Genomic DNA, 47,869 nt, shown 5'->3' on the forward strand with positions numbered 1-47,869 from the left:
TTAAATAGATATTGATGATAAATTCGTCTATGGGCATCTCACAACTCCATTGTATTCTTGGTCGAAAACAATAGATTAGTGAGGTGCTCTTCTTTTTTCAATCACTTTCGAAGTTGAGAGTGGGGTAAAACTATAGTAATTATTGCCATTATAGTTATAAAAGTCTTTCTTATTTAGTCATATTTTGTTGAGGTCGTCAATGAGGATAATCTCTAGTAACAACTTATCATTTATTACTGGGTTATAACTATTTTTTACCTATACTTTCCATTGATGAATTGGGTAAGCGTTTTTGACCATAATAGCGGCGCTACTTGCTGCAACTTTGAATTAGCTAATCGATATTAGCTTTTTTCCCTCAAGCCCCTTTAATGCACTACAGACAAAAAAACGCCTCCAACATTAAGTTAGAGGCGCTCTTTTTACAAGATATTAGCGTAAATTAGTAAATAAATATCAGCTTAATTGAACCATACTAATATTTAGACGTTCGATATTAATTAAACCCGCTCAATAATAGTAGCGATGCCTTGACCAAGACCGATACACATAGTCGCTAGACCGATTTCAGTATCCATCTGCTCCATAGCATTTAGCAGAGTCACGGTGATACGTGCGCCTGAACAGCCGAGTGGATGACCTAAAGCAATCGCTCCACCATTGATGTTGATGATGTCTTGCTTGTCGGTCAAACCCATAGATTTGATAACCGCTAAGCTCTGCGCTGCAAAAGCTTCGTTTAGCTCAATGGTTTGGATATCGTCAAGGCTTAGGCCCGCACGTTTTAAGGCTTTTTGGGTCGCTGGTACTGGACCATAACCCATAATAGCTGCATCACAGCCAGCGATAGCCATACTACGAATACGAGCACGGGGCTTCAGACCTAAATCTTTGGCTTTTTGTGCGCTCATAACCAACATAGCTGACGCCCCATCTGATAGTGCTGATGAAGTCGCTGCGGTTACTGTACCCCCTTTAGGATCAAAGGCTGGACGTAGCTTTTGCATTTGCTCCATCGTCGCATCGGGACGAATCACTTCATCTACAGTACAAAGTTGCAGGCGACCTGCTTCGTCATGACCTTCGATACCGATGATTTCATTTTTGAAACGACCTTCAGTCGTCGCTTCCCACGCACGGCGATGTGACTCTAGACCGAAAGCGTCTTGCTCTTCACGAGTAATACCGTTCATGCGGCCCAGCATTTCAGCGGTCAAACCCATCATGTTAGAGGCCTTGGCATAGTGCTTCGAGGCCGCTGGGTTTAAATCAACGCCATGCATCATGCCTACGTGACCCATGTGCTCAACACCACCGATAATAAAAGTGTCGCCTTGATTGGTCATGATTTGCGCAGCCGCAGTATGCAATGCTTGCATAGAAGAGCCACAAAGACGGTTAACGGTTTGGCCGCCAGTAGTCTTTGGAATATCAGCCAACAGACCGATATTGCGACCGATATTCAGCCCTTGCTCTAAGGTTTGATTGACACAACCCCAGATAATATCTTCAATATCATTAGGATCGAATTGGTTACGCAGAACTAAAGCGCGAACTAGCTCCGCTGATAAGCTATCGGCACGCACGTGACGGAACATACCATTTTTCGTTTTACCCATCGCTGAGCGTACGCCATCTACGATGACCACATCATTTGGACTTAAAGTTGTCATACTATCTTCCTTTTAAATTTTTATTGTCAGTAACGGTTGCGCTGTAGATGAACTTTCACTGCTAATAACTTAATAATAGCTTGATAGCAGGTTAATAATTATCAACAAAACTACGTTCAACCAGCGCTTTGGTTACTTATCCTAATAGTGTGTGCTCATTATGCAGTAGCGTAAAAGGTCTCGCCTGCTGCTGCCATATCACGAATCTTTTGTGGGGCTTCATAAGCTTTGCCAAGGTATGCGTATTTTTCACACAATGCCAAGTAGTTATCTAGGCCCATCTGGTCGATATAACGACAAGGTCCACCACGGAACGGTGGGAAACCAACGCCCATAATCATTGCCATATCCGCCTCGCTTGGCGTGCTGACGATGTTATCTTCTAAGCAACGTACCGTCTCATTGCAAAAAGCCAGCATAGTACGATCAATAATCGCTTGATCATCAAAAGTTTGCTTTTCGCTATCAGTAATCGCTTTTAACAGCTCATAAGTAGCTTCATCGGCAGTCTTTTGAGGCTTGCCACGTTTGTCCATGGCGTACTTGTAGAAGCCAACACCGTTCTTCTGACCTAAGCGCTTATTATCATAAAGATGCTCAATTGCGCCTTTATAATCAGCCTTCATACGATCAGGATAGCCTTCTGCCATCACTTCTGCGCCATGAACACCTGTATCCAAACCGACCACATCGATTAGATAAGCAGGGCCCATAGGCCAGCCGAATTTTTCCATAACTTTATCGACATTGACGAAATCAGCGCCTTGCTTAAGCAATAAATCAAATGCCCCGAAGTATGGGAACAGTACACGGTTAACTAAGAAACCTGGGCAATCATTAACGACAACCGGTACTTTGCCCATCTTACTAGCTAGTGCCACTGTAGTAGCGATCGCTTGCTCTGATGACTTGTTGCCACGGATAACTTCAACCAAAGGCATACGATGTACTGGGTTAAAGAAATGCATACCAACGAAGTTCTCTGGACGTGCCAGCGCTTCTGCTAAAAAGGTAATAGAAATTGTTGAAGTGTTTGACGCTAGGATACAGTCGTCTTTTACTAAGCCTTCGACCTCTTTTAGTACCGCACGCTTGACGTTTGGATTTTCTACTACGGCTTCAATGACGATATCAGTCTCAGCAAAATCACCATAGTTAAGCGTTGGACGGATACGGCTCAAAGTTGTGCCCATTTCAGTAGCCGTCATTTTGCCACGGTCAACCATCTTACCTAGTAGCTTACTCGCTTCACCCATACCCAAATCTAGCTGCTCAGATTTGATATCTTTCATGATAATAGGCAAGCCTTTGCTAGCCGCTTGATAGGCAATACCGCCACCCATAATGCCTGCGCCTAACACGGCTGCTTCATCAATCTCATGCGCTTGCTTGCTGTGTTGCTTAGCCAGCTTTTTGACCAGTTGATCGCTTAAGAACAGACCTACTAAGCTCTCAGCTTGCGGGGTCTTAGCAGCTTTAGCAAAACCTGCTGCCTCTACTGCAATAGCTTCATCACGCGATAAGTTCACGTGCTTCTCAATAGCTTCAATTGCTAATGCTGGTGCTGGATACTGCTTAGGATTGGCTTTGGCAAAGATCATGGCTTTAGCACTGCTAAAAGCCATCGCTTGCTCGAGTGCATTGAGCTTAACTGGATTTAGCTTTTCATAGCGACGTGCTTGCCAATCAAGCTCACCTGAGATACATTTTTTCACTAAATCAATAGCAGCATCTTGTAAGTCATCAGCCGCTACAGTCGCATCAACTAAGCCTAATTTTAGCGCGTCTAGGGCTTTTTTAGGGGTTCCAGTAGCGATCAATTCAAGTGCGTTATCAATACCGATGATACGCGTGCTACGTACAGTACCTCCGAAGCCTGGGAAGATGCCCAGTTGCGTTTCAGGCAAACCAATAATGGCTTTTTCGCTCATGACCCGATATTCACAAACTAGCGTCATCTCACAGCCACCACCCAGTGCGGCACCATTGATGGCCGCTACTTTTGGGAATGGTAAATCTTCAAAGCGATTAAAATCCTTATTAATACTAATAACCCAGTCTTTAATACTTTCTTCTGATTGCTTAAATGATGCCACAAACTCAGTAATATCTGCGCCAGCGATAAACACGCCCTTGCCTGAAGTTACGATTAATCCCTTAATATCACTGGCTTTTTCTAAAGCAGTTACTGCTTCACCAAATTGCTTATTGGTTTCAGCATCAAATTTATTTACGCTCTCATTTTCGGCGTTGTAATGCATGTTGGCGATGCCGTCATCTAGCATGCTTACCGTGATGCGATTTCCTTGGTATACCATTTGAAACTCCTTGCCATGTATTAAAAAGCTATTGGTTAAACAGCTATGTTTTATAGAGCCACCTAATAAAATCTGGCTGTTAATTAACAAGCAACAGCACAGTATTATTGGTAGTCTGAGTAATAGCATTGCTTACCTACAAGCTTGGTAACTTGCAGGAATAGGCAATGCTGATATCTTTATTATTTAGCGTCTATTGATATTGCGCTTCGTTGTTGGCTAAAACTATTAACTGATCTTCTATATTTAAATATCTTTCGTTTAAATTTTTCTGGTTTAAATCATCAGTTAGATCATGGGACTTTTTTAACGTTAATTAGTGTAGGGGATTATGCCCCTCACTGTCACAAGCTAAAACCATACTCGCAAGTCATTATTAAGTCGCTGCTAAGTCGAGAGCGACCCGTTAGTTTAGTAATCCTACCTTTCAATAGCGGTCGGCATCGACGGACTATTGTCAGTGAATCTTGCCCAAATAAACTGCTTCTACTGCCCTATAACAACACATTCGTCAGACAAGTTAAATCGTCCAAACGTAACTAACCCTAGCAAAAAATTATTCTTAGCCTAGCCATAAGATAGCCAAAGGGAATAGAGGTTTATGAAGCCATCGATAAAGGTGTGAATGAAAGCTATATAAGGGCTGCTGGCTAACATGCTACACTAAGGTTATTTTTATTCTTCACCTTTTTATGAGTTGGATTATGACTGCCCCTATTGCTCCACGTTTCATCCCTTTCGTCTCTTTTAAGCAGCTGCACAGCTCGCTGCGTAGCCAGTTAGCGCAAGATATTGATTCGCTATTTAACTATGCCCAATTACCAAGTCCCCTTAATGAGGCCTGTCGCTACGTGATGACTGGCAAAGGCAAGTTAGTAAGACCATTATTGGTAGCTAGTAGTTTTGCTACTATTGATGCGCTTAATAACCTTAACACTAGTAATAACAGTGACATCAATCAAGCTATCTTTGCTGACTCGTTACTGACTAACCAGCAGTTTTTTGATCCTATTTTAGACTCGGTTTTAGACCCTTCTTTGGAGCCGCTACTGACTAGTGAAGTACATTATGATATGTGTCGGCGTGCGGCGTTGGCCGTAGAGCTGCTGCATACTTACTCTTTAGTACACGATGATTTACCTTGTATGGATGATGATGCTCTACGTCGCGGACAGCCTACTTGTCATATTGTATTTAATGAGGCAAGCGCACTATTAGCTGGGGATGTACTGCAAACCTTGGCTTTTGAAGTGTTGACGGCTGAGATGCCGACTTTTGCCCCTTTTGATGCCAATATAGCTAGTGCCTTATTGGCGATATTTGCTCCTCGTGCACGGCGCATGGTGTCAGGGCAAATGCTTGATCTTAATGCAGAGGCCAGCGCTACTGTCTCGCAACAGCAATTAGAAGCTATCCATCGTGATAAGACTGGCGCTTTGATTGAGGCGGCTATGCTGATGGGCGCTGTCTGTGCTGGGGCTACTGCACCGCAGCGTATGGCGCTAGAAGAGTGCGCTCAACACATTGGGTTGGCCTTTCAAGTACAAGACGATATCTTAGACGTAACTACTAGCACTGATACTCTGGGTAAGCCTGCTGGCAGCGATGAGAAGTTAGACAAATCGACTTACGTCAAACTAATGGGCGTCGAGGCTGCCAAACGTTATGCGCAGTCATTATTTGACCAAGGTCGCGCCGCTATAATACGTGAGCTCAGCCCTGATATGGATTCTGATTCTGGCATTGATGATAATGGACTTCTTGAGCTTATCGAATGGCTATGGAAGCGTAATAAGTAAATAGGCACCTTATTCAAGCTACTAAATACTGCTATTTAAATATAGGGTTCTTTAGATTCACCAGAACTAATCACTGTGTTCAATTTCCTCCATTAAATAATTGAACAAAAATAGGCTGATTGATGGCTTTGCTACCTTTATGCTCATGCTAAACTGCTACCTATCAATAACTATGGATGGTGGTTTTATATGGATAATAATAAGCTTCACAAACTTAATGAGTCTACCTTCAATGACAGCTCATCTGTTGATTCCGTTCAGCATCAGCATAATGATCATGCCGAGCACACCCCAGATACGGCTTCATTGGCAGCGGATAGTTTCGCTGGTAAGGCCAAAGGCAAGGCCGGTTTTGGACGTATCGTCAAAGCTGCGGGCTACTCTGCCGATGGCTTTATGGCCGCTTATAAGAACGAAGCGGCTTTTCGCCAAGCCTTTTGGCTCAATCTAGTATTGCTCATCGTCATTATCTTTATTCCTTTGGCTATCAGTATGAAGATGATACTGTTAATCGCCTCTTTTTTATCTATTATCGTTGAATTGTTTAATACGGGGTTAGAGGCCAGTATTGACCATACTTCTACTCAGCAACATCCGTTAGCTAAGATTGGCAAAGATGTTGGCTCTGCCGCGCAATTCCTAGCGTTAACGCTACTATTCATCCTATGGATGATGGCATTGTCTACCTTACTATTCTAACTTTGGTATTTTTAATGATAAGCGAGTAATTTATGGTCAACACTGCAGCGACCCTGAATCCTTTAGCGCCTACGTCCAGTATCGAAGCGGCTAATAACCATACGCCGACTGTCTATCTTGGCACGGGCGGTTATAGCGATACTGATCTGTTAGGCACTCTTTATCCTACAGGTACTAAAAAAACGGACTTCCTGCGTGAATACGCCAAGCAGTATGGCGCAGTAGAGATCAACAGCACCTTTTATGCGCCTATTGGTCAAAAAGCCTTTGCTGGGATGGTTAATAAAGCTTATGTACAAGCAGACAGTGAGCTGAGGTTCGCTATTAAGCTACACCAAGATTTTACTCATGCTAGAAAAGGCTCTGCCGCACACGCACAAGCTTTTATCAACGCCCTCAGTCCCTTAGTAGAGGCAAATTGTCTAGCACCACTATTGCTACAGTTTCCCCATGGCTTTGATCGTACTCGTGACCATCGGCTGTATTTAGCTAAGCTAGTCAGCTGGTTTCAGGACTATCCTTTAGCAGTAGAATTCCGTCATGCTAGCTGGCATAACCCGCAAGTCATTGATAGCTTTACAGAGCAAGGTATTATCTGGTGCAGTGTCGACTATCCAGATATCAAAGGTCTCCCGCCCTCACAGCTGATATTGACTCAGCGCACTGGCTACCTGCGTATGCATGGTAATAATCTGAACTGGTGGGATGCGATGAGTGCCAGCGATCGGCATGATTATCGTTATAGTGAGGCTGAGATGCAGGACTGGGCGCAAGCGATTGCCAATCAGCGTCAGCATTTTGATACGCTTTATATCTTCTTTCAAAACACCGTCAATGCGCATGCTTATTATAATATTGCGATGTTGCGAGAGGCGTTGGGTGGGTTTGGGTTTGAGGTGTTGTAGCTGAGTTGATGAAACTGTAATCGCTGGGTGTTGCCCTGCGCATCGTCTTATAAACAACAATGAATAGCGATACCGTATTTTTTATTTTTGTATCAATAATTAAAGATAACTGAAATAGTGACTAATTATGAAAAACTTGGAAGAAAAGTCTAAGGAAATTGAATTTGCCGTAAAAGAGTTTGCAAGTTCTATTAATTCTATAACTAATTCTACTGGTGATATGAGCTCTCTTGTTGAAGCCACCTCAAAGCTAGAGTTAAAAAACATTGATCATTACGAGCGCTTAATTCGTGATGAGTTTGTCAACTATTCAAATTTATTTATGCAATCTAAATGGAAGTTTTGGGTAAGACCTATTAAAGAGCTAACTTGGTTAGATGTAATCAGTTCTGATGGTTATAAGCGCGAAGAAGGTTTATACGCATTATCAGGAGCCGCCCCAAACGCTTTTTTCCTCACTTTAGTTATTCGTAGGTTAAATGACTGGGTGCCGCAAGTTCGTGAAGCTGCAAAAGAAGTCATTCCTTCGATTATTGAAAAATCTAAGCCTGAAGATGTTATTGAGGCACTAACTGCAGTTTTTTTAAACTGGGATTCATGGGGTAAAATTGCAAAAGCTGATAGACAGATGCTTTTACATATTAGTAGTATTGAAAGCTTAGCAGTAGGTTTTAAATCTAAATTAATCTCGTCTATATCAGGACCAATGCCATCGTTGTTCTCTCAACTTGGTCGTATACCTATACTTGATGAATGTCTCAACGAAATAGCTAATAATGCTATGCAGCCTCATATGAGAGCCAAAGCTTTTCGTAGTTTATTTGAAAAACGCATTTTCTGGATTGTAGGTCAAGAATGGAAATGGACTGATAAAGTTTATAATAAAGGAAAACTAATACCAGTTATAGCTGAGAGAAAAATCAGTGTAAAGATACCTTTTAGTGATTTACTAAACACGTCAGCTTTTGATCGTTCTTCTATTGTAAGACAAGTTTCAGCTGAGTTTCTCATTAGAGATATTGATAGCTTGGGTAATCAAACTCGAACTATTGCGGAAAAATTTGCAGCTGATAAGTCAAATACTGTATCAGAAAGAGGACGCTTTATATTGAAAAAGCTTGATGAGATGGCTTTAAATAATAATTAGTTATTTTATGATAAAGGCTAGCTAAACCAAAAAAGTAAATTAATAAGATTTAAAAGATCGACTTATATGTACGGTCAAAATACCGTTAATGCGCATGCTTTTTATAATATTGCGATGTTGCGAGAGGCTTTGGGCTGGTTTGGGTTTGAGGTGTTGTAATGTCGATAAACTTAGCGAACTTGTTTAGTTTTTTTCGGTCTCATAAAAAACTAAAACATGAGAAAGCAAAAGCTATTCAGCTTTTACAAACGATGCAATGGTCAAAATTATCTTGGAATGAAAGCTGGGAAGAGATCATTGAATTGGATAGTCTATTGCCTAGAATAGGTCAGAAGTATCTTGTGAAGCTTGAAGAAAATGAAGACTTTTCTCAAGATGGACAAGCCTTAATATTATGGCAACCGCCTCATTCCGATCTCAATGGCTGGTACGACAAGCGTCCTTCTGAAATTTTGAAGTCCTATATTATAGAAGGCATTTTAACCGATCGTCAATCAGATTATGAAACCCGTGAAATAACTTTCAACTTTGAAGTCAGTAAATGTTCAAAGCTAGTTGATTACTTTTCTAAAGCACCTGTAAATAGAAAATCTCCTTTATCCTCGATCGGTCAGGGCAATGGTTCTTCAAGAATTCAATGGCAAAATGCCGTAAGTCTTCAGAAATATCCTTTAGGAAAGCTTTTATATCTTAGCGGAATGGAGTGTGAAACTGCTCTAGAGCTCATTCTTTCATACGAAGAGAATAGAATCTGTATATATTATTCTGCAACACTACATTATCCTGCGCATTACGAAACTGTTATTACTAAATATTATTTAAATAGAGAAGAGCAGAAAATAATTGAGATTATAATTGATAAAGCTATTGAAGTAATTGATACCTCAGACGAATTTCTTACTGATAAGCAGATTCTTGGTGCTGAATACTGGTAATTTCTTTTAATAAAATTTAAACCAAAAAAGTAAATTAATAAAATTTAGAGGATTAACTTACATATACGGTCAAAATACTGTTAATTCGCATGCTTTTTATAATATTGCGATGTTGCGAGAGGCTTTAACCGCGCATAACTTTAATGTTCTATAGAGCTGTTAATGTTGTTTGTAGGCTGTGGCTTTAGCCCAGCAAACCCTTTTGCAAGTTAATAATACTTGATAATAAAAGCCACGTAAGATATATGAAAGTTAATTCAAGAATTTATTACTTTCTATAAATGGTGCGCGGGGCGCACCCTACAAAAACCGGTATAAATTATGAAAAATCGTTTTATATTTGCCCTAGTCTTATTATCCTGCTTGCAATTAAGTTGTGTGAGTACAGAAAAAAGCGTAAACGTCCAAAAAAATACTGTGAAACAAGAAGACAGTGTTGTAGAGCAAACTAAAGCCGTTATAGAACAGAATCAAGTTCGTAAAAAACCTACCGACCTTTTTACTCACTACCCGTCTGAGTTACAGATGATGGCTATCATCTATGGTAAGTTTGTACTTAAAGATAATTGTCTATTGCTTGAGCTTACTGGACAAAATAGCTTTATAACCCCTATCTTCCCTCAAGGCAAAGCCACTTTTTTAATAGAGGAAAATGCTGTTATGTTAGGGGATACTAAAGTGCCTTTAGGGGTACAAGTAGGCACAGGCGGCGGCGCTTTACCTAAAAAGAACGTAGTTTATGCTACTAGAGGCGATGCGTCATGCCTAACGGATAAAGTGTTCATAACAGATGCTGATGTGATCGCTATTGAAAAGGGTGCAACGATTGAATAATTTTTATATTCATCAGCGAACCCCAACCTGTTCATTAAAACCAAAAAAAGGACACCTCGCGGCGTCCTTTTTTTACTTATAAAGCTAAGATAATTTAGCTATTAAAGAGTTATTTACTCTTCAACACCAGCATCTTGACCTTTATATTTAGCATTCGCATAGTCCCAGTTCACTAGTTTGTCTAGGAACGTATCGACATAATCAGGACGACGGTTGCGATAATCGATATAGTAAGCATGTTCCCATACATCACAAGTTAATACAGCGACTTGGTCATGTGCTAATGGGGTATCAGCGTTAGCTGTTTTAGCGATAGATAATTTGCCACCAACTTTATCAGCAACTAGCCATGCCCAACCTGAACCGAACTGAGTCATTGCTGCGTTTTTGAACTCTTCACGGAACTTATCATAGCTACCGAAGTCTTCTTCGATTTTGCCTTTTAGATCACCAGTAGGTTCGCCGCCGCCATTATCAGGCGTCATGCAGTTCCAATAAAAAGTGTGGTTCCATACTTGCGCTGCTTGGTTAAACATACCTTGTTTGCTGTCATCTTTAGCGGTTGCTACGATGATTTCTGACAAAGTTTTGTCTTCTAGACCAGAACCTGGTAGCAATTCGTTCAACTTAGTCACATAGGCATTGTGATGCTTATCATGATGGTATTCTAAGGTCTCGGCACTGATATGTGGCTCTAGCGCGTCTTTTGCATATGGTAATTCTGGTAAAGTAATAGTCGTCATAGTTATTTTATCCTTGCTGTTTTAGCCTAGTATAGTATAGGGATTATAAAGTAACTTCTATAAAATGTTAGGCTAAGTTGGCTGAGTTTATTATTAGTGAATAAATATAGTGCTGAATATAATAGCGTACTTGCTGTAAAGTTAAAAGGCAACCTAAAGGCAACCTAAAGGCAACTTACTGGTTATTGTTACGCTGATTATTAATAATTTCTCTCAATAATCAGTAACAACAAGCATAAATTGCAGATTGTTAACTTAAAGTTTACAAGCTATAAGCTATAATTCACTGTAGCTTGCTATACAGTATAACAATAACACCGCTAACTATCCGTTACCGAATGTTATAGTTTTTATATACTATATAGCAGTTATATCATACCCAAACTCACACTAAAAGTATTAGATTTTAAATCACGGACTTATCTTTATGCCAATTAATCAATATCAGCCTATAACTACCGACATATTTCAACAGGATTGGGTACTTGCCAGTAATAACAAAGGCAAGCTTAGCGAGTTTAAGCGGCTGTTCGCTGAAGCTAACCTAAACGTCACTATCATTCCGCAAGGCGAGCTGAACATAGAGGATACTATTGAAGATGGCTTAAGCTTTATCGAAAACGCCATAATCAAAGCCCGACACGCCAGCCGCATCAGTGGTCTACCGGCTATCGCCGATGACTCTGGGTTATGCGTGCCAGTACTTGGTAATGCACCCGGCATCTACTCTGCTCGTTATGCTGGCGAGCACGGTGATGATGCCAAGAATAATGCTAAGCTCATTGCCGACTTGCAGTCTGTACGCGCTCAAAGTCCTACTACTGCGATTAAAGGTTTATTCGTCTGCGTACTAGCAATGGTGCGTCATGCCGATGATCCGCTACCGATTATCGCTCAGGGTTTATGGCAAGGTGAAATCTTGGACAAAGCACATGGCGACGGTGGTTTTGGTTATGACCCACTATTTTGGTTACCTGATATGCAAGCGACAGCGGCCAGTCTCAGTGCTAGTGACAAAAATAAGGTTAGTCATCGCGGACAAGCTATTGGCCAATTATTACAACAATTATAGCGCTACTGCTAACTATATAGCCGATAAAAGTGGTCGCTGTAAAACAGATAATTTTTACTTTAATTAGTAGATAGATTATACTAATCTACTTTTATAATTTTATTACCAGCTGTCTTTGCTTATTTAAACTAAAAATAAGTAGACTTAAGGCGTTTTGGTAAGGTATTACTGATACTTAATAGTCGGTCTTTATAGTGCCTTTGGCGATTGCTGATTGCATTATATTTTTTTCGGCTATTACTATCCCCTATTCATTCCAAAGGCAATTGGCTCATAAATAAACTTGTGCGCTATAAAATGCGATTGCCTGATATTTCAATCCTAAAGGTGTAATTAACATGGCTACAGATCTACAAGTCACAACCAACAAGCTTTCTAACAAAGAAACTCAGCTGACTGTAAAAGTACCAGTTGAAAAAATCCAAAACAAAGTCGAAGGTCGCATTCGTCAAGTGGCTAAAACTGCCAAAATTGATGGCTTTCGTAAAGGTAACGTTCCTATGTCGCATATCCGCAGCCAATACGGTGCCGGTATTCAGCAAGAAGTTATCAATGACGTGATCCGTGATACTGTTTTTGAGGCTATCAAATCTGAAGACATCCGCGCTGTTGGCATGCCTAATATCAATGATGTTAAACTTGAAGACGATTTCTTGGTTTATCAAGCTACTGTTGAAATCTTCCCAGAAATTGACGTTCAAGGTATCAATGAGATCGAAGTTGAGCGTCATATGGCGAAAGTCGATGAAGCTGATGTCGATACTATGATTGAAAACCTACAAAAGCAACGTGAAGAGTTCGTAGAGAAAAAAGGTAAAGCCGATAAAGGCAATCAAGTTACTTTTGATTTTGAAGGCTCAATCGACGGTGAGAAATTTGAAGGCGGCTCTGCTGAAGACTTCAAATTGATTATTGGTAGCAACCAAATGATTCCAGGCTTCGAAGCGGGTATCAAAGGCTTGAAAGCTGGCGAAGAAAAGGTTATCGACGTAACTTTCCCAGAAGATTATCAAGCAGAAGAATTGGCGGGCAAAGAAGCTCAGTTCAAAATCAACGTAAAATTAGTTGAAAAATCTAAGTTACCTGAAATCGATGATGCCTTCCTTGAGCTATTCGGCGTTAAAGAAGGTGGCATTGAAAAACTAAGAGAAGACGTTCGTAAGAACATGGAACGCGAAATTAAAAACGCTGCCCGCAGTCAAATCAAACAAGCTACTTTTGATGCTTTATTAGAAAAGAACGAATTTGACGTTCCTAACGCTATGCTAGAGCAAGAAATTGATCGTCAGCGCAGCATGATGATGCAACGTTTCGCTCAGCAGTTCGGTTCTAATGCTGATAGCTTTGATAAAGACATGTTGCCAAACGAGCTGTTTGAAGAACAAGCGCTACGTGCTGCCCGTCTAGGTATCATCGTTGCTCGCGTTATCGATACTAAAGGCTTAGAAGTGGATCAAGAACGTGTTGAGAAATTTATCAAAGAAGCTTCAGAAAACTACGAAGATCCAGCAGAAGTTATCGAATACTACACTAATGACAAGCAACAACGCGCTAACATTGAGTCAGTAGTATTAGAAGACCAAGTAGTTGATTACCTTATTGAACAAGGTAAAGTAACTGACAAAGAAGTTAGCTATCAAGACTTGTTGGCTACTCAGCAACAACAACAGCAAGCGATGTAATTTGCTTGCTTAGCAAACTAATAAGCTAGGGTTTTGATAGATTTTATCGAAACTTGTTTATTGATAGTGAGATAAATAATGCCTCAACAAATCTTGTTGGGGCATTTTTATTAGCGCTTTATATCCTCAGCCCTTGATAAATGACTACAGACGCCTTATTAATAGGGAATAATTCATCATTTGTTACCGTAAATATTCACTATTAGCTGCTAAAAAAAGTTACTATTACGGCACTTATTTTCTTAATAATACTTATTATTAATAGCTGGTTTTTAATAAAATCCGTTTTTTATATTATATATTTCAATAGGATCTTTCCATGACTGATTATGATCGCATTACTAGCAATCCCCATTTCGATATGCTTATGAGCGCGCACAACGCCCAAGGTATGCATAACACTCAGAGTGCACTAGTGCCGATGGTCGTTGAGCAATCAGCGCGTGGCGAACGTTCGTTCGATATTTTTTCACGCTTATTGCGTGAGCGGGTTATCTTCTTAACTGGTCAAGTTGAAGATCATATGGCTAATCTTATCGTGGCCCAGCTTTTATTCTTAGAAGCTGAAAACCCTGATAAAGATATTCATCTGTATATCAACTCACCAGGTGGTTCAGTTAGTGCTGGCCTAGCTATTTTTGATACCATGAACTTTATCAAACCTGACGTATCGACTATCTGTATGGGCGGTGCTTACAGCATGGGTTCTTTTCTTTTGGCAGCCGGAGAACGAGGCAAACGTTATGCCTTGGCTAACGCCCGCGTCATGATTCACCAGCCTTCTGGTGGTGCTCAAGGTCAAGCATCAGATATCGAAATTAATGCTCGTGAAATTCTAAAAACTCGTGCTCGCTTAAATGAGATTTTGGCTGAGCGTACTGGTCAACCAGTAGAAAAAATTGAGAAAGACGTTGAGCGTGACTATTGGTTGGATGCTAAAGAAGCCAAAGAATATGGCTTAGTAGATGAAGTACTAGAGCGTCGCCCTACTGAACTTAAAATATAAAATAAACCCAAGCGCATTATGCTACTAGTGCATTATGCTACTACTATAGTGCGTTTTAGTTTTGAGTGTCCCCATTAGACTATATAAGCTTTAACTGGTAAATTTTGAATTGTCAGTTTTGAGTTGTCAGTTTTGAAACATAAGCCAAGTTTAAAAATTAGGAGTGCCTGTACATGGCAGAAGATAAAACCCCGCATTGCTCGTTCTGCGGAAAAGCCAAGAAAGAAGTCAAACAATTAATCGCGGCTGACGATGCCAATATTTGTAACGAATGTATCGAGCTATGTACCGATCTCATCGCTGATAGCTCACCTGATGAGGACAATGATAATGATAGCGACTTTGATACTTCGTGGGTCAATAAAAAGCTACCGACCCCTAAAGAGTTACGAGCCAAGCTTGATGAATATGTTATCGGTCAAGACGCAGCCAAAAAAGCGCTAGCAGTAGCCGTTTATAACCATTATAAGCGCCTAAAAGTCAGTCAGACCTTAGCTCGTGATAGCAAAAAATCTAAAATTGGCGCTGATGTAGCGATGGTTGAATTATCTAAGAGTAATATCTTGCTGATTGGGCCTACTGGTTCAGGTAAGACGCTATTAGCCCAAACTTTAGCGCGTCTATTAGATGTGCCTTTTGCTATGGCCGATGCTACCACTTTGACCGAAGCTGGTTATGTTGGTGAAGATGTAGAAAACATCGTCCAAAAGTTGCTACAAGCTGCTGATTATGATGTTGGTAAAGCTGAACAAGGCATTATTTATATCGATGAGATCGATAAAATCAGTAAAAAAGGTGAGAACCTTTCTATTACTCGTGATGTGTCAGGTGAAGGCGTACAACAAGCTTTGCTTAAACTAATCGAAGGGACAGTCGCTGCTATTCCACCTCACGGTGGTCGTAAGCACCCTCAGCAAGAGCTAATCCAAGTTGATACTAGCAATATTCTAATCATCGTTGGGGGCGCTTTTGCAGGTCTAGATAAAGTTATTCAGCAGCGTACTGAAAAAACAGGTATTGGCTTTAACGCTGACGTCAGCTCAAAAGATGACAGCAAGAGTAGCTCAGATCTATTACAAAAAGTTGAGCCGGAGGATTTGATCAAATTTGGTCTAATTCCAGAGCTAATCGGGCGCTTGCCAGTACTTGCGGCCCTACAAGAGTTGGATGAGGAAGCTTTAGTGCAGATATTGACTAAGCCTAAGAATGCGCTAGTCAAACAGTATGAATATCTATTCGATATGGAAGGTGCGAAAATCACCTTTACTGATGCCGCCCTTGACGCTATCGCCAAAAAGGCTATGGAGCGTAAAACAGGTGCGCGTGGCTTGCGCTCTATCGTGGAAAATGTGCTGTTAGAAACTATGTATGAGCTGCCATCGATGACAGATGTTAAGACCGTTACTGTCGATGAGGAAGTTATTACGGAAGGTAAACTACCTAAGATAGCTTAGGGGTTTATCTTAGGCGATTTTACAGGAACGACTGTAGAAAAGCTTAGAGAAACGGTTATGAAAAAAGCGTCTAGCACTAATAGTGTTTAGACGCTTTTTTTATGTCTGCTGATTTATCTGCCCACTAACCACTAAGTGCCAGCAGGCTTATTTTTTTAGATAGTAATTGAAGATTCGGCTATTGATTGATTTTAATATTAAGAAGTTTATCTAATAATACTTTTATCAGACTTTATCTTTTGTTGTTTGCTATAATAATGTTACTACTAACTTACAGAATATTAAGTTCTCTCTGTTTACTCTCTTACAACCTTGTCGCATTATCCATTATAAGCGCTGAACGTTCGTATCTTATATATGCGTTTAATGGATTTATGACTTTTAACTACTTTAATATTGTGCAGGTCAAGTGCCTGAGTCCATAGTAGATCGCATCTAATCATTACTTGTGCGATGCAAAAACTTAAGAACAGTACGGGCACTATACGACCTAAAATAGCACATAATTTTATATGTACATATTATTTTTTATAATAAGGATATGCCAATGAAGACTTTTTCACCAGCCCAATCCTCTTTTCTTATGGCAACTATTTTTGCTATTAGTGCCATCGGTGTCACTAGTTGCAGTAATAATGAGCAGGACACCAAAGCCGTTGATCGTGTCGACGAGGCCGCAGCGATAGCTCGGGTGCAAGGACTAGAAGCTCGCGCTGCTCAGTTAAAGAATGACATGCCTGCAATCACAGACATAAGCGATATCACCAATACTGATCAAGCCACTGACGCTGCTAAGCCTGCCATTACCATGCCGGATTTAGCAACTATCCCTGATGATGAGTATGGAGCAGCCGTACGCCGTGGACTACAGATTGTTAATCATACTTATACAGAGCTGCCTGATAACGTCGGTAATCAGCTCAACTGTACTAGCTGTCACTTAGGTAATGGCTCAGAGGCTTATGCTGCGCCTTGGAATAATATTACTAGTATTTATCCTCTTTATCGCAGTCGCGCTGGTCGTATCAACGTTATACAGGAGCGTATTAACGGCTGTTTTGAGCGCTCAATGAACGGTAAGGCGCTTGAGCTAGGTTCAGATGATATGAATGCTGTGGTTTCTTATATGAGCTGGCTGTCGAAAGATATGCCCTTCGGTGTCTCTCCTGAAGGTCGTGGCTTTGTAAAAATAGACAAGAGCTTAGAGGCCGATACCGCTAATGGTGAAAAGCTATTTGCAGAGAAATGTAGTGTTTGTCACGGTGCTAATGGTGAAGGCCAATATAACGATGATGGCACTTATACTTTCCCAGCAGTTGCTGGCGACAAATCCTTTAACGATGGCGCTGGCATGGCTCGTACTTATACGGCAGCCGCCTTTATTAAAGGTAAAATGCCCTTTGGTCAGGGTAACTCTCTAAGCGATCAAGAAGCTGTCGATATCGCTGGCTATTTTACTCACTTGCCGCGTCCAGTAAAAGCCAATAAAGACAAAGATTGGCCGAACGGTGATGCACCAAAAGATGTTCGTCGCTAAGCGTGACTTTTAAGGGTAGTGTCTTTGTTAAAGACTTATTAAGGTCTGCTTAGCCTCCTATGCCCAGCAAATTTTAGTAGCAAAAAAGCCCAGCTAATTTTAGTTAGTTGGGCTTTTCGTTGTGGAGAAATTGACTAGCGACTAGTACTAAAAGCAAAGTACAAAACCATAGCAGAAAATCCTTATGGTAACTTCATATCACCAGCGACGAGCCAACCCATACGGCGCATCAAATGCGCTACTAGCCCAGCAATGATGGCCGGTAATATGAACATTAATAGGATAATCGCCGTCCATAACTCAGTAACACTCATCAACGGCTGTGAGGCCTCAATCACTCCAAACACTCCCACTAAGCCAGCCGTGCCCATACCAGCGCCAGTAGCAGTACAAGCCAATTGGAAACCGACGGTAGCTATAGGCCCGACAATAGCACTAGCTACTACTGCTGGTAATAAAATCACCGGTTTCTTAAACACATTAGGTATCTGCAACATACTAGTACCTATGCCTTGCGAGATAACCCCACTAAATCCATTATCTTTATAACTAGCTACCGCAAAGCCAATCATGTGCGCGGCACAACCGACTACTGCTGCCCCGCCCGCTAAGCCCCCAAGACCTATAGAGATACAGATAGCTGCGCTAGACGTTGGTAGCGTTAGCAAAATCCCAACCACTACGGCGATGACTATGCCCATCAGTAACGGTTGTAGCTCAGTAGCGGCTTGAATACCTACGCCTATAGCATTGACCGCCGCAACTACCGGAGGATTGAGTAGCGCGCATACTGCCCAAGCACTAGCACAGATCACTAAGGGCACTAGCAAGATATCGAGCTTAGTCTTACCGGCTACCCAACTGCCAGCACGATAGGCAAATACTGAAGCCAAATAAGCGCCAATAGGATTACCCGGCAACGCCAAAAAAGTCGCTGGACCAGCAGCTTGCGGCATAAACAAAGTCCCTGCCATCAGCGCTTCAGAGTGCGCGCCTAGCATGCCCGCTACCAAACAGCTAAGCATCACTAAAGTAGGGGCCTTTAGATAATAAGCTATTCCAACCCCGATACCTGCTCCCATCAATACGGAAGCCAGCTTACCGATAGCCACCAACACCGGCAAATGCAACCATCCGCCTATTTGCGAAATAATCAGCCCTGCAATTAAGGTTACAAACAGCCCTAAAGCCATACCAGTAAAAGCATCAATAAAGTACTTCTGAAAAAATACTTTCACCACGCTTGGTGGTATTGCTATAGGAGTGCTAGCAGTCATATGGTGTCCTTGAGTTATTTATCTAAGAGGTAAGCAAAAAGGCTAAGCAAAAAGGCTAAGCAAAAAGGCTAAGCAAAAACAATATTATCCATAAAACGCCCCTAAAAAAAGCGTCATTTTGACGCTTTTTTTATAATAACTTATGATAAAAATTAAGCTTAGCGACGCTGCTCAACGATAATAGAGTCAATGCCGTTATTCTGTAGACGCTGCTGAGCATTAGTAACCACTTGACGACTATTCATAGGCCGCGAGATTACTTGATATATAGGCGAGCCACTACTAGTAGTGTTTTTCACTACTCGGGCATCGATGCCAGCCATTAGTACCTGAGCGCGGCGACGATCAGCCTCATCGGCATTACCAAAGCTATTTATTTGCAGAATATAAGTGCTGGCAGCTACAGGTTTTGGAGCTGGAGCGGTGTTGGCCTTATTTACTGCTCCACTGCCAGTGCTGGGTGTACTACCATCATAGGTAGTATTCTCCTCTATAATGACAATATCATTTTCATTGCTACTATTAGCATTATTCGAGGGACTTTTATTACTATCGTTAGTAGTATTTTCGCTAACCCCAAAGTTACCTGCATCACTATTACTGTTGGCAGTATTATTATCAGGTTGAGTGATGACTACGTCAGGCTCAAAGGCTGCGATATTGCCAGATTGAGAGCCCTCAGGCTCACCAAGCGCTTCATCAGGTATAGTGGCCATTTCTTGATTGGGCAAAATGTCATAGAATTCGTAATCGCTGTTATCAGTATCAGTACCCACACGCTGCTGTACTTGGCGATCAGGATCAGCTTCTGGAGCGCCTGAAGGATTGAAGTCAAACAAAGGTGATAAGTATAAAAACACCCCAATCATTAGGGTCAACAAGGCACCAACAAACATCCATACTAAGCCTGATACGCTACTCGATTTGCGCTTTTCAGTGGCGCCTTTAGGTTTTTTGGCTAACATGGATAGCATTCTCCCTACTGAGTCTTTCTATTAATTTACTGATGTGATTTATCAGGGTAATTTTTTACTAACAACTACTAGCTGTCTGGTCGTCCGACTTGATGCCAGCACTAAAATATCCACAGTCTCTAGTATTAGCTTTAATGCTTGGCGATTAGTGCTAAACACCTACATACTGGTTGGTGCTGACAACCCTAATAAGTTAAGCCCATTAGCCAATACTTGACGAACCGCTTTTGATAAGCGCAAACGTGCCTGCATTAGATTCAACTCGTCTTCAGTAGGCGTCTCACCAGAAGTTAAGCTGATAGGTAAAATACGGTTGCCATCGTACCAGCCATGAAATAGTGCAGCCAGCTCTTTCAGATAATTGGTCAGTATATGCGGCTCATAGCCGGTGGCTGCTCTTAATAAGGTTGCTGGGTAAGCGCCCAGTAGCTTAATTAGCTCCTCTTCGCTTGGGGCAATAAGCAACTGTTGATGCTGAGCGCCAATAGCATCATCCACTTCAAGTCCACTAGTTACTAGTTTTTCGAGCACTCGGCACACACGCGCATGCGCATATTGGATGTAGTAAACTAAGTTATCTTTGCTTTGTGACTTGGCTAGCTCTAGATCAAAGTCAATATGTACTTCCGGCTTACGGGCTACGTAATAAAAACGTGCCGCATCATTACCTACTTCCTGACGTAGATCACGTAAAGTGACAAAATCCCCTGAGCGTGATGACATTTGCGCTTTTTCACTACCGCGCCATAAGGCAACAAACTGTACTAATACCACATCAAGACGATTAGCATCAATACCTAGCGCTAATAGTGCAGCGCGCACACGAGGTACATAGCCATGATGATCAGCGCCCCAAACGTTAACGACTTTATCAAAACCGCGATCGAATTTGTTTTTATGATAAGCGATATCAGAGGCAAAATAAGTACTTTGACCATTAGCTCGGCGCACTACTCTATCTTTTTCATCACCAAAGTCAGTCGATTTAAACCAAATATTGCCTTCTTTTTCGTACAGATAGCCTTTATCTTCTAGTATCTTTAGCGCAGGCTCAATTTCAGCTTCGATTGATTTTTCGTGGAACCAACACTGGTAGTTGACACCAAAATCGTTTAAATCGTCTTTGATATCAGCCAAAATACCCGTTAACGCTGCATTCAAAAATAGCTGGTAACTATCACCAAGCAATTTCTTACTATTAGCAATAAGCCCATCGATGTGCGCTTCTTTATCACCAGATATCAGCTGTTTTTCGCCCGCCGCATCTATCTCATAGCTTGCATCTTCCGGCACCACTTTAGCGACTTGCTCGAATGCGTGCACATAGCTATTCCCATACTGAGTTTTTAAGGTCTCAGCGATATCGTGGACGTAATCGCCTTTATAAGCATTAGAGGGAAATACTATAGTCTCGCCATTAGCTTGTAGATAACGCAGATAAGTACTAGTCGCTAAAATATCCATTTGACGACCAGCATCATTGACATAATACTCACGAGTGACGTCATAACCCACCGCTTCAAGCAAGTTGGAGACACTCATACCAAAAGCTGCGCCACGACCATGACCAACATGCAGACTAGAGGTTGGGTTAGCAGAGACAAACTCGACCTGCACTTTTTGACCGTCAAATTGATCAGTGAGACCGAAACTATCTTGCTTAGCAAAAATATCCTCTAATACTGCAAATTTAGCTTCAGCATTTAAGAAGACATTGATAAAGCCAGGACCGGCGATATCTACTTGGCGAATATCTTGATTATCAGGTAAAGCGGCAACGATTTTTTCAGCCAAAGCGCGTGGATTAGTCTTAGCAGCTTTTGCCGCTGTCATCGCAATATTACTGGCAAAATCACCGTGACTAGCATCTTTAGTGCGAGTGATTTGACTATTATTCTGCCAATCGGCTGGTAGCGCACCTTCAGCCTGTAAGGTTTGCACAGCAGTATTAAACAGTGAGGCTAAAGTATCAATTTGGGCTTGTGACATAGGACTATGAACTCGGATAAATAAGACGAAAAGATAAGTAACCTGTAAATATAACAATCTTTAGGATCTATTGCACTAACTGTAGCAAAATTAGCTTGCGGCATAACTGACGCAAATAAGTAGCATAGACTCCAAAGCTCAGCCATTATAACGCTACAATGACTTAGTAGTCGCGCTGAATAGCTTATTTGGCTGCTGTTGACAGCCTCTGACATTTATAGCGGCGCTGTTCCGCGTTATAATAGGTCTACTAGCTGGCATGTGATTTAGCCTGCTACATAGTCTTACCATAAGAGGCTTTGTTGAAACACAGCTAAGTGCACAATCACTATAAAATAAGGCCCCTTGATAAGCTATATAAGCTGATGCGATAGCAATCGCTGTTATATCTGCTATCGCTAATTAAAGTCAGTACCTTTTACGGCTTATATTTATAGTATTGTGGTTTTTTACTACTCAGCACAGCCCTAACAATGCTCATGTTAACTTTGTTGGCATATCCCAGTCGTGTTAAAGGCTGGGCGTACAGATTAGGGGATTGTTGATAAAAATAATGATTAGAAGTTGCTTTTAAAAGATGGTTTAATTAACTATCACTCTTTTTACAGGATAAAGCTATGTTTGCCATTGCTGCCAGTACCGTCACCAGTTGGGGTCTGTACGTTTTATTACCCGTATTTATTGCGTTCTTATTCTTTATTATTTGGGATCTATCTAAACAATCCGGTGCCGGACGTGCAGGTACCTTTTGGATGTTTTTGGCTTTAGGTGCCGGCTTTATAGGGTTTATTATTAAAATTCTAGTTGAGGTTGCTTTTGATAAATGGTTTATTGGCTAGCTAGGGTTAATCAGACCCTATTTACTCTTACTCCTAAATCTGTTCCTCTCAGCGCAGACTTGCAGCTAAGTTGCAACCTTGCAGCTAAGTTAAGGAATAATCGGTTTACTTCTTAAGGTTATAATAGCAGTAAGCTCATTCGCTGCTGTCTTTAATTAGAGGGTTTTGATTTTTTAATCACTTCGCTGACGTAAGTAGGTAAGTCCCATGCTCCGCCAACAAAGCCTCGACACATCCCGCTGCTAGAATCTTCTATCATTGCAAATCTTTTGCCATCCCAAACCCATGTCTTACTATTCCAACAGTCCCCTATTCCTCGGTCTCTGTGAATGGCAGAAATTTCTCCATCATAATACTCAGTACCTGAGGAAGTTATGAATTGCGGCTTGCTAGGGTTAGCGTTGTTTATAGTCCAATAACCAACTCCCATATTATAGGCCCCTCGCCAGCATAAGTGACTCGCTAACGTATAATTGGCATTAATAGGTATAAAATCCCAACCAAGCGAACTAGCAGCATATTCTGCAATATTGATAGCAGCCTCACTGCTAGGGTTAATAAGCTCACAATCTCCCGTTTTATCTGCAGAGCCCACAAACTGCACAGCATCAATATCGATCCACTTATTTATGTTAGCCTGAAAATAAGCCAACTTTTTAGCATCTAATTGTTTTTTATCTTGGGCTAGATAATCGTCGGATTTTCTGACGATAGGTTTTGCTTTGGCTGATTTTGGTGTTTGCTTATTAGCACTATCTTGACTAACCAATGCCAGCGATGTTCCGACTCTTCCTTGCACCTCATCAAGCTTTAGCAATACAGCACTCATACCTTTATCACTGATAATCCAGCTAGCATTGCCGCCTCTTAGCTCTATTTTAGTATTGATACGAGCATGACGAATGATTTGTTTGGTCTGCTCTGCGTTTAGTTCGTCATCGCGAATGGCACCATAGCTTTTGTCGTTCAGCCATAGCTCTACAGTGCTAGGATTATCACCAGAAACACTTGCACTTTCCTCATCTGAAGTTAGAACAGTTACATAAGCTTTTGGCAAAGCTTTTTTTGGTTCTGCCACTAATAAGATAGAAGCTGGGTGGTCTAAATATTCTTCTTTAGTATAACCTGCCGCTCGACAAGTTAACGTATTATCGCAAACCACTTGCCAATCCTCTGCCACAAACCCCCAGCCATCAAATGGCGTCCCATAAACCGCTAGCGCGGGTAAGGATAAAGCACTTAGGGATGCTACAAATATAGTCGTTAATATTTTCACAATATAATCTCCTTGTATAAGAGCAGGTTTGGCAGTAGCTAAAAGCTATTTAATAGCAATTAAAGTAGCTCGTTTCGGTGCCGGATAGCCCTCAATAGTTTTGCTAGGGTCGTTAGGGTCAAGAAAATCACTGAGCGATTGATAAGTCATCCATTCAGTTTGGCGTTGTTCCTCTGTCGAGGTCTCAGCTACATCGACACAGCGTACATTAGAGAACCCGGCTTTTTCTAGCCAGCCAATTAATGCCGCTACTGACGGTATAAAATAGACGTTATTCATCTGCGCATAACGATCGTGTGGTACTAGCACTGTATTAGCATCGCCATCAACCACTAAGGTCTCAAGGAGTAATTCGCCACCTTTAATCAATTGGCCTTTGAGCAATTGTAAATGCTCGAATGGGGATTGGCGATGATAAAGAACCCCCATACTAAACACGGTATCGAACAGCTGACTATGCTCAGGTAATGCCTCTAATCCTACTGGAATATAATGGGTGCGATAGGCATCTGCTGCACCTACAAAATGTCGAATAGCCATAAACTGATGATAGAACAAGCATGAGGGATCAATAATAATTACCGTCTCTGCATCTAACCCTGCCATGCGCCAACCGTGATAGCCTGAGCCACCACCAACGTCTAATACCTTCCGACCTTTTATAACACTTAAGTGTGGAGCTACCCGTTGCCACTTCCAATCGCTATGCCATTCGGTATCTATAACTATCGGCTGGCTTTGCTGGTTTGAGTGTTGACTGGCGGCCACTTCATTATTGTCTTTATTGAAACGGTTGTCGTTATTGTCATTGTTACTAATACTGTTACCACTATCTTCAATAGCATCACTGCCAATTTGAAACGGCCCTTTGCGCCATGGCATCAGCTGCTTCAATAACGCTAAGGTTTGCTTACGCTCAGACGCACTGAGGCTAGTATTAATGGTCAGCTTATCACTATTTAAGTCTACGCTATCAGCTATGATAGTAGGCAGACGCGCAACTGAGGCTTGATACGCTGGCGCATGAGCATAGTTGCGCTTGTCTTTAATATCATTAAGCCATTTAGGCAGTTTAGCTAACCAGTCATAAGCGCTGGGATGCGTCTGCGCGAGGGTTAACAAAGTTAGATACAGCTCGCGTTCGGCTTGAACAATAGTGTCGTTGGTCATAATTTTCCGTAGGGTGCGTCCCGCGCACTATTAAAATAACTATAGCTTAAGATTATTTTTTAGTTAATAGATGATAAATCTTTTATTCACTGCTTTTATTAATTGCTCAGCAAAAGTGTGTTTTTGACTGATGTTTTGTTGCAAACGGCTGACCTGAACTATATTAAATATAAGCTAAAAAAGTGAAGTCAGCTGTCACTATTAATCAAAAAGCTACTATTTAGACGCTACTATTTAAACGCTATCATAGAAGCAAAATTTAAAAACTGAAACCATGTCAAATGGCGAGTAAAACCCACTTGCGCTAAGCGCTGGTGATGCTGATCTAAAGTATCCGTGATCAGTACGTTCTCCAGTGCATTACGTTTACCGCTGATTTCCATCTCAGTATAGCCATTAGCCCGTTTAAAGTCGTAATAACGCTCGACTAACCACGCATCATATTGCTCATCAAAAGCATGAGTCTTTTCAGTCAGTACTAAAATCCCACCCTCACTGAGCGCTGCATAAATCTTCGCTAATACCGCTACTCTATCGGCTGCCGGTAAAAACTGTAAGGTCAAATTCAAAATTACCATATCGCAGGATTCAAGCTCAATATCTCTGATATCAGCAGTAATGACTTCGATATCATGCTCAGCGTAATTATGAGTAAGGAGCAGCTTGGCCTCGCTAGTCATCGCAGGCGAGATATCGACCGCTTTAATCTGCAAGTCGTGCGCTGCAAACTCGCCTGCTAGCGCCATAGTGGCACCACCAAGTGAGCAGCCCAAATCATAAATACGGCTCACCCGCTGTCCACTAGCGTTTTGTTGACGATACTTACAATGACGGCGTGCAAAGATAGGCAGCATAGCCAATACTTGACCGTAACCAGGTACGCTACGACGAATCATATCAGGAAAGCAGGCCACCACTTGCTCATCGAAAGAAAAACGCGCAGCCTTATCAAGCGGCGTAGTAAATAAGGTATCGTGTTGCACAGAAGCAGAGGGCATAGTAGCAATAGTGGCAGCTGGCAAAGGAGTAGATTGGCTCATGTAACGGCTCATTTTGAATAAAGTTTTAAATAGTATTTTATCTGGCTTTGCTGGCTAATAATCTTAGCAAAAGCTCATTATAACATTACTGTTTGTTACTTAGACGCCTCCATCTGCCTGCTAAGCTAAATGCAGTAAATATAAGCTGATAAAATTAATAACCCTAAATAACAACTCATAATAACAGGACAATATAATGCAAACTATTATCTTAGGTGGTGGCTGCTTTTGGTGCACCGAATCTGTATTTTTATCGCTAAAAGGCGTTCAATCAGTAGTTTCAGGTTACATGGGTGGTGAAGCAGCGACTGCCAATTACCAAACCGTCTGTGGCGGTAACAGTGGTCATGTAGAAGTGATTAAAATAGAGTTTGATGAGTCAGTGCTGCCACTAGAAGTACTGCTAGATGTGTTCTTTGGCACTCATGATCCTACCACTAAAGATCGTCAAGGCAATGATGTCGGTAGCCAATATCGCAGCGTAGTGTATTACACTGATGAACAGCAGAAACCTACTGTTGATCGCACTATTAATAAGTTGCGTGATATGGGTCTTAATATTGTCACTGAAGTACATCCAGCGCTGGAGTTCTATAAAGCTGAAGAGGCGCATCAAGACTTCTTTAATAGAAATCCAGGTCAAGCTTATTGCAACTTTGCTATTCCCCCTAAGCTTGCCAAGCTACGTAAAGAGTTTAGCAAATATATGGTCAGCTAGACGCTAAGTTGACCATAAAACAAGGGTTTAGAATTAATCGTTACTTTAAATCCTTAATAAAAAGGCCAAGTGTTGCTACGCTTGGCCTTTTTATTGGGTACTATAGTAGTCATATTAAAATATAACTCACTAAAGCCACTCATAAATAAGACCCTACTGATAAAGGTAATAATATGAACCCTGAATTTTGGCAAGCACGTTGGCAAGATAAGCGTATTGGCTTTAATCAACCGAAAGTTAATCCATTGTTAGTGAAGTATTTCTCAGTTTTAGACTTGCCAGTGGGTAGTCGGGTCTTCGTCCCATTATGTGGTAAGTCTATTGATATGCGGTGGTTGGTCGAACAAGGCTATGAGGTGGTTGGTGTAGAGTTAGTAGAGTCAGCGGTGCAAGAATTCTTCGCTGAGCACAATCTCTCAGCTACTATCACTGAACATCCTGATCATGCCAATATCAAATGCTATCGAGCTCAACTAGCAGGCAAAACTATAGCGTTATGGGTTGCTGACCTCTTTGCCCTAGCTGCTGCTGATATCGGTCCTATAGATGCGGTATACGATAGAGCTGCCTTAATCGCTATGCCAGCAGATATGCGTCCAAAATACAGCGAGCAAGTACGCCAGTTAAGCAGTAATGCTGATGCTAATATTAATGCCAGCCAACTACTGCTTACCCTAAATTATGATCAAAATGAATGGTCTGGGCCACCGTTCTCAATCAGTAGCCAACAAATCCAGCAGTACTATAGCGAGCACTACCAAATAACTGAGCTGGAAGCTGAACCCTCAACTTTAAATGCCAACCCTAAGATGGCGGTAAATGAGCATGTATGGCTATTGGAGCAAAAATAATTGAATAACTTAATGAAGATCTTAGTGATTTTAATAAGCCTAATCGCCTTGTTACTAGTTGCCCTATCAGCGCCTTTTCATAAACTTGGTATCATCGACTTAGGCACCTCGTTTATAGGCTTTAAATATGGGGTATATACTGGTATTGCAGCGCTAATGCTGTTGGTTTTACTGATTATCTTGCAAGTTATCACTAAGCGAAAAATCATAACTTTTAGCAGTGCAGCAACGGTTGTTTTATTTTCTGGCATTGCTATAGCCGTGCCCCTAATCATGATGAACAGAGGGAGTAACGTACCGCCTATTCACGATATTTCGACTGACTTAGTCAATCCACCCCAATTCGTAGCTATTGTACCGCTACGAGCTGACGCGCCAAATCCTGTAGCTTATGAAGGTGAAGCATCAGCGGCTATGCAGCGTCAAGCTTATCCCGATATTAAGACCTTAACTTATATGCAGCCAAAAGCTGAACTAGTAAAGGCAGCAGCACAGGCCGCTGAAAACTTAGGCTGGGAGATGGTAAACACTGATGCTAATACCGGCTTAATTGAGGCCACTGATACCACGACTTGGTTTGGCTTTAAGGACGATGTGGTCGTACGTATTGAAGATAAGGGCGATAAGCGTATAGTTGATATTCGCAGCAAATCACGAATGGGTGCCAGCGATTTAGGCAAAAACGCCGAGCGTATTCGTGGTTTTATTAAAGAGTTGAATTCTGTTTTGGAGCAGTGATTGGGGTTTTAGTTTTACTACTCTCCATTCACCCAATCAACTTTTTGATAATGTATTCAAGCTCATGCCTTTGATATAGATTAGGCATACTATCCATAATTAATTTAAGCGTTTCGAAGTCCTGTATGTTGATTGGTGGAGAATGAGACTGGTTAGGATCAAAGGTAAACTTTATATTATCAATTAAACCTTTACGCCTGCGTTCTGACTCACGATTGTTTAAGTTTAATATTTCAATAGCTTGCTTACCTCGTTCAGTATCAGATACTAGCTCACCTGCAAGATTTAGTTTGATCTCACTATCACATTCGGTCATCAGTGGTGTTAATGGCAATGCCTGACTACCTTTGGCGTTATCACACTGTTTGCGCGTACTACAACTCAGTAGCAAATTTTCATAATCAAAGCATTTTTTCGGATAGTCCTGCCGACATTGCAAATGCTCAATATGAGTTGTTTTATCATCTATGATTTGACAGCAATAACAACACAAGCCATTTTGTTCTTGAGACAATTGTTCTCGAAGTTTCGTTTTTAATTCTTCTGGAATCTGACCCCATTGTTCTGATTTATATGACTTAAAACCTTTAACGCTTTCTTCAGGCATTTTGCCTAACTTATCAATTTTTTGCATAGTCAGTCTTATTGGTATTTTTATTGTCTGTAAGCTTAGCTTGAGCTAGCATTAGACGGCACTTCAATAATTCCAAATTATCCAAAGGTAATTGCTTAGCTAACTCATCTATCTTTTTATCTGCCTCATCATAATAATGGTTACTGATAGCGCGACGAATAATTGTAAACTGCTTTTCAACTTTACTATCACGAATATCTACATCAAATATCTTAGTCAAAACGGTATTGACGTCTTCGCCATAAACATTAGGCATTTCAATTAGTTCCCCATCTTCTAGCGAGTATAATAAAATATCATTACGATCGCTAATCACATGCGGTGAATGTGTCGTTAAGATAAATTGCACATTTGGGAAAGTTTTTACAAGTTTATCGATCAAATCATGTTGCCACTTTGGGTGTAAATGCAGATCGACTTCATCAATCATTACCACGCCTTCGCCTTCAAGCGGGTTATCAAGGCTTGGGTTAAGCAGCGCTAAGCGGCGAGCAATATCTCCAACTAAAGCTAATAAAGACTTTTCGCCTTGCGAGAGTTGGTTGACGTCTAGCTCTTCACCGTCTTTTTCAACAATCATGGTTGGCGTGCCTTGACGGCGAATATGTACATTCTTAAAACTAGTGAAAAACTCAATGGAATCACGAACAGCAGAGAGCAAGTTATCTTGAAACTTGTTATTGAATTGGAAATGAATTTTATCTCTAATATTATGAATTAGTTCTAAGGTCATCAAGTCTATTTCATCTTGAGGTAATGCTTTTTTCGCTATATTTTTTGGATAGTTGAACTCACTTTTTAACAAACTTACTAGGTCTGAATCGTCTTTATGCAAGTTTCTAATTTTAGCTTTCTCTTCGTTTTCAATGTCCTCTCGTTCACGAAACCACGCAAAAAAACTTTCAAAACTAACTGATTTTTCTAACGCATTATCATAGGCAGTAAATTGATTATTGATAAAATTATCGCTAATTTCAACTGGCGTACTCCTAATGGTACGTTCCACAGGGTAATAAGCGAATATAGGGAGACTAGTGTCTTCATTATTTTCAAATTGATAGACATAGCTTCTGATTACTTTAGACAGCCTGTTAACTCTCAATCCATAGGTAGCAGGTCTAAATTTTTTCTCAGTAGTAGCATCAATTTTCCAATCTGCTTTGATATTTTCTTCATACCATTGATTATTTCTTTCAATACAGCTTAAATCTTCAATGTTAATTTTAACTGAAGATAGATATGTATTATTCTTTATATTAGACTGAGTTAGTTCTATTCCGTCTGCATTTTCATCATGTAGTTTTGCAATAAACCAACTAAGCCCAGTCGCCAAAGCCTGCAAAATCTGCGACTTGCCCGCGCCATTATTTCCCACAATTACAGTGACATTACTAGTCTTCTCAGCTGTCGGAGCAAAGTCTATTGTTAAGTCTTCGAAGCGACCATAATTTTGCAATTGTAATCGTTTAACTTTCATTTTAATTATCTCTTTTAAATAGTATTTGATACCAATTCTTTAAAACAGTATAACAATATAAACCAGCGGCTAGCATAGCTATTATTCACAGACAGCTTACCGTATTAACCCCCAACCTCACCCTTGCGTCAGCTTATAGTAACTAAGTGCGTCTATGCCTTTTCTTTATTATTAATATTGGTTACTCTAAACTAATCTTACCACCTTGCATCTTTGATTTTATTTCTGGCCTTGCCACTATTTATATTTATAGGATATCTTTATGCGTTTGACCCATTTATCTACCTTATCTTTGCTAAGCGCCGCTATCGGATTGACTCTTGCCAGCACCGCCCAAGCGGCTAGTACTAACGCCCCTAATTTATCGAATTCTCAATTCCAGCAGTGTCTAGATGGTCTAAAAAACTCTAGCAAATTTCGCGGTGTCGATAGTTCTACTTTTGAGAGATATCGCCCTACTGAACCTGATCCTAGCGTGATTCAATCTTTAAATTACCAGCCTGAATTTCAAAAAGATATTTGGGATTATCTCTCCTCATTAGTCGATAGTGAACGGGTAGAAGATGGTATTCGTGCCAAGCGTCAGTGGGCAGATACCTTACGTAGTATCGAATCGCGTTATGGCGTCAAACCTGAGCATGTCCTAGGAGTATGGGGTGTAGAATCAAATTTCGGCCAGACTTTGGGTAAAAAACCTTTGTTTGACTCTTTAGCGACTTTATCTTGTTTTGATCGTCGTCAGAGCTATTTTCAGGGTGAATATGCCAATGCCCTAAAAATTGTCCAAAACGGTGATATTAGACCTAATGACATGACTGGCTCATGGGCAGGGGCTTTTGGACAAACCCAGTTTATGCCTAGTACCTTTTTAGAATTAGCGGTCGACTTTGATGGTGACGGTCGTCGTGACTTGGTCAATAGTGTGCCAGATGCGCTAGCCTCTACTGCTAATTTCCTAGCCAAACGTGGTTATCGCTCTGGTGAACCTTGGGGTTATGAAGTCAAATTGCCTAGTGGCTATTGGGCAGCATCTGATCGCAAAAATAAAAAGTCGATGAGCCATTGGCGTGATCAGGGCTTAACCTTAGCTAATGGTGGCCCGCTGCCTTATGATTTAAGTAGTGCTGGATTATTGATGCCTGCTGGTAAAGACGGCCCTGCCTTTTTAGTAGGCAAGAATTTTGATACTTTCTACTCTTATAATGCCTCGGAGAGCTATGCCCTTGCGATAGCGCATTTATCTGATCTTGTCACTAGTGAGAATAGTAGTAAGACTGACTTCATTACCGCTTGGCCTACTGATGATCCGGGTATTGGTCGCCAAGAAGCTCGCGATATTCAACAAGGCCTGTTAAATGCAGGTTATGAGATTGGCGCCGTTGATGGCATCATTGGTGACAATACTCGCACTGCTATTCAACAGTACCAATCTAGCCGTGGCATCTTCCCAGCCGATGGTCGTGCTGGTCAAAAGTTCCACCGTCTGATCGCTGCTCAAAGCTCGCCTCGTAGCAATAGTGCCTCTGGTAATCAGTACGGAACGCAATATAATCAAGCGTCTAATAGTCAATCTGTGAATCAAGCATCTGCTGATCGCATGGGACAACTGATTCAACAACAAACCGTTAGGCCTACTGTGTCCTCAACGCAACCGTCAACCTCAGGTAATATCCGTTATCGTCAAGTTACAGGTAGTGATGGATCAGTACGTTTAGAGCGTGTTAATTAAGACGCTCTATTGCAGTAGTGATACTAGTAGCTGACAGCTATTAGGCAATGAAGTATTAAAAATAAAACCCCCGCTAATCCTTTAGAGTAGCGGGGGTTTTATTTTAGTTGCTCATAAAACGAGCACAACCATTATACAATCGGCGGTGCATTAGGCTTACCATTGTCACCATCCCAGTTTTCACGAGCTTTATCATCCAGATCCTCAGGAGTTTTATGCTCCCATTTGCCATTTTCTTTCCAAGTAGCATCGCCCCAATCATCTTTCTCTTTATCATCCCAGTCATTATAGGTTTTACTAGGATCAAGGCCTCTGCGCTTCATGTCAGCCACTTGCTCTTCTAAAGTATGGAATTGCTCAGTGTCATGCATAGTTTTTTCAAGCTCAGCAATTTCTTTTTTTAATTCTTCGCGTTTAGAGTCGTTCATTGCGCTCTCCTCATATAAATAATAATAGTTTAAATAGAAATATTTGCTCTTGTAGGAGTTATCATAAAACTAGAAGTTATTATAAAACTCACTATGGTCTATGGCTTATAGTCTGACCCACTTTGATCTTTTTTTAAACCTTATGCACGTATGCTTTGTATTACAAAACGTAGCACTGCTCCTTGAGCTACCAACAGCTCTTCTGTCTGTCACTATAGCTGCTGCTAATAAAGGTTTTGCCCTATTGATTAATGATGATACTCAATAACGGCTTCTGAGCCTAGTAATCGCGGTAGCATATCGATGAGAGCAGTATCATACTTACTGGCATAAAAATTTAATGGTTTAATGACATTAGGGGTTTGTGATAAGGCTAATATTTTATTAGTCACTAGCAAATACTGAACACGAGCAGCAATAGCTTGCCCAGAATCAACTACGCCTAACGACAACTTTTTATCTTCAATCTCACGCAATAAAAACTCTCGAAAAAAAGGATAATGGGTACAGCCTAGCACTAAGTAATCTACTTCATCGGCAGCCAGCTGGCGTATTTTTTCACGTAGACGCTGAGCAGTTTCAGAATCTTCAGGCATACCTGCCTCTACCCAAGGCACTAGCTGCGGATCAAAGTACTTAGTGACAATACTACCTTTAGGAGTCGCCACCTCGGCGATCACTTGGTTCAATAGTGAACCTTCTAGAGTGGCCTTAGTGGCGAGTACGGCTATTTTGCCAGTTTTGCTCTGTGATACTGCGGGTTTAAGGGCAGGTACTAACCCTACGATTGGCAACTGTGGATAGCGATAACGAGCCACTTCCAACGCATGAGCTGAAGCACTATTGCAAGCAATGACGATCAGCTTGCAACCTTGTTTATATAGCCAGTCAATCGCGACTAAGGTCAGCGCCTCAATATCTTTGCTATCACGATTGCCATACGGTACATGCTTAGTATCTGCATAATAGAGGTAACGCTCAGCTGGTAGCTGCTGCGCTAAATGTAAATATACTGATAGGCCACCTATACCTGAATCAAACAACCCAATCGGGGCATCGCTTCTAGTATTAGACTCATTGATTTTTAGTTCAGTAGTTATCGATTCAGTAGTTATGAGTTCAATGATTTGAGAGTCATTGTCCTGATAAAGAGCGTTGCCAATAGCTTGCTGATCACGGTTATTATGTTTAATATCCACCTGATAGCTATGACTCCCCTGATAGGGCTTTTCAATACAGTCGCTACCGTCATTACATAGGACGTTATTCTCTTGCCAAGCTGCAGAATCAGTCATGCTCTCTTTACCACTAGTTATAATAAGATAAAAGTGAAAACTAAGATGGTATTATCCGCTTATTAGCCCATCAAAGCGACTTATTGCTGAGCCTACAGGCTAATGGTTAACTGCTAAACATCAGACTAAGCTGCAAGGCTATGATCTAGTTAATACCAAGCTGCTAATTCTCTGGCATTGACAACTGGTAAGACTTGCCACCACTATGTAAGGTCAAAATCGTCTTACCTTGCTGTTCACTTAAGTCACCAATCTCCGTCAAATGATAAAAAGTATTACGGCCAATTAATGCCGTTAGACCATTACGGACTGGCATATAAGGTCGCACTTGTGCTGTAACTCCTGCCTGTTCTTTATCTGACTCATAAGCTCGTAAAGTAATAGGATGTGCCTCATCCAAGCGTACTATATCGCCAGTAGTAGTAGTGAATTCTAGCCAGCTCAACTGCTTGCCATCGAGCACTTCATTGACGATACCCACATCATTGATCAGCAGCGGTACATCTTCTACTTGAATACGTAATTTTTGTACTGGGGTTTTTAGATAATACTCCGTACCACCAGCGCCTTGCTCTTGCCATAATACTGTCGCAAACAAAGTAACCAATGACTCACGGGTCATCAGCCCACCTTCATGCCACCATTCGCCATTGGCTTTGATAACTAAATCCATATCATCAACTTGCTCAGGATGCCATTGTTCCAAAGGCGGTATAGAACGCCCTTGACGGCTGCCTGCATCAGCCTTGAGATAGTGACTGAGTGCTTCAATCTTAGTCAGATCGTCACTAGGGGGTTGATTAACGGCCGAGTTTTGCTGATTGATGCTATCACTACTTACGCTCGCAGCTGTTTTTTTACTATTGATATCGTCGTTCATAACACAATCTCCTTATTAGCGATTACCTAGTCATTAAAGTTTGCCCTATCGGCTATTACTATTCATTTTAGTTTCGGGTATGATAGGACAATTAGGCATTATAGGTTTAATATTACCTTAACACCGATACTCGTAAATGCGTATCGTGTTTGTAGGACTTTTCTTTTATAATGAGTAACGACTTTTTATTAAAAGAGTCCTGTAACGGTTACTTTAATTGTCTTTTTTAAGTTAACTATTGCTTTGTTTTTCCCTGATAGTCCCAAATAATAATACTTGATAGCTACTTTATGATGGTTTGAGGCCATTATCCTGACTGTTATTAGTATTATATTAGTCATTAGTCTGCTGCAGATCTTATCATCTCACCAGTCTCATCATTTCAATGGTAACGTTGTCGATTGATGCCGTAAAGACAGTTTTATCGGGCAGCCATATATCTGTAGGTAATTAGACTCGCAAGCTTTATTATTCGATTGCTAGGTTAATTATACTCAAAGATAAGCCACTACAAGTTTAGGAGTAGGTATGCAAGAGCAAGACCATAAAACGTCAGTCGTTAATGCTGATGTCGTCAACACTGAAGCGCCAATAGCTATAGATACACCCCCATCAGATTTAGTCAATACAGATCTCAATAGCGTGGCGGACACTGAGTCCAATACCTTAGTTGTTGATTCTGTAGACGCTGGAAATAACAGCATGACTATTAATGACACAGCTGTAGTAGAACCACAAGCTGTTGAAGAGATAGCTGTCGATCAACCTAGTGCAGTGCCAGTCGAAACTGTGGTCACCGAACAACCTATCGCAGCTGTTAGCGTTGAAAAGCAACCAGAATTAGTGGTTGCTGAAGAGCCTGAGATTGAACGTGAATCGATGGAGTTCGATGTCATCGTAGTAGGGGGTGGTCCTGCTGGTCTATCTGCTGCCATTCGTCTGCGTCAGCAAGCGATTGCTGCTGGTAATGACGAATTTTCGGTATGTGTGGTTGAAAAAGGTTCTGAATTTGGGGCGCATATCCTATCAGGTGCAGTTATTGAACCGCGCGCTTTAGATGAGCTGATTCCAGACTGGAAAGAGAAAGGTGCTCCTTTGACGGTTGTTGCACGTGAAGACCGAGTCTACATGTTAGGTTCAGCTAAGCGTAGTACTAAGCTGATCGATTCAGTTATTCCAGAAAGCATGCACAACAAAGGCAATTATATTGTCTCTTTAGCTAATGTAGTACGTTGGCTTGCGGCCCAAGCTGAAGAGCTAGAAGTAATGATGTTCCCAGGCTTCCCAGCTGCTGAAATCTTATACAACGATGATGGCTCAGTAAAAGGTATCTTAACCGGTGATATGGGCGTAGCAGCCAATGGCGACACTAAGGCTAGCTTTGAGCCAGGTTACGAGCTACTGGCCAAGTACACTATCTTTGCTGAAGGTAGCCGTGGTCATTTAGGTAAACGCTTAATCAGTCGTTTCAACCTTGATAAAGATTGTGATCCGCAGCATTACGGGATTGGTCTCAAAGAGCTGTGGGATATTGATCCTGCTAAGCATGAAGAAGGTGTGGTCATGCACGGTTCAGGTTGGCCTTTGACTGATACAGGCTCATCAGGCGGTTGGTGGTTATATTTTGCCGCAGATAATCAAGTCAGCTTTGGTATAGTGATCGATCTTTCCTACTCCAATCCTTATATGTCGCCATTTGATGAATTGCAGCGTTTAAAAACCCATCCGCTAATTCGTAATATTTTAGAGGGCGGTAAACGCATCTCTTATGGCGCACGCTCATTAACTAAAGGCGGTTTGAACTCCTTGCCTAAATTGACTTTCCCAGGTGGGGTCTTGGCTGGTGATGATGCTGGATTCTTGAATCCTGCCAAAATCAAAGGCACGCACACTGCTATGAAGTCAGGCATGCTAGCTGCTGAAGCTGTGTTTGAAGCCTTGCAAGATGGCCGTCAACACGATGAAGTACTGGCTTATACGGCTATGTACAAAGACTCATGGTTGTATAAAGATAACTTTGATGCGCGTAACTTCTCGCCTTCAATGCATCGCATGGGTCAGTGGATGGGCGGTGCCTTTAACTTTATCGAGCAAAACTTGCTCGGTGGTCAGGCTGTTCTGACTATTCATGATAACGCACGTGATTATGACCAATTAGAGCGCGCCGCTCATGCTTATAAGCCGGAATATCCTAAGCCAGATGGCAAGCTTACTTTTGATAAGCTATCGTCAGTATTTATCTCTAATACTAACCATACAGAAGATCAGCCAGTACATTTAAAATTGACTGATGCTACTGTGCCTATTTCGATCAATCTACCTTTGTATGCAGAGCCAGCGCGTCTATATTGTCCTGCTGGGGTCTATGAAGTCGTAGAAGATGCCAAAGGTGCTCATTTCGTCATTAATGCGCAAAACTGTGTCCATTGTAAAACTTGTGATATCAAAGATCCTTCGCAGAATATCAACTGGGTAACCCCAGAAGGCGGCGGCGGTCCTAACTATCCAAATATGTAAGCCCCTAAAGACTAGGGTTGGTTTAAAGCTTTAGTCCTAAGCTTATATATTAAAAACTGTCCAATAAAAAGCCCGCTCATTAACGAGCGGGCTTTTTGTTATCACTAATTTAAACTAGTCAGGCCAAGCTTCACGATTGGCTTCATCTTTTAGCTTAACAAAGTGATCAGGATTAAAGGTGATTTGGTCACCTGACTTGCCTTCCTTAACTTGACGTTCATAATCACGCAGTATGCGTAGGGCTACTGGTGATAATAGAACAATTGCTATTAAGTTAGTCAAAGCCATCAAACCCATAGATAAGTCAGCAAAGTTCCAGATAGCGGGTAAGCTTGCAACCGCTCCGACGAATACCATACCTAGTACTAAGAAGCGAAACACCATAATCATTACTTTGGCATTTTTACTACCAGAGATAAATTCGAGGTTGGACTCGCCATAGCTATAGTTAGCAATGATCGATGTGAATGAGAAGAAGAAAATCGCAATTGCTACGAATATTACCCCTAAATCACCAACATATTGCGATAAAGCTAGCTGAGTTAACTGAATACCTTCTTGCTCAACATCAGGATTGACCACACCTGATAAAATAATAATGGAGGCAGTCGCTGTACAAATCACTAGGGTATCAATGAATACCCCTAACATCTGCATAAACCCTTGGACCGCTGGGTGATCAGGACTACTCTTAGCAGTCGCTGCAGCATTAGGCGCTGACCCCATACCGGCTTCGTTCGAAAACAAACCGCGCTTGATACCATTAATCATAGCTTGGGCGATACCATAACCTATCACCCCACCTGCTGCCTGCTCAAAGCCAAATGCCGACTTAACAATCAGCACAATCGCTGCTGGAAACTGACTAAAGTTAGTAACAATAATGAATAATGCTAACAGGATATATAAAATCGCCATTACGGGTACTACTTTGCCGGCAATGCGAGCTACTGAACGTAAACCACCAAATACTACTGGTGCTACTAACAATACTAATACTAGACCTGTCATCCAAGTTGGCACCCCAAAGGCTTCATGAGTTGCCTGAGCGATAGTATTAGACTGCACCCCATTGAATGCTAAGCCAAAAGCGATTAGCAGACAAATGGAGAAAAACACTGCCATCCAGCGCTGACCTAAGCCCTTTTCAATATAATAAGCGGGTCCACCACGATAGACATTGTCATCAGTATGTGGAACTTTATAGGCTTGCGCTAGAGTGGACTCAATAAAACTAGTCGACATCCCTACTATAGCGGTCATCCACATCCAAAAAACCGCTCCTGGACCACCAAGATAAATAGCAATCGCTACCCCTGCTAGATTACCAGTACCTACTCGAGCGGCCAGCGAGGTCATTAGCGCCTCAAAGGAGCTGATGCCTCCATCTTTGCGACCCTGATTAGAGGTTCGTAATAACTTCCACATATGACCAAAGTAGCGAAACTGTACAAAACGAGTAGCAAGGGTAAAATAGACACCTGCGCCAATCAGTACAAACATCAATAATCCATACCAAGGATTACCAACAATCAACCAATCATTATTGCCCCAGATGACACTTACGCCATAGTTTACAATGTCGTTAAACCAACCCGCTATCCCTTCACTCATATTACGCTCCACACTTATATTTTATATAGGAGACCTGTTGATATCACCAATGATATTAAGCAGATCCTAATGTCTTTATGACTCTCACTCACCTATTCATAGTGTTTTAACTACTTTTGTTTAACACTAATAAATAACAACTTCATATGTTTCAAGGTAACTGAGATATATCATGTGGCGGCATTTTAGCTGAATATGAATCATTAGATTGTTTTTTTCTCTTATCCTACAAATTTTAAACATTATGTAAATAGCCATTTGCCCAGCTTCTGCTTGATTATCATTGCTGATATAGAAAAATAATATTTGTAGATTATAGTTAGAATCAAATATTTACAGCACTTAGTTGATTTGAATGGGCGAATTATTACGTCCCATAAAGATCAATTATCACTTCACAAACTTTATTTATAAAATAGCTGCCATTTATTATCAGTAAGCTTTATTATGTTTATAATAATAAAGCCATAGTGCAAACAGGGGTTTGTCCAAGCATAGTCATCAGTAAGCACATCAACATCATTCGCATCCTATAAATAGTTGCTAGCTAATTAGCATTAAACATTTAGTTACAAAAAGTAAAGTAAATATTTTTATTGTTAATTGGATGAAATTTTTATATATTCTTTATCGGTGAATTACTACCGTTCATATGAGTATGGTAATAAAGAGTAACCAAGCGTTAGACGACATTGTTAGAAACACAAGAGATGAGATGAAAATCCATAGTCAAGGCTACTGAATTTTTATTCAGGTAAGCCAAAGCAAAGACTGTGATAGTCGGTCAATAAAGCACTGCACGATTAGCTTTTGCTAAATAGTGCTTTGATCGGGGATAAATTAGGTATCTACACTTCAGTCACTTGCTCATTTAGACAATGAAATACCCCATTTGAAGCAGCAGTCCATGATTGGACCAAAAAACAAGGAGTTGGTTATGAATGATTCACAGGTAGAACGAATTATGAATAATCCAAAGTTTCAAGAGATGGTAAGTAAAAAGCGCAGACTTAGCTGGACGTTAACTGCAATTATGCTGTTTGTTTACGTCGGTTTTATGCTTTTGGTTGGTTACAATAAACCATTTTTAGCAAGCTCGTTTAGTGGAGGTGTTACTACTTGGGGAATTCCCTTAGGACTAGGGATTATCGTGCTGTCATTTGTGTTGTGTGGCGTATATTCGTATATTGCCAACAACACGCTTGATTCACTCAATGAAGAAACCCTTAAAGAAATTGAGGCCATTGCACACGAAGAAGGAACGCATTGAGATGACATTAACATCACCTAAAGCGATACTAGTCGCACTCATAAGTTTATGCTGCTCTACTATGGCACTTGCGGGTCCTGATTTAGGAGTTGCCGAGCAACAGGCAACCAATTGGCCTGCAATTATCATGTTTATGATCTTTGTTGGTTTTACGCTAGTAATTACTAAATGGGCCGCTGGGCAAACCCAATCAACCGCAGATTTTTATACGGCAGGCGGTGGAATCAGTGGTTTTCAGAACGGTTTAGCGATTGCAGGTGACTATATGTCAGCCGCATCTTTTCTTGGTATTTCAGCATTAGTATTTAGTTCGGGTTTTGACGGCTTGCTCTACTCACTCGGCTTTATGGTCGGTTGGCCTATCGTATTATTCCTCATTGCAGAACGCCTGCGAAATCTGGGTAAATTCAACTTATCCGATGTGGTTTCATTTCGCTTAGAAGAGAAGCCTGTACGCACACTGGCAGCTTTTAGTTCTTTAGTGGTAGTCGCTTTTTATCTAATTGCACAGATGGTGGGTGCCGGTCAGTTAATCAAACTGCTATTTGGTTTGAACTATAATATTGCCGTAGTTGTAGTAGGCTTATTGATGACTGCCTACGTTCTATTCGGTGGTATGTTGGCAACCACTTGGGTACAAATTATTAAAGCAGTTATGCTACTAAGTGGTGCAACCTTTATGGCATTTATGGTCATGAAATCGGTTGATTTTAGCTTTAGTAATATGTTCAATCAGGCGATCGTTGCCTATGGCAAAGCCCATAGCACTAGTGTTACAGATGCCGTTAAGATTATGGGACCTGGCAAACTGACTGAAAATCCAATTGATGCCCTATCACTTGGTCTTGCACTCATGTTTGGTACCGCAGGATTACCTCATATCCTAATGCGCTTTTTCACGGTAAAAGATGCCAAAGAAGCGCGTAAGTCTGTTGTGGTTGCAACCGGATTTATTGGCTACTTTTACCTACTGACCTTTATTATTGGTTTTGGTGCCATCTTGTTCATTGCCAATAACCCACAGTTTCTTGATGTCGCAAAATCAGCACTTACTGGTCAATTAGAGTTAACTGGTGGTAATAATATGGCCGCCATTCACTTAAGTGAAGCGCTAGGCGGTGATTTATTTATGGGCTTTATCTCAGCCGTTGCCTTTGCCACTATCCTTGCGGTAGTAGCTGGTCTGACGCTTTCAGGGGTATCGGCTATTTCGCATGACCTATATGCTAACGTGTTTAAAAAAGGTCAAACTACCCCTGAGTCTGAAATGAAAGTTTCAAGATATGCCACTTTAGGTTTGGCAGTCTTCGCTATGATTCTAGGGATCTTGTTTGAAAAACAAAACGTTGCTTTCATGGTTGGTCTAGCATTCTCGGTAGCTGCTTGTGCCAACTTCCCAGTACTAGTACTGTCGATGTTTTGGAAGGGTTTGACAACGCGTGGCGCTGTAATTGGCGGTATTGTTGGTCTAGTAGGCGCTGTTGGTTTGATTATTCTATCTAAAGCCGTTTGGGTCGATACGCTTGGGATTTCCGAGACCGCACCTAACCCATTCAATGGTCCGGCATTATTTGCTATGCCACTATCATTCCTATGCTGTTGGTTTTTCTCGGTAACGGATAAATCAGCCCGTGCAGAAAAAGAACGTAAGGCATTTGATGCTCAGTTTGTTCGTTCGCAAACCGGCATTGGCATATCTGGTGCTTCTGACCACTAATAGATTAATGATTATCTAGTACATTAATAGTATAGTAGTCTCTTTATAATGGTGCTATTCATCACTCACAGGCAGTAGCTTGTGAGTGATTTTTTTATAGAAATTTATAGTGTTAGCAAACTGCTAACCTGTGTTGTTTCTATTAAATAAATATTTAGTTACATAAAGTAATTTAAATTCATTTATTGTTAACGTTGCATATATTTTTTAGAGGTTTACAATGGACAACTATAATAAGTCCATTACGTAGTTATGGAATTAAAACTATTAGCTTATCAGTTATTATATTTAGAACACACTGCGTCTATTTTGCTTTTGCTACCGCTTCATTATTTAATTAGATAGATTGTTTTTACAATCTTTAGTATTATTGAACAAATATTCGATATTTCATATATAATATTTTCAGAGATTCTTGCCCTATTTTTTAATAATTGTGGCCAGTTATTTGGATTCATCAAACTGTTTTGCGAAGTTTAGAATCATAGCATAGCTGGCTTTTTTGTTAAGGGATGAACGTTAGATTATAACTGCTGGGTATATGCCAACCATCTACCCTGTTTTATGTTAGACAAAAGGAGTTGTCATATGGATAAGTATAACGATCCATCTGGTTATTGGCGCGCCAATATCCGTCTTATTATAGGTAGCCTTATTGTTTGGGCACTGTGCTCATATGGGTTCGGTATCTTGTTACGTCCGTTGATTTCAGGTATTAAAATTGGCGGTACTGATTTAGGCTTTTGGTTTGCTCAACAAGGGTCGATTGGCATATTCATCATCTTAATTTTCTTCTACGCTTGGCGTATGAATAAGTTAGATAAACAATATGGCGTAGACGAGGAATAGCCCTATGAGTCAATTTACTATTAATATCATTTTTGTAGGTCTATCTTTCGCTTTATACTTCGGTATTGCTTGGTGGGCACGTGCAGGTTCAACTAGTGAGTTCTATGTTGCTGGCGGCGGTGTGCATCCAGTAGTCAACGGAATGGCAACGGCTGCTGATTGGATGAGTGCTGCGTCATTTATCTCAATGGCAGGTATTATTGCAACTAGTGGTTACGGCGCATCAACGTACTTGATGGGTTGGACTGGTGGTTATGTTCTACTAGCCATGCTGCTAGCCCCTTACTTACGTAAATTCGGTAAGTTCACGGTTCCTGACTTTATTGGCGACCGTTTTTACTCTAAGACTGCCGCTATGATAGCCGTGGTCTGTTTGATTATTGCTTCTACTACTTATGTTATCGGTCAGATGACTGGTGCTGGTGTTGCATTCTCACGCTTCTTAGAAGTTGAAAGCACAACTGGTCTTATTATCGCTGCTGTAGTGGTATTCTTCTATGCCGTACTTGGTGGTATGAAAGGGATTACTTACACTCAGGTTGCTCAGTACGTAGTACTGATGATTGCTTATACTATCCCTGCAGTATTTATTTCGCTTGAGTTGACGGGTAACCCGATCCCAGGTTTAGGCTTGTTCTCAAACCACGTAGAATCTGGCGTTCCTATCTTGACTAAGCTGAACCAAGTTGTTACTGACTTAGGTTTTACCTCTTATACAGCTGACGTACCTAACAAGCTAAATATGGTGTTATTTACTCTATCTCTAATGATAGGTACAGCAGGTCTGCCACACGTTATCATTCGTTTCTTCACAGTCCCTAAAGTTGCTGACGCACGTTGGACAGCTGGTTGGACTTTAGTGTTTATTTCGCTACTATATTTTACTGCTCCAGCAGTAGGTGCTATGGCGCGTTTAAACTTAATCGACACTATCTACCCACAAGGCGTAGAACAGCCTGCTATTGAATATAATCAGCGTCCTGATTGGATGAATACTTGGGAAGAGACAGGTCTTATCAAGTATAACGACTTGAATAATGACGGTCGCATTCAGTTATATAGCGATAGTGGACTTGGCGCCGCTGAGCTCGCATTAAAAGCAGCACAAGCTGACGGCGGCGACATTGCTGCGGCTACAACTGCAGTTAATGAAGCACGTGTCAAGCATGACTTAGAGCGTGATGGCGTCTTTACTGACAGAGGTTGGGCAGGTAACGAGTTAGACGTGAATGCTGATATCTTAGTATTAGCTAACCCAGAAATTGCCCAGTTACCAGGTTGGGTTATCGGTCTTATCGCCGCAGGTGGTTTGGCAGCAGCATTATCAACAGCAGCTGGCCTATTACTCGCAATCTCATCAGCGATCAGTCATGACTTGATCAAAAGAAACCTTAATCCGAACATCAGTGATAAAGACGAGTTAAAATATGCTCGTATCACTATGGGCGTAGCGATCGTGGTTGCCACTTACTTGGGTATTAATCCACCAGGATTTGCCGCACAAGTAGTAGCCCTAGCCTTTGGTATTGCGGGTGCTTCACTGTTCCCAGTACTAATGATGGGTATTTTCTCTAAGCGTATTAACAACCTTGGCGCTATCGCCGGTATGTTAACGGGTTTGATTAGTATCTTAGTCTATATCTTTATGTTTAAAGGTTGGTTCTTCATCACTGGCACTGCAAACTTCCCTGATACTGAAGAGTACTGGTTGTTTGGTATCTCGCCATTATCATTTGGTGCGGTCGGTGCCTTACTTAACTTTATCGTAGCGTTCGCTGTATCTTACGCTACTGCGCCACCACCAGCACATATCCAAGAGTTGGTTGAAAGCGTACGTTCTCCACGTGGTGCTGGCGGTGCCATTGACCATTAAGCTATAGATATAATAAGCTTAAATGTTAAAGATATCGTTAGTTACTCTATCTATCACTCACAGGCAGTAGCTGCTTGTGAGTGATTTTTTTATCCTAAGGTTATAAAGTAGCTTTGATTGAGGTAGACTTTATGACGACTCATTATTGTGTTAAATGCGCCTATGGCGTTAAGGACAGCTGTTATGCTATTTGAGTTTATCGCTACTATAGCTGCCGGTTTCGGCTTAGCTGGTGTGGCACTGATTATAACTCACCTATCCAAATTGGCAGGTAAACGGGCGCCAAAATGGCTTATTCCTTTGTTTGGTGCTATTGGTATTTTTGCTTTTCAAATAAATCAAGAATACAACTGGTTCAGCCAACAAGTTGCCGAACTTCCTAAAGGAGTAACGGTTGTTAAAAAAGTTGAAGAAAGCACTTGGTTTCGTCCTTGGTCCTATGTGAAACCGCAAACTTTTCGCTTTATAGCCGCCGACGCTGGCAATGCACGCGCCAATGCAGATAACAAAGACATGTATTTGGTTAACTTATATCTGTTTGAGCGCCGTAGAAGTGTCCAACAGATGCCGCAAGTTATAGATTGCGCTACTCCTGCACGTGCAGATTATGTTCTACAAGAAAAAGACAGTACGCTGAGCATTGATGATCATGTCAAGCAAACCACTGCATGGCGGCCGTTGACTAAAGACGACCCTATATTTATCAGCGTATGTTCGAAGAATACTTAGTTACTGATGAATAGTGATGTTTAGAATTAGCTCCTAATAGCAGACCGGCGCATAGACCACCAAAATGCGCCGCAAAGGAGATACCTTGCTGAGGCATTAGTCCTTGTTTAATAGTAAACCAAAACCCTGCACCCATAACAATACAAGCTAACAAATAGCCCCATCGTCTCGCAAATACCGCTCCCCCTATCATAAACCCGAGCATCGCAAAACAAAGTCCTGAAGCACCGATATGAATTGATGATTCCGACCCGATCAACCATGTCATCACTCCTGAGGCGATTATAAGCTTCAAAATCGTGCGATAAGCATTGTTCTCAAATAAGCCAAATAGAAAAAGTATCTGTAGCAAGGTTAAGCTATTACCTATGATGTGAGTAATGTCACCATGCATAGTCCAAGAGGCAAACACCCCCACTATACTGCGTAAATCAAAGGTGCGCGGGGCAATACCGAATATATTCCACAAGCCAAATAAAAAGATATTATTGACGAAAAACATAACCCACATAGGGACGAGTACAAAGGCGTATAAGCCAATGACTTGCTTTAAGCGCACTATAATCAAAGAAAGCAACGATTGCCAATTCATAGATAAAGAGCCTAGTATTATTGTAAATGCACAATTTTAGTAATTTACAGACAAAACAGCGGGCTCGACAGGCACAAAGGACAGCAGTGAAGCATCTTTATCGCCTGTTGAGTAGTTATTAGCATGTAGCAGCGAAGTGGAATGATAAGGTACTAAGGCGGTTGGCACAAAGTTACGTGCAGCATCAATGTGCTTTATAGAGTCATCAAAGAATATATGCGGTGCAAAGGTCTTTAGCACGGCTGTTTTATCAAGACCTCCTAGAAAAAAAGCCATATCAACGTCTACTCCCCATTGTCGCAGCGTCTTTATCGCTCGCAAATCGGCTGGTGCATTACGGGCAGTTACTAAAGCGATATTAATAGGCCGATGATCCATGTGCACAGGTAGACGCTCTTGTAACTTCGATAACTTAATCAACAGCTCAGCATAAGGACCTTTTTCAATCGGTAAATCACGCATCTGTGCTTCACGGTCATGAAAAGCCTTTAGACCCTTCTGCTTATACAATAGCTCTCCTGAGTCATCAAACAGTACCGCATCACCATCAAAAGCTATCCGCAGCTGCTCGGTGTCTAACTCATAAGTATTTACTGGGGTGGCATCAAGGATAGCACAAGCACAAATATTGGCATCAGCGACTTGCTGAGCGTCATTACGATTAGTAGTCAAAAACAAATCAATATTAAAATCATTAATGTAAGGCGCTACTAAACTACCCGATATAAAAGCTGAACGTGAAATACTCAGACCATGCTCACGAATGGCGTTGAGCACTTGTATACCAGTATCAGGACTACTCTTGGAGACGATCACTACTTCGACTAAGGGAGCCTGAAGATCTATATCTGGCTGAGTGCAATCATGGCAATAGTTATTGAGGTTAAGCAAAGCTTTTATAAGTGGGTAGCCTGCTCCTATAGCCAAAGGCTCATTCTCACGCTCAGCCATATAGTCACGAAACTCTTTTATAGCTCGGTTAGGACGGTGCTCAAGCAACTGTAGCAGATGGTTTTCTGATTCAGATAAATCAAATAAAGCAGTGGCAGAAATAGCCACTATCAAGGTATTACTAAAATCGACTGACATAATTTTCTACTTATATAAAAACTTATATTTTGAATGATTACTTTAAGCTAAGTTTACTACAGTAGCAAAATATATAATGATGATAAAAGTTGCTATCACATCATATCCTTGTAATAAAATCGGATACTCAATACCTAACTATAAGCTATAGCGCAAAAAAAGACTGCCATAGCAGTCTTTTTTATTATAAATAATATAAGGTCAGTATTTTTTGCAATCGACTAATATTATAGGCAAAAAAAGAAAAGCCCCCAACGAATTAACGTTGGGGGCTTTATCTAGAATAGAGAGCTGACGATAACCTGAGCGCTGTTAAAACAAAGCAGTGCTTTGTTAGGCTGCGCAAGAGAAAACCCTTTAAATAGGGTTTTCGGTGTAGGTCACTACTAAAGTAAAGATAAAAAAATTCCCTAACCAGATAACTGATTAGGGAATTTTAGAATAGAGAGCTGACGATGACCTACTCTCACATGGCCGGAGCCACACTACCATTGGCGCGA

At 41.1% G+C, this 47,869-nt stretch carries 39 protein-coding genes; 22 read left to right on the plus strand and 17 right to left on the minus strand.

From position 1 onward, the window contains the following. Positions 1-500 precede the first annotated feature (500 nt). Both fadA and fadB read right to left on the minus strand, forming a co-directional pair. Positions 501-1,673: an acetyl-CoA C-acyltransferase FadA gene (gene fadA, locus JMY09_RS11700; protein ID WP_201623778.1), complete on the minus strand. Its 1,173-nt coding sequence runs from the start codon at positions 1,671-1,673 to the stop codon at positions 501-503. Positions 1,674-1,831: 158 nt separating this feature from the next. Next, complete coding sequence (gene fadB / locus JMY09_RS11705) at positions 1,832-3,991, minus strand: fatty acid oxidation complex subunit alpha FadB (protein WP_201623779.1); 2,160 nt, start codon at positions 3,989-3,991, stop codon at positions 1,832-1,834. A 692-nt stretch (positions 3,992-4,683) separates the two neighbouring features. Between fadB and JMY09_RS11710 the strand changes: the two genes are divergently transcribed. The 6 genes from JMY09_RS11710 to JMY09_RS11740 all read left to right on the plus strand — a co-directional run bounded on the left by JMY09_RS11710 (position 4,684) and on the right by JMY09_RS11740 (position 10,310). Beyond that, positions 4,684-5,790, plus strand: coding sequence for a polyprenyl synthetase family protein (locus JMY09_RS11710; RefSeq protein WP_201623780.1), 1,107 nt, complete (start codon positions 4,684-4,686; stop codon positions 5,788-5,790). Between the two features lie 189 nt (positions 5,791-5,979). Then, a complete protein-coding gene (locus tag JMY09_RS11715; RefSeq protein WP_201623781.1) occupies positions 5,980-6,489 on the plus strand; it encodes a diacylglycerol kinase in 510 nt (169 codons plus the stop codon). Between the two features lie 32 nt (positions 6,490-6,521). Further along, complete coding sequence (locus tag JMY09_RS11720) at positions 6,522-7,394, plus strand: DUF72 domain-containing protein (RefSeq protein ID WP_201623782.1); 873 nt, start codon at positions 6,522-6,524, stop codon at positions 7,392-7,394. 127 nt (positions 7,395-7,521) lie between these two features. After that, positions 7,522-8,541 (plus strand): hypothetical protein, encoded by a 1,020-nt coding sequence (locus JMY09_RS11725; protein WP_201623783.1) that lies wholly within the window; start codon positions 7,522-7,524, stop codon positions 8,539-8,541. A gap of 158 nt (positions 8,542-8,699) precedes the next feature. Beyond that, on the plus strand, positions 8,700-9,476 hold the full coding sequence (locus tag JMY09_RS11735; protein ID WP_201623784.1) for a hypothetical protein: 777 nt from the start codon (positions 8,700-8,702) through the stop codon (positions 9,474-9,476). 321 nt (positions 9,477-9,797) lie between these two features. Then, complete coding sequence (locus tag JMY09_RS11740) at positions 9,798-10,310, plus strand: hypothetical protein (protein ID WP_201623785.1); 513 nt, start codon at positions 9,798-9,800, stop codon at positions 10,308-10,310. 113 nt (positions 10,311-10,423) lie between these two features. Here the strand turns inward: JMY09_RS11740 and JMY09_RS11745 are convergent, their stop codons facing one another. Continuing rightward, positions 10,424-11,053 (minus strand): superoxide dismutase, encoded by a 630-nt coding sequence (locus tag JMY09_RS11745; protein ID WP_201623786.1) that lies wholly within the window; start codon positions 11,051-11,053, stop codon positions 10,424-10,426. A 427-nt stretch (positions 11,054-11,480) separates the two neighbouring features. Between JMY09_RS11745 and rdgB the strand changes: the two genes are divergently transcribed. The 5 genes from rdgB to JMY09_RS11770 all read left to right on the plus strand — a co-directional run bounded on the left by rdgB (position 11,481) and on the right by JMY09_RS11770 (position 17,804). Further along, on the plus strand, positions 11,481-12,125 hold the full coding sequence (gene rdgB / locus JMY09_RS11750) for an RdgB/HAM1 family non-canonical purine NTP pyrophosphatase (RefSeq protein ID WP_201623787.1): 645 nt from the start codon (positions 11,481-11,483) through the stop codon (positions 12,123-12,125). Positions 12,126-12,463: 338 nt separating this feature from the next. Further along, the gene (gene tig / locus JMY09_RS11755; protein ID WP_201623788.1) at positions 12,464-13,807 is read left to right on the plus strand and encodes a trigger factor; all 1,344 of its coding nucleotides are present in this window, start codon (positions 12,464-12,466) and stop codon (positions 13,805-13,807) included. 391 nt (positions 13,808-14,198) lie between these two features. Further along, positions 14,199-14,813, plus strand: a complete 615-nt coding sequence (gene clpP / locus JMY09_RS11760) for an ATP-dependent Clp endopeptidase proteolytic subunit ClpP (RefSeq protein ID WP_201623812.1) — start codon at positions 14,199-14,201, stop codon at positions 14,811-14,813. A 173-nt stretch (positions 14,814-14,986) separates the two neighbouring features. Continuing rightward, a complete protein-coding gene (gene clpX, locus JMY09_RS11765) occupies positions 14,987-16,267 on the plus strand; it encodes an ATP-dependent Clp protease ATP-binding subunit ClpX (protein WP_201623789.1) in 1,281 nt (426 codons plus the stop codon). Positions 16,268-16,814: 547 nt separating this feature from the next. Further along, positions 16,815-17,804: a c-type cytochrome gene (locus tag JMY09_RS11770; protein WP_201623790.1), complete on the plus strand. Its 990-nt coding sequence runs from the start codon at positions 16,815-16,817 to the stop codon at positions 17,802-17,804. Positions 17,805-17,986: 182 nt separating this feature from the next. Here the strand turns inward: JMY09_RS11770 and JMY09_RS11775 are convergent, their stop codons facing one another. The 3 genes from JMY09_RS11775 to argS form a co-directional block, all read right to left on the minus strand. Beyond that, the gene (locus tag JMY09_RS11775) at positions 17,987-19,081 is read right to left on the minus strand and encodes a PTS transporter subunit IIC (protein WP_201623791.1); all 1,095 of its coding nucleotides are present in this window, start codon (positions 19,079-19,081) and stop codon (positions 17,987-17,989) included. A gap of 158 nt (positions 19,082-19,239) precedes the next feature. Beyond that, positions 19,240-20,046, minus strand: a complete 807-nt coding sequence (locus JMY09_RS11780) for an SPOR domain-containing protein (protein ID WP_201623792.1) — start codon at positions 20,044-20,046, stop codon at positions 19,240-19,242. Between the two features lie 168 nt (positions 20,047-20,214). Further along, a complete protein-coding gene (argS, locus tag JMY09_RS11785; protein WP_201623793.1) occupies positions 20,215-22,044 on the minus strand; it encodes an arginine--tRNA ligase in 1,830 nt (609 codons plus the stop codon). Positions 22,045-22,661: 617 nt separating this feature from the next. Between argS and JMY09_RS11790 the strand changes: the two genes are divergently transcribed. Continuing rightward, on the plus strand, positions 22,662-22,883 hold the full coding sequence (locus JMY09_RS11790) for a DUF2788 domain-containing protein (protein WP_201623794.1): 222 nt from the start codon (positions 22,662-22,664) through the stop codon (positions 22,881-22,883). A 151-nt stretch (positions 22,884-23,034) separates the two neighbouring features. On the opposite strand, the gene JMY09_RS11795 is transcribed toward JMY09_RS11790, so the two are convergent. The 3 genes from JMY09_RS11795 to cmoA form a co-directional block, all read right to left on the minus strand. Next, positions 23,035-24,159: a DUF1176 domain-containing protein gene (locus JMY09_RS11795; RefSeq protein ID WP_227677303.1), complete on the minus strand. Its 1,125-nt coding sequence runs from the start codon at positions 24,157-24,159 to the stop codon at positions 23,035-23,037. A 45-nt stretch (positions 24,160-24,204) separates the two neighbouring features. Further along, on the minus strand, positions 24,205-25,329 hold the full coding sequence (cmoB, locus tag JMY09_RS11800; protein WP_201623795.1) for a tRNA 5-methoxyuridine(34)/uridine 5-oxyacetic acid(34) synthase CmoB: 1,125 nt from the start codon (positions 25,327-25,329) through the stop codon (positions 24,205-24,207). A 230-nt stretch (positions 25,330-25,559) separates the two neighbouring features. Then, entirely contained in the window at positions 25,560-26,381 is an 822-nt protein-coding gene (gene cmoA, locus JMY09_RS11805) for a carboxy-S-adenosyl-L-methionine synthase CmoA (protein WP_379606725.1), read from the minus strand. Between the two features lie 184 nt (positions 26,382-26,565). On the opposite strand from cmoA, the gene msrA reads away from it, so the two are divergent. From msrA to JMY09_RS11820, 3 genes are all read left to right on the plus strand, one after another. After that, complete coding sequence (gene msrA / locus JMY09_RS11810; RefSeq protein ID WP_201623796.1) at positions 26,566-27,087, plus strand: peptide-methionine (S)-S-oxide reductase MsrA; 522 nt, start codon at positions 26,566-26,568, stop codon at positions 27,085-27,087. 173 nt (positions 27,088-27,260) lie between these two features. Continuing rightward, positions 27,261-27,938: a thiopurine S-methyltransferase gene (gene tmpT, locus JMY09_RS11815; protein ID WP_201623797.1), complete on the plus strand. Its 678-nt coding sequence runs from the start codon at positions 27,261-27,263 to the stop codon at positions 27,936-27,938. Next, complete coding sequence (locus JMY09_RS11820) at positions 27,939-28,676, plus strand: DUF1499 domain-containing protein (RefSeq protein ID WP_265088019.1); 738 nt, start codon at positions 27,939-27,941, stop codon at positions 28,674-28,676. It begins immediately after the preceding gene. Between the two features lie 28 nt (positions 28,677-28,704). Here the strand turns inward: JMY09_RS11820 and JMY09_RS11825 are convergent, their stop codons facing one another. After that, positions 28,705-29,310 carry a retron system putative HNH endonuclease gene (locus JMY09_RS11825; protein ID WP_201623798.1) on the minus strand — a complete coding sequence of 202 codons (606 nt, stop codon included), beginning with the start codon at positions 29,308-29,310 and terminating at the stop codon, positions 28,705-28,707. Further along, positions 29,297-30,787, minus strand: a complete 1,491-nt coding sequence (locus JMY09_RS11830; protein WP_201623799.1) for an AAA family ATPase — start codon at positions 30,785-30,787, stop codon at positions 29,297-29,299. Before JMY09_RS11830 ends, JMY09_RS11825 begins: the two co-directional genes overlap by 14 nt. A 262-nt stretch (positions 30,788-31,049) precedes the next feature. On the opposite strand from JMY09_RS11830, the gene JMY09_RS11835 reads away from it, so the two are divergent. After that, positions 31,050-32,516, plus strand: a complete 1,467-nt coding sequence (locus JMY09_RS11835) for a lytic murein transglycosylase (RefSeq protein ID WP_201623800.1) — start codon at positions 31,050-31,052, stop codon at positions 32,514-32,516. Between the two features lie 131 nt (positions 32,517-32,647). Here the strand turns inward: JMY09_RS11835 and JMY09_RS11840 are convergent, their stop codons facing one another. From JMY09_RS11840 to JMY09_RS11850, 3 genes are all read right to left on the minus strand, one after another. After that, positions 32,648-32,944, minus strand: coding sequence for a hypothetical protein (locus JMY09_RS11840; protein ID WP_201623801.1), 297 nt, complete (start codon positions 32,942-32,944; stop codon positions 32,648-32,650). A 248-nt stretch (positions 32,945-33,192) separates the two neighbouring features. Then, complete coding sequence (gene murI / locus JMY09_RS11845; RefSeq protein WP_201623802.1) at positions 33,193-34,239, minus strand: glutamate racemase; 1,047 nt, start codon at positions 34,237-34,239, stop codon at positions 33,193-33,195. A 163-nt stretch (positions 34,240-34,402) separates the two neighbouring features. Beyond that, a complete protein-coding gene (locus JMY09_RS11850; protein WP_201623803.1) occupies positions 34,403-35,119 on the minus strand; it encodes a DUF1285 domain-containing protein in 717 nt (238 codons plus the stop codon). 879 nt (positions 35,120-35,998) lie between these two features. Here JMY09_RS11850 and JMY09_RS11855 point away from each other — a divergent pair. Continuing rightward, entirely contained in the window at positions 35,999-37,636 is a 1,638-nt protein-coding gene (locus tag JMY09_RS11855) for an electron transfer flavoprotein-ubiquinone oxidoreductase (RefSeq protein ID WP_227677305.1), read from the plus strand. Positions 37,637-37,750: 114 nt separating this feature from the next. Here the strand turns inward: JMY09_RS11855 and JMY09_RS11860 are convergent, their stop codons facing one another. Beyond that, positions 37,751-39,250, minus strand: a complete 1,500-nt coding sequence (locus JMY09_RS11860) for an alanine/glycine:cation symporter family protein (RefSeq protein ID WP_201623804.1) — start codon at positions 39,248-39,250, stop codon at positions 37,751-37,753. A gap of 937 nt (positions 39,251-40,187) precedes the next feature. On the opposite strand from JMY09_RS11860, the gene JMY09_RS11865 reads away from it, so the two are divergent. The 5 genes from JMY09_RS11865 to JMY09_RS11885 all read left to right on the plus strand — a co-directional run bounded on the left by JMY09_RS11865 (position 40,188) and on the right by JMY09_RS11885 (position 45,688). Then, complete coding sequence (locus tag JMY09_RS11865; RefSeq protein ID WP_201623805.1) at positions 40,188-40,520, plus strand: DUF485 domain-containing protein; 333 nt, start codon at positions 40,188-40,190, stop codon at positions 40,518-40,520. 1 nt (position 40,521) lies between these two features. Further along, a complete protein-coding gene (locus JMY09_RS11870; RefSeq protein ID WP_201623806.1) occupies positions 40,522-42,237 on the plus strand; it encodes a cation acetate symporter in 1,716 nt (571 codons plus the stop codon). A 588-nt stretch (positions 42,238-42,825) separates the two neighbouring features. Next, complete coding sequence (locus JMY09_RS11875) at positions 42,826-43,086, plus strand: DUF4212 domain-containing protein (protein WP_201623807.1); 261 nt, start codon at positions 42,826-42,828, stop codon at positions 43,084-43,086. A 4-nt stretch (positions 43,087-43,090) separates the two neighbouring features. Continuing rightward, positions 43,091-44,959, plus strand: coding sequence for a sodium:solute symporter family protein (locus JMY09_RS11880; RefSeq protein ID WP_201623808.1), 1,869 nt, complete (start codon positions 43,091-43,093; stop codon positions 44,957-44,959). A 183-nt stretch (positions 44,960-45,142) separates the two neighbouring features. Continuing rightward, entirely contained in the window at positions 45,143-45,688 is a 546-nt protein-coding gene (locus JMY09_RS11885; RefSeq protein ID WP_201623809.1) for a hypothetical protein, read from the plus strand. On the opposite strand, the gene JMY09_RS11890 is transcribed toward JMY09_RS11885, so the two are convergent. Together JMY09_RS11890 and JMY09_RS11895 are read right to left on the minus strand one after the other, a co-directional pair. Continuing rightward, positions 45,663-46,280, minus strand: a complete 618-nt coding sequence (locus JMY09_RS11890) for a rhomboid family intramembrane serine protease (RefSeq protein ID WP_201623810.1) — start codon at positions 46,278-46,280, stop codon at positions 45,663-45,665. The genes JMY09_RS11885 and JMY09_RS11890 overlap by 26 nt on opposite strands. A 36-nt stretch (positions 46,281-46,316) precedes the next feature. Next, positions 46,317-47,369, minus strand: a complete 1,053-nt coding sequence (locus tag JMY09_RS11895; RefSeq protein ID WP_201623811.1) for a 5'-nucleotidase — start codon at positions 47,367-47,369, stop codon at positions 46,317-46,319. Between the last annotated feature and the right edge of the window lie 500 nt (positions 47,370-47,869).

The organism is Psychrobacter urativorans, from assembly GCF_904846695.1.
Taxonomy (GTDB): domain Bacteria; phylum Pseudomonadota; class Gammaproteobacteria; order Pseudomonadales; family Moraxellaceae; genus Psychrobacter; species Psychrobacter urativorans.

Excerpts from the sequence above, each read along its gene's own strand:
- fadA (WP_201623778.1), bottom strand. The coding sequence starts at position 1,673 with ATGACAACTTTAAGTCCAAATGATGTGGTCATCGTAGATGGCGTACGC.
- fadB (WP_201623779.1), bottom strand. The coding sequence starts at position 3,991 with ATGGTATACCAAGGAAATCGCATCACGGTAAGCATGCTAGATGACGGC.
- JMY09_RS11710 (WP_201623780.1), top strand. The coding sequence starts at position 4,684 with ATGAGTTGGATTATGACTGCCCCTATTGCTCCACGTTTCATCCCTTTC.
- JMY09_RS11715 (WP_201623781.1), top strand. The coding sequence starts at position 5,980 with ATGGATAATAATAAGCTTCACAAACTTAATGAGTCTACCTTCAATGAC.
- JMY09_RS11720 (WP_201623782.1), top strand. The coding sequence starts at position 6,522 with ATGGTCAACACTGCAGCGACCCTGAATCCTTTAGCGCCTACGTCCAGT.
- JMY09_RS11725 (WP_201623783.1), top strand. The coding sequence starts at position 7,522 with ATGAAAAACTTGGAAGAAAAGTCTAAGGAAATTGAATTTGCCGTAAAA.
- JMY09_RS11735 (WP_201623784.1), top strand. The coding sequence starts at position 8,700 with ATGTCGATAAACTTAGCGAACTTGTTTAGTTTTTTTCGGTCTCATAAA.
- JMY09_RS11740 (WP_201623785.1), top strand. The coding sequence starts at position 9,798 with ATGAAAAATCGTTTTATATTTGCCCTAGTCTTATTATCCTGCTTGCAA.
- JMY09_RS11745 (WP_201623786.1), bottom strand. The coding sequence starts at position 11,053 with ATGACGACTATTACTTTACCAGAATTACCATATGCAAAAGACGCGCTA.
- rdgB (WP_201623787.1), top strand. The coding sequence starts at position 11,481 with ATGCCAATTAATCAATATCAGCCTATAACTACCGACATATTTCAACAG.
- tig (WP_201623788.1), top strand. The coding sequence starts at position 12,464 with ATGGCTACAGATCTACAAGTCACAACCAACAAGCTTTCTAACAAAGAA.
- clpP (WP_201623812.1), top strand. The coding sequence starts at position 14,199 with ATGCATAACACTCAGAGTGCACTAGTGCCGATGGTCGTTGAGCAATCA.
- clpX (WP_201623789.1), top strand. The coding sequence starts at position 14,987 with ATGGCAGAAGATAAAACCCCGCATTGCTCGTTCTGCGGAAAAGCCAAG.
- JMY09_RS11770 (WP_201623790.1), top strand. The coding sequence starts at position 16,815 with ATGAAGACTTTTTCACCAGCCCAATCCTCTTTTCTTATGGCAACTATT.
- JMY09_RS11775 (WP_201623791.1), bottom strand. The coding sequence starts at position 19,081 with ATGACTGCTAGCACTCCTATAGCAATACCACCAAGCGTGGTGAAAGTA.
- JMY09_RS11780 (WP_201623792.1), bottom strand. The coding sequence starts at position 20,046 with ATGTTAGCCAAAAAACCTAAAGGCGCCACTGAAAAGCGCAAATCGAGT.
- argS (WP_201623793.1), bottom strand. The coding sequence starts at position 22,044 with ATGTCACAAGCCCAAATTGATACTTTAGCCTCACTGTTTAATACTGCT.
- JMY09_RS11790 (WP_201623794.1), top strand. The coding sequence starts at position 22,662 with ATGTTTGCCATTGCTGCCAGTACCGTCACCAGTTGGGGTCTGTACGTT.
- cmoB (WP_201623795.1), bottom strand. The coding sequence starts at position 25,329 with ATGACCAACGACACTATTGTTCAAGCCGAACGCGAGCTGTATCTAACT.
- cmoA (WP_379606725.1), bottom strand. The coding sequence starts at position 26,381 with ATGAGCCGTTACATGAGCCAATCTACTCCTTTGCCAGCTGCCACTATT.
- msrA (WP_201623796.1), top strand. The coding sequence starts at position 26,566 with ATGCAAACTATTATCTTAGGTGGTGGCTGCTTTTGGTGCACCGAATCT.
- tmpT (WP_201623797.1), top strand. The coding sequence starts at position 27,261 with ATGAACCCTGAATTTTGGCAAGCACGTTGGCAAGATAAGCGTATTGGC.
- JMY09_RS11825 (WP_201623798.1), bottom strand. The coding sequence starts at position 29,310 with ATGCAAAAAATTGATAAGTTAGGCAAAATGCCTGAAGAAAGCGTTAAA.
- JMY09_RS11830 (WP_201623799.1), bottom strand. The coding sequence starts at position 30,787 with ATGAAAGTTAAACGATTACAATTGCAAAATTATGGTCGCTTCGAAGAC.
- JMY09_RS11835 (WP_201623800.1), top strand. The coding sequence starts at position 31,050 with ATGCGTTTGACCCATTTATCTACCTTATCTTTGCTAAGCGCCGCTATC.
- JMY09_RS11840 (WP_201623801.1), bottom strand. The coding sequence starts at position 32,944 with ATGAACGACTCTAAACGCGAAGAATTAAAAAAAGAAATTGCTGAGCTT.
- murI (WP_201623802.1), bottom strand. The coding sequence starts at position 34,239 with ATGACTGATTCTGCAGCTTGGCAAGAGAATAACGTCCTATGTAATGAC.
- JMY09_RS11850 (WP_201623803.1), bottom strand. The coding sequence starts at position 35,119 with ATGAACGACGATATCAATAGTAAAAAAACAGCTGCGAGCGTAAGTAGT.
- JMY09_RS11855 (WP_227677305.1), top strand. The coding sequence starts at position 35,999 with ATGGAGTTCGATGTCATCGTAGTAGGGGGTGGTCCTGCTGGTCTATCT.
- JMY09_RS11860 (WP_201623804.1), bottom strand. The coding sequence starts at position 39,250 with ATGAGTGAAGGGATAGCGGGTTGGTTTAACGACATTGTAAACTATGGC.
- JMY09_RS11865 (WP_201623805.1), top strand. The coding sequence starts at position 40,188 with ATGAATGATTCACAGGTAGAACGAATTATGAATAATCCAAAGTTTCAA.
- JMY09_RS11870 (WP_201623806.1), top strand. The coding sequence starts at position 40,522 with ATGACATTAACATCACCTAAAGCGATACTAGTCGCACTCATAAGTTTA.
- JMY09_RS11875 (WP_201623807.1), top strand. The coding sequence starts at position 42,826 with ATGGATAAGTATAACGATCCATCTGGTTATTGGCGCGCCAATATCCGT.
- JMY09_RS11880 (WP_201623808.1), top strand. The coding sequence starts at position 43,091 with ATGAGTCAATTTACTATTAATATCATTTTTGTAGGTCTATCTTTCGCT.
- JMY09_RS11885 (WP_201623809.1), top strand. The coding sequence starts at position 45,143 with ATGCTATTTGAGTTTATCGCTACTATAGCTGCCGGTTTCGGCTTAGCT.
- JMY09_RS11890 (WP_201623810.1), bottom strand. The coding sequence starts at position 46,280 with ATGAATTGGCAATCGTTGCTTTCTTTGATTATAGTGCGCTTAAAGCAA.
- JMY09_RS11895 (WP_201623811.1), bottom strand. The coding sequence starts at position 47,369 with ATGTCAGTCGATTTTAGTAATACCTTGATAGTGGCTATTTCTGCCACT.